Below are 56,777 nucleotides of genomic sequence, written 5' to 3'. Positions count from 1 at the left end.
CCAGTGCGACTCTGGGCGACGACGGGGATCCGTCGGGCATGCTCACGTTCGCCGAGACCGTGTTCGGCCGACCGTTCGACGCGGAGAGCGTCGTCACCGAGACCCGCCAATCGGCCCGCCAGTGGATCCAGAACGCCCGCGCCGCCGGCCGGGTTCCGACGACCGCGGCGGCAGGTATCAACAACGCCATGGCCACCGCCATCGCTGAGGCCGAGATCGCCGAGGACGCATCCTCGGCAGAGGTCGCCGCGATCGTGCTCGATCACCTGTACCCGGCATCGACCGATCCCGACGCGCCGTCTGAGTCCGTCGAATGGGGGAAACTGTCGAGCGAGGATCTCCTGGCGAGTGTCGCTGCCCACCCCCTGATCCACTCCATCGCGCGGATCGCGGATAAGGCCATCTCGATCGACGATCTCGCTGAGCAGCTGCTGCCGCGCGGTCTCGGTACCGACGAGACGTTCGAGTCGCGGCGCGATCTGCGACGCACCTTCCTCACCCGCGTGTTCGCGATGCTCAGCCATGTGCGCGCACGTGTCGGTCGCTCGGCGCTCTCGATCGACCTCAACCTGTGGGTGCGTGAACTGACTCGCATCGATCGAGCCGCATCTCCGATCGTGCGGTTCTCCTGGTCGGATGACGGACCGAGTGATGCCCTGATCGCCGACGGCGAGTTCGCCGTGTTTCCGGCGATCTACTGCCGACACTGCGGACGCAGCGGCTGGGGTGTCGAGCTCGCACCGGCCGGCAACGACCTGTCGGCCGATGACGAGAACATCCGCCGCAACCACGCCTCCCGCGAGACACGCAGTCGCTTCCGGGCGCTGCTGCATGCTCCCGGCGAAGCGGAGTCCCACGAGTCCGGCACCCCGGTCACTGGCCTCGCCTGGTTCGATCCCGAACTGCGTCGCGTGTCAGCGACGATCCCCGAAGACGAGGACGGCACTGCGGTCCACCTGCCCGTCCTGACTCTGAGCGGCGACGACGCGAGCGACGACTCGCGCGATGACGTGTGTCCGGCGTGTCAGCGTCGTGACGGTATTCGCTTCCTCGGTTCGGCCATGGCGACGATGCTCAGCGTGATCGTGACCACGCTGTTCGGCGACGCACAGCTCGACCGTGCGGAGAAGAAGGCCCTCATCTTCACCGACAGCGTGCAAGACGCTGCACATCGGGCCGGATTCGTGCAGAGTCGTGCGCACGTGTTCGCGCTGCGCAACGCCATCCGGCGGGCAGTCGGCGATCAGCCCGCTCCGCTGGACGAGATCGTCATCCGAATGGTGCAGCAGGCGGGCGACGATCGCGATGCAAGGTACCGCCTCGTGGCCCCTGAGCTCGTGGAGCGCGAGGACTTCGCGCCGTTCTGGTCGAGCGACACCCTGCGCCAGGTACCGACGCAGGTGCGCACACGCATCAATCGACGTCTGCTCTTCGACGTGGCGATGGAGTTCGGCCTGCACTCCCGCGTCGGACGCACGCTCGAACTCACCGGCAGCCTCGCAGCCGGAGTTGACGCGTCCGACGCGAAGCTCGAGGCCCTCGGCCGCAAGGTGTTGGTCGACGGAGGCTCCGAGACCCTCGACGGACTTTCGGCGGCTGATGCGGACTCGACGATCGTGCTGCGCTGGGTGCGCGGTGTGCTGGAACGCATGCGCGAGCGCGGTGCTGTCGAGCACGAGTGGTTCTCGAAGTACATCGCCGAAGACGGTCGGCGATGGAACGTGTGGGGTGGACGCCCACGTAGCACGGGCATGCCTGCCTTCCCACCCGGGCGCGAGGCGCCTGCCTTCCCGCGCGTCGGACCGCACGCGCCGACGGGCTCGGACGGGCACCGCACGCACCTCGACGTGGTGTCGTCGTCGCAGAGCTGGTTCGCCACGTGGGCACGCAAGGCACTCTCGGTCACGGCGGCCGAAGGGTCGGCACTCACCGCCGCACTCCTGGCCTCGCTGGCGAAAGATGGGCTGTTGCACGCGATGAGCATCTCGACCGGCTCAGCGACCGTCTACGCCATCCCGCCGGTATCCGTGATCGTCGCGCCGGTGACCGACACCGAGCTCGCCGATGGCCGCACCCGTCTCGTCTGCGACGTCTGCCAGAACCCGATCACGGGGCTCCCCCTCGCAGTGGCGGCTCTGCGCGACGGGCCGTGCATGTCGGCACGATGCCCCGGCAGTCTGCGCACGGCGCAGACCGGTCAGAACTATTACCGCGGCCTGTACGACGAGGGGCAGATGCGGCGCGTCGTCGCCCGCGAGCACACCGGCCTCCTCGACGACGATCTGAGATTGTCGTACGAGAACGCATTCAAGTCCTCGGACGAAGACCCGTCCGCACCGAACGTGCTGGTGGCCACCCCGACGCTCGAGATGGGCATCGACATCGGCGACCTGTCGACCGTGATGCTCGCGGGCCTGCCACGAACCGTGGCCTCGTACCTGCAGCGCGTCGGCCGCGCCGGACGCCTCACAGGCAACGCTCTGTCGATCGCCACCGTCACCGGTCGGGGCGATCAGCTGCCCCGCATGGGTGACCCGCTGTCGGTCATCAACGGTGCAGTCCGTCCGCCGGCCACCTATCTCGATGCTCAGGAGATCGTGCAGCGCCAGTACATCGCATCGCTGCTCGACCGACGCACCGGCGCCGGGTTGCTGACGCAGTCCGACACGCACGACGTGTTGGCGTCCAGCGAGCGGGGCACACTTCTCGGTGATCTGATCGCCGACGCGGACGGCCATCACGAGCAGTACGTCGAGAAGTTCCTCGCGGCCCTGCCCGGGATCGAACCGACGACGGCAGACCGGCTCCGTGCGTTCGCCACGCCCGTCGGCGATGACGGCACCTCGCCGCTTGCCGACACGGTGCGCGATGCCGTGCAGCGCTGGAACAAGCAGATCGAAGCCCTGGCCTTCCGTCGCAAGGAGATCGCCGACGCGATCCCTGATCTGGAGGCAGCCGCGGAACTCGGTCTCGAGCCGGACGCCGACGAGGCGCTGCGCACCGCGCAGATCACCCACCGCATGCTGGGCCGTCAGCTCAGCGAGCTGCACAGCGACCACTGGGTCGCCTCGCTCGAGCGCTTCGGACTGCTGCCGAACTACACCCTGCTCGACGATTCCGTGACGCTCGACGCGGCCATCTCGTGGGTCGACCCGGAGACCGGGAGCTGGCAGGAGGATCCGGTGAGCTACCGGCGCGGAGCCTCGGTCGCGATCCAGGAGCTCGCACCGGGCGCCTTCTTCTACGCCCAGGGCCTGGAGATCGAGATCGACGCCGTCGACCTCGGCCCCGGTGGCGAGGCCGTGCAGGAATGGACGTTCTGCTCGCGATGCGGCCACGGTCGCAACCTCGCGACGGGCGACGCCGTGAACACCTGTCCGCGGTGCGGCGCGAAGGGGCTGAACGACGTCGCCCAGCGACTCCGGGTGGTCGAACTCCACACGGTGTCGGCCATCGCGCGCCGCGACGAGGCATCGATCAACGACCGCAGCGACGAGCGTCGACGAACGCGATTCACCGTGCAGGTCGCCGCAGATCTCGACCCGGCGGGCGTGGCCAGGCGTTGGTTCGACGACGAGACGCATTTCGGTGTCACCTGTGCTCGCGACCTGACGATCCGGTGGCTCAACCTCGGACGTCAGAGCGCTGGCGGCGAGGCACGGATCATCGCCGGACGGGAGCATTACGCTCCGCTGTTCCGTGTGTGTGACACGTGCGGCAAGCAGGACTCGCAGTCGGGGGGCAACCGCCCGAGCGATCACCGTTCTTGGTGCGCACGCCGGCGGGAGACCCGGGAGCACACCATTCCTCTCGCGCTGAGCCGCACACTCGTCACGCAGGGCACGTTCCTGCGACTCCCGATCGGGATCACGCTCGGCGACTCGCTCGCCGTGCCGAGCCTGGCGGCCGCGCTGATGCGCGGTCTGCGCGAGATGATGGGCGGCGACCCCGATCACCTTCGCGTCATCTCGACGGTCGAGCCCGTCGGCGACGACACCACCGCGGAATCCCTGCTCGTGCACGACGCGGTGCCGGGAGGCACCGGCTATCTCGCCGAACTCGCCGATCCTGACCGCATGTTCGAGCTGCTGTCGACTGCATGGGGGATCGTCCGCGACTGCGAGTGCCGCGGCGAGCAGCGCGCCGCCTGCCACCGATGCCTGTTACCGTATGCGGGCGGGAACACCAGCATCGTCTCGCGGGCAAGCGCCGAGCAGGCGCTCGCGAAGCTGCTGCGCGTGGGAGACGACGGTGAACCCCACGCCTTCGTGCCGGTCGAACAGGACCCGGGAGTCGTGCTCGATGAACCTGTGATCGAACAGTTGTTCCGCAAGCGCTTCATCGAACGAGCTAAGAAGCTCGGCGGAACCGTCAAGGAGAAGCCCGGCGACTGGGGCAATAAGGTCCAGATCAGCTTCCCGGGCGACTCGCGCATCTGGAAGCTGAGTCCGCAGGTGTCGCTCGGGTTCACGAAGCCCGACTTCGTCCTGGAGCAGCACGGAGGCGGAGCCGAGCCGATCGCGATCTACACCGACGGGAAGGCATTCCACGCCAGCGTCCTGCACAACAAGCTCGCCGAAGATGCCGAGAAGCGCACCCTCGCCCGCAACGGCGGACACCGGGTGCTCGCCGTGACATGGGCCGATCTGCAGGATGATGACGCACTCCCCCGCGACTGGATCGATCCCGGTTTCGCCGAGCAGGTCGCACCGATGTACCAACTGCCTCTGGTGCAGCTCGACCGACTCCACGCCGATCCGTTGACGACGCTCATGGAGTGGATGCAAGACCCAGCAGGTGAGGCGAAGCGGCGCGACAAGATCGCTCGCGCTCTCCCCATGATGACGAAGAGCGCCGGCACAGTGGCACCCGGCGTCACGCCCGTGGAAGCCGCAGCCGCGACCTTGCGCGGGACAGCCGATTCGCCTTCCGACGACGCGATGAGATGGATCGTGGATCGCGGTGCTCTCGTCTATGCGACTCGAGTGGGCGACCAGGGCGTCTCGGAGTTCGCCCTGATCATCGACGACCGCGACGCCGCTGTCGGCGCCGAAGGATTCGCGGACGCATGGCGGCTCTGGTTGCATCTGTCGAACGTGATCGGTTGGCGACAAGACCTCAGCGGTGTTGAGATTCTTGCGCTTTCCCAGGTCGCTGATGCGGGAACCGACACAGTCGCGAACAGCCCGCTCGGGCGCGTCGACCTCACGCTCACGGACGTCAGCATCGAGTGGAAGACCCTCGCCGAGGGTGCGACCTCGTCCGAGAAGGCGCTGATCGCCGAACTCGCCGCCGCCCCCGGCATCCCGATTCCGAGGATGGGACTCGAGCTGGGCGACGGCATCCCGTTCTCTTTCGTCTGGGAGGATGAGCGCGTCGCGACCGCCTGGGGTCTGAACGATGACGATCGAAAGACACTCGCCTCACTCGGATGGACAACGGTGGAGCCCGAGGCGGATGCGGTCCTGAGCGCTCTCGCCACTGCAGGAAGGAACTGACATGCCCACGATCGTCTGGGGGGCCGCGAAGGATCCGAAGCATGATCAGGCCGTGAAGGCCAAGATCTACACCTTCCTCGGCAAACTCAGCGACGACGACACCGTTCCGGGGCTCCACATCGAGCCGATGCAGAAGCCGCGCGATGCGCGAGCGCGCACGGGTCGGGTGGACATCCACTGGCGAGCGGTGCTCTTCAAGCTGGAGCCCGCGGGCGACGAGCCCGTCTATGTGTACGCCGGAACGTGGCATCACGACGAGGCCATCAAGCGCGCACGGACGACCACGCTGAGCATGAACCCCGTCAACGGTCTGGCCGTCCTACGGCAGGAACTCGACGCCGCCGACGAGACTGAGACGGAGGTTCCCGCAGCGGCCGTTCCCACCGGCGAGGAGGCCCCCGCTCAAGCCACAGCGCTTCTCGCCGATCTTGGGTTCTTCGTCACGGACCTGACAGAGGAGTTCGGTTTCGACGAGGAGACGGCGCAGGCGGCGTTCCGAATCACGGACGACGACGCCCTGCTTGACTTCGCGTCCGACCTGGACACCGCCTGGCAGGCCGACGTCCTCGTCGCGATGGGCGCCGGAACCGCATTGCACCTCATCAAGGAGGAGCTGAAGCTCGACCAACCCGTCGTCATCGACCCGGGTGCGGACGACGACACGAAGCTCGTCGAAGCACTGCGGCATCCCGCCGCCCAGATGCAGTTCACCTTCATCGACGACACGGAAGAGCTGCGGCGCGTCATCGAGGGCGGCGACTTCGGCGCATGGCGCGTGTTCCTGCACCCGGAACAGCGGGAGTACGCCGAGCGTCCGCGCAACGGATCGTTCCGGCTCACCGGAGGCGCGGGCACCGGCAAGACCGTGGTGCTGTTGCACCGCACTCGGCACCTGGCGCGGAAGGATCCCCACGCACGGATCGTGCTGACGACGTTCACGCGAGCGCTGGCCGAGAACCTGCGCCGTGACCTGGAACGACTCGATCCTGATCTGCCGTTCGCGGCCAAACTCGGAGAGCCGGGCATCCTTGTCCGTGGAGTCGACCAGATCGCTTCCGATGTGCGCGCAATCGCCGGCGGCACGGCCTTCGGCGAGGCGGCACTCGCCGTCATCGGGTCTTCCCGTGACAGTATGGCGAGCGCCGCGGAGATCGACTGGAAGTCGGCGATCCATGAGGCCGGCAGTGAGTTGCCGATCGCGCTGCGGTCCGAAGCCTTCCTCGAGGGTGAGTACACGCAGGTCGTCCTGCCGCACAGCATCCACCAGCTCGACGACTACCTGCTGGTGCGACGGCCAGGACGCGGCGTCGCGCTCGACCGTGGTCGACGTGCCGCCGTCTGGGCAGTCATCGAGCAGGCACGCAAGAACCACCGGATCGCCGGAGCACTCTCGTTCGCCGAGGTGGCTGCGGTCTCGGCAGAATGGCTGCGGTCGAACGGGCAGCCTCTCGCTGATCACGTGTTGATCGACGAAGCCCAGGACCTCGTCCCGTCGAAGTGGCAGCTGCTGCGCGCGCTCGTGGCCGAAGGCCCTGACGACCTCTTCATCGCCGACGACACGCACCAGCGGATCTACGGGCAGCCCACGGTGTTGAAGCGGTACGGCATCGCAGTGCAGGGCCGATCCCGCCGGCTCACGCTGAACTACCGCACGACTCTCGAGAACCTGAGATACGCGATGGAGATCCTGTCCGGCGTCGAGTACACCGATGCCGAAGCAGAAGACGTGACGACCGCGGGCTATCGCTCTTCACGCAGTGGCCCGAAGCCGGTCACGCGCCCGTCGAAGTCGGACTCCGCGCAATTAGACGCGATCGCGGACGACGTGAAGCGATGGATCGCCGAGGGCGTGAAGCCGGAGACCATCGCCATCCTGTCGTCCTCGAACACCTCGTCGAAGAAGGTGCAGCAGGGCCTCGGACAGCGTGACGTGCCGGTGGCACTGCTGAACTCGCCTCGCATCACAGGCGGACAGCCGGTTGCGATGACGATGCACAATGCGAAAGGCATGGAGTTCTCACGCGTGGTGTTGTTCGACGTATCGGACGGCGCGTTCCCGCCGACGATCGCGTACAAGGGTGTGCCGGACGAGGAGAAGCCCGATCTCGACAAGCGCTTCCGCTCGCTGCTGTACGTCGCGGCGAGCCGTGCCCGTGATGAGCTGGTGGTTACCTGGAAGGGGGCACCGAGCGCGTTGTTGCTCGGTGCCTGACGCGCGCGGTCAGAACTTGATGCTCGTGGTGATCTCGATGCTGCGGATCGACTTGACCTCACGCGTGAATGCCGCGCCGATACTGACGCCCTTCTTGCCCGACACAGACTCGGCGATCGACAGAGCAGTCCGAAGGTTGGCGTCGGACTCCCGCGTTCCACTGAGCGTCATCCTGTATCCCTGGATCGGGTTGGCGCCGGTTCGCATCTCGACGAGGGATCTCAATTGCTGATCGTTCGTCAGATTGTGGAGGCGCAGGAATTCCAGGGCAGCATCCGAATCCGGCTCGCTGCCGCCGAAGGTCAAGCGACCCTCCAGGCGATCATCGAGCTTGCGCGCCATCTCTCTCGAGACATCCGTGTCGCCGCCCCCGAGCCCAGGAATGACCATCTTGATCCCACCGGTGATCCCCGCGGTCTGACGCTCGATCTTCGCGTCCTCGAACTGCACCTCTTTCGCACCGAGAAGCTTCGCGACGTTCGCGAGGTGATGGTACTTCGCGCTGGCGAACGACTCGAGCGCATTCTCAGAGAATTCGAAGACGTCGGTCTCATACGGGTTCTTGATCAGCAGCGCTCCCGGAATGAGTTGGCCGACGGCTCTGAGCATCTCCTGAACAGCGTTGACCTGCGCCGCGTTGCTCGCGGCCATGACTGAATACGGGACGACCATCGCATCGAGATCGTCGAGCAGGGCCACGGAGCCTGGGTCTCCCGCGATGTCCAAGTACAGACCGTCTTCGGCGACCAGAACCGATCGAGGAGATCTACCGTTCTCGATGTCCGTCACGCGCGCACACTCCTCTGCGTCCGGGGCGGGCCGACTACTGCAGACGGTTCTTGATCCCCTTGAGCAGCCTATCGGCGTCTCTGGACGTGGCCAGACTCCCGACGACGACCGCAACCCCACCGAGTTTGACGGACCCGAGCTTGACGACATCGGCGGCTTCCACTTCTCGGGCGACCCGTGCGGGATGACGAGCGTGATCCGGATGCGCGTCCGCCCAAGTACCGACGAGAAGGATCTTCGGCGCGTCGCCGGACATCCCGCCGAGCCATCTGCTGAACAGTGCAAGGTGGGTCTTCATCATCTGCGTCGCCTCAGGATCACCGCTCGCTATTAGGTCTGCTCGGAAGAGGTACCAGACGTGATCGGCGTCCGCGAATGCGTCTTTCCATCCGGCGACATTGAGACCATCGCTGCCGGGCAGGTCTCGCGGGACCGCGAAGTCGACCGTCCTGTCTTTGATCTCGAGCGGGAAACGACCACGCTCGCCGCCGGGCACGGCGTGCGGCAATGCTCCATCGGGAGCGCCGAAGTCGCGGAGAAGCCTGATGAGAGCGGTCTTGCCGGTCTGCGGCGCGCCGAGAATCGCCACCGTGCGCTTGTCGAGGATCTTCCAGATCTTCGGTATCGCGGTGATGAGGGCCCCACTGACGGCGACAACGGCTATCGCGACGGGTACAACCAAGATCGGAAACGGCACCTCTGCACTCCCTGGCTGAACGCTTATCGAGTCACTCGATGCGGATGATCCAGAACCATCGGCCGGGTCCGGGTGCGGTCAAGCCTAGCGGCGCTGGGGTCGTGGTCGGTTCCGTAACGCTCCTTTTGACGTTCGATCCTTCGGGCCGCTCGTCCGTCAGCGAACAACGGGAGCAGGCTGGCCTCGATCTTCACACGCTCCCAGTCGTGCTTGAGCATGTCTTGAAAGCGACCACAGAGTGAAGACCTCAGCGCGGGCGAAGGATCGGCGACGAATCTGTCGATGAGGTCGATCGCGTCACGATCCTTCGACGGGTTCAGCCGGAGAACGATGAAGTCGCGCAGTACCTGCCGCGTGGAACGTTTACGCTCGCTCAAGAGTTGAGGTACGAGGTCTCGGATGGATTCGCGCCAACTCTGTCGTTGCTCGGTCACCGCTCGCTGTCGGACGCGACGCGTCGTTCCCCAGATCGAGACGGCAGCGCTGATGAATCCCGCCACAAGGGTCGACACCAAGGCCGTCGACACCAGATCAGGCATCGATGCCGTCTTTTCTACACGCCTCGGATGCAGTCATAGGTCCGCAGCCTATCGGCTGACGCGCAAGCAAGTGCAGACACTGCTCGATGCAGACACCATCATCGAGTTGAACCTAGGTCGTTCTCGGACGACCCGTCGAGCTTCGTCCCGAACCTCTCCCCCGAGCTCACCTGCTGCGCCACCCGCCGCAACGCCAGCAACAACGGCTCCACCAACACCGACCCCAGCACCACGTAGCGCACCGCCGCCTCCGCAGACTCCTCCGGCACCCCCGCGATCTCCGCATCCGCGATCCGTCGCGCACTCGCGAGATACTCCGCCATCACCGTCTCCGGCACCGTGAACCCGACGCGCTCCAGCCCCTGCAACCCTCGAGCGACCGCATGTAGCACGGCCGGATCGCACATCCCCGGCTTCCATCCGAGTCGAGCGGCGAGCGCCTCGGCGCCGGCGAGATCCAACGCGTCATCCGCCGGCGGGGTGATCGCGGCGTGCGCGGTCCCCAGCAGCTCGTGCGGGTTCGCGGGCGGATCATCCAGCGCCGCGACCACCCGTCGCGTCTCGGCGATACTCACCCCCGCATCGACCAGTGCCCGGATGACGCGCAGCCGCTCGACGTGCGTCTCGCCGTACGCGGCCTGCGTCGCGGAGGTGCGCTCGCCCTCGGGCAGCAGGCCCTCGCGCAGGTAGTACTTGATCGTCGGCACGGTCACGCCGGTCTGCGCTGACAGTTCGGAAATCCTCATGGCCACCCCTTGACTTCGATAGTAGCGCTATCCATTATGGATAGCATCGCTATCCAGTTGAGGAGTCGCCATGTCGAAAGTCATCACGGGCCGCATGACCCACCGCCACGAGGGCGAGCTCGTCGTGTTCCACATCGGGATGCAGATCAACCAGTGGTGGCGCCCCGACCTGTGGCTGCCGGCGTTCGTCGCCATGCCTCGAATGCTCCGCGAGCTCAGCACCCAGCCCGACTCCGGCCTGCTCGGCTACCAGCTCCTCCTCGGATCGGGCGGACCCTACGTCATGCAGTTCTGGTCGTCCGTCGACAAGCTCTACGCCTATGCCTCCAACCCGGACCAGCAGCATCGTCCGGCGTGGACCGCCTTCAACCGCGCCGCCCGCAAGGCTCCGGGAGCGGTCGGCGTGTGGCACGAGACGTTCCTCGTCGACACCGCCGAGAGCGTGTACGTCTCGACGAAGCGCATGGGCCTCGCAGCCGCGACGGAGCACGTGCCCGTACCGCGACGCCACGACTGTGCGCAGGCGCGGTTCACGGATGGGCGGACAGCAGCCCCCACGGCAGCACCCGCGCACGAGCCCACGGCGTGAGGCAGGTCGCGCTCAGCTCCCGGACGGGCGTCGAGGTGCGGATGGCACGCGCCCCTGGCCACGGCTCCGACGTCGCGCGATCACTCGCGATACCGCGCGCACGAGCAGGAACGCGAGCACGAGGATCACGACCGCGACCGCTGCGGTGATGGCGAACCCGGTCCAGCTGAAGAGCGACGCATCCATGCCTGGAGCCTAGCGCTCCGCCTGCTCCGCGGCGGGCTCCTCGAATATATTGCATACGTCCTCGCATGAGGTCTTGAATTGGTCACAGGCGGGCAGTTGATCTGATCGGAGAGAACGTGCGCAACCATCTCAGACTCGCCAGCCTGCTCACCGCTGCGATCCTCGGCTCGTCATCCCTCGCGGCCGTCCCAGCCGCCTCCGCAGATACCGGTGCGGACGGAACCGACCTCACGACCGAGGAGATCACCGCCCTGGTCGCGGAGGTCGCGCCGGCCCCCATCACCGCCACCCAGACGAGCGAGAGTTCCGGGCAGATCGTGGCCACCCTCGATGGCGACGGAACGGCCACGATTGCCGCGGCGCCGGACGACGGAGTCTCCGTCCGCTCGTCCGACGGCGAAGAAACGATGTCCGTGTCGCTTCCCGGCGCTGGCCACCTTGATGACGCGACCGTCGGAGAGGACGGGTCAGTGACCTATCTCGGCGACGCGAACACGCCATCGATCAACGTCATCGCCGGCGAGGAGAAGATCCGGGCGAGCACGATCATCAGCGATTCCTCGCAGACCGAGCGCTTCGAGTACGACTTCGGCGGAGGGGTCACGGTCGAGATCCAGCAGGACGGGGGCGCGATCGCGTATACGACGGAAGAGGTCACCGACCCGGACACGGGCGTGACCACCCCGATTGAGAAGATCGTCGCGGACGTCGCGACGCCCTGGGCACGGGATGCGGACGGTATAGACGTGCCGACACGATACGAGGCCTCCGGATCGACGCTGGTTCAGGTCGTCGAGCACCGCAGCGGCAACTATACGTATCCGATCGTCGCGGACCCGACGTTCGACCGCCCCAACTTCTTCCAGTACCGAGTGAGATTCAACCGTGCGGAGACGGCCATCATCTATGACAAAGGCCTTGGCGCACTCGGAGGGCTCGCGTGCGGGACCATGGCACCCGTCTGCCTCCTCGCCGCGGGATCACTGGTGTGGAACGCCGGCATCGCTGAGAAGTCCCGACCGAAGAAGTGTGTGCAGGTGACGGCGACCCAGCCCTATGTCGTCCCCGGTCTCGTCTGGTGGGTCGATACCTACCGCGGCGGACCTTGCCGGTGAGGAACAGACGATGAAGCCCACGTGGTTCTCAACGATCACACGCCCTCGAAGCCATCTCATCGCGACCCTGTGCGTATGGGGCTGGTTCCTTGCGGTGCTCGTGGGAGCGAACTCCGTGCCCCAGCTCGCTCCGGCGCTCGAAGCGACTGCGGCGACGGGCGCCGCGGTGTGGTTCGGCGCGATGATGAAGCGATATCACGACGCGCGCCAGGATGGCACGCCGCCCGGCCCCGCGCCGTGAGCCACGGCCGGGCTGCTGTACGAGAGCGCGACGCTGCCGGCGCACCGCCAACTTGGCCTGGGCAGCCACAAGGGGATCTACCGGGATCCGCGTAAGTGGCGCATCCGTCTCTACCTATCGAGCGCCGCCAGCGCCGCGGCACGAAGGAACCCCAATGTTCGGAAACGTCTTCGCGGTCACCGTCATCCTTTTCTGGTTCGTCGTCGTCGGCGGTGTGGGGTACGCCATGTACTTCATGGGAAGAGCGGCCTACCGCCAACTTCGACACAACTCTCGTCACGATGTCGAGCAGGAGCGACGTGGGCGCCCGGATCTTCGTTGATGAGCCGCCCAGAATCGACCGCTTGAGGTTCTCGATGGTCTCGCAACGCCGTCAGAACCTCGTCGCAACGCTCAGCATGTGGAGCATCTTCGCATTGAGCCTCGTCGCGATCCTGACATCCTGCTCTCCGGAGGAAGCGCCACCTTCGACCGCCTCCTTCGCACGGACATCCGCGACGATCGTCCAGCCGACCAACGCGACCTATCCGATCAACCTGATCTTCGTCGCCGAGCCCGACGACGCGATCTGGACCCACCTCACCGGCATCGTGCTCTCGGACGACTTCTCACTCCCGCCGGGCGGCTTCACCGTCGTCCGCGGAGATGGCACCAACGGGGTCATGCTCGGGAACGTCACCTTCACCGTCGACGTTCCCGCCACCGTGCTGTCGTTCCGTACGGTCGGCCTCGTCTTCGCAGGCTCGTCGACGATCACTCAGGTGCCCGTGGGCGGCTGGTCGCTGAGGGGCGCGCCGGCCGACGACTTCGCCTCCGCAGATGCCGGTGCGGACGTGGTCGGGATGCCGAGGTGCACGACGGCCGACTTCCCCGTTCCTGAGGCGGTGGCGTCGGTCCAGCGCTTCGACCCGGGCTCCCCAGACGTCCACGCAGAGGAGGTCGCATTTGACACCCGATCGCACAGCGTCACAGCGGAACTCGCGTGCGAAGGAGACTTCGACTTCCGCGTCATGAGCCCGTCCATCGACTACACGGACGACAGTGGCAGGGCGCGCACCGCTCGCCTCGCGCCCGTGGCGATCGGCTTTCAGGACGTCACCGATGCGGACCTGCAACGCATCGCGCGACGTTGACGCATACGTCTTTCGCTCGCACCGAATTACACGAGAAGGGAGCCACCATGTTCGTCGGCCAAAAGCCCAGCCCCAGACACTGTCCAGGTCACTGCCACCCAGCCGTATGTGGTTCCGGGCTTGGTGTGGTGGGTCGACACGTACCGAGGAGTCCCTGCAGATGAGAGATGCGCACCCCCGCTCTCCGACACGGCCTGTCCGCCTAAAGGAGGACAGAAATGGCTCGCCCGGCCGGGGTAACGTCTTACACGTCGGCGGGATGATCAGCGAAGGAGCAATGATGAACATCGCCGAGAACATGAGCGAGGCGGGAAGTGGCACAAGCATCCACAGGCTGGCACTCGTCGCGCTGCCAGGGCGTGCCGCTCTCCTTGTCGTCGCAGTCGCAGCATTGACCGTCGGTGCCGCCTCTCCCTCAATGGCAGCTGACCCGATCGACGATCTCAGCACGCTGGAGGTCATCGAATCGGCCACGCCCGGAGCTGCGAACGCGGAGGTGCTCGCCGTGCAAGAGAGCGCGAACACCGAGGACTACTTCGCGGACATCCCCGAGAGGGACACGGTCATCACGATTCCAGGAGATGCCTCGGCGGGCGTCGCACTGGATCAGGGCGGCGACGTCGTGACCGTCGGGCTCCCCAACGCTTCGGAGGCTGCGCGTGGCATTGCTGATGCAGACGGCCTCGTCCACTTCAACAACGCCGATGGATCCACCACCGTCCCCCTGGTTCGCGAAGACGGGGTCGTGCAGATCACGACCATCATCGAAACCGCATCAGCCCCGGCTGTCTTCGAGTATCCGATCACCATTGCCGACGGCGGCCAGCTCGTCGCCGCAAGAGACGGATTCTTCGCCGTTCTTGACGAGGCTGGACAGCCGGCAGCGATGATCGATCCGGCCTGGGCAAAGGACGCCAACGGTCGCGACGTGCCCACCTGGTACGAGCAGCAGGGGAACACGCTAGTGCAGGTCGTGGAGCACAGCTCAGACTTCGCGTATCCGGTCGTTGCGGATCCTGCTGTGCGGGGAAATCTCATCACCGACGTGAAGCTCAGCTGGAGCAGCTACGGCACCACCGTTGGAGTCACCCCCCGCTCCGGCTGGGCGATCACGCCGTTCTCCAACTGGTGGGTGGAATACAAGCTCTGGGTGAGTGCGCATTACGAGGGCAACAAGTTCTATAACCAGCTTCGGTGCCACGTCGACATCGCCCCTTTCAAGTCGCCCTGGAACCTCGACGCTTGGCGGCCTGACGTAAGGTACAGCGACGTCTTGGCCGCAGGATGCAACCCGTAGGAGCGATTGTGAAGCAACGAACGCGACGAGCAATGGTCACCATTGGATTCGTCGGTGCCGGCGTCATCATCCTCGCCATCGTCATGGCGATTGCTGAGGGCTACATCTCGGACGCGGAGCACACGGCTGGGAACCTCGCACCTGCTGCTCTGACTGGTCTGTTTGGCGCATGTCTCATGCTCGTCGGCTTCGGGAGCATTCTCTTCCGAGAAGAGTGACTAGGGGACTACAGCTCAGCTCGTTCGGCCCTGCTACCCGTAAGGGTGGCGGGGCCTTCTCCTGCCCGCACACCGTTCGTGGCACGGCGATCCGCTCCGAATCGGGCTACCGTACCGAGATGGACGAGTCACTCCTGACCATCGAATCGTTGCGCGAACTCACGGACGCGGACGCCGAAGCAATTGCATCGCTCCTGGTGCAGCTCTCCGCATCCGCAGCATTCGATCGCGCTCGAACCGAGGCGGTCATCGCACACGAGGCGACGGAGCTCCTGGTGGCGCGTGACTCTGGGCGCATCGTCGGCACCGCCACTCTCGTGACCGCGCCTTCCCTGACCGGGCTCCGCGGGCACGTCGAAGATGTCGTGGTCGACGAGGCGGAACGGGGGCGCGGCATCGCGCGACTCCTCCTGGGGCACGTGACGCAGCTTGCCCAAGAGCGCGGACTCCGGACGCTCGATCTCACCTCCCGCCCGTCCCGAGAGTCTGCACTGCGGCTGTGCGAGTCCGTCGGTTTCCGCAGGCGTGAGACGAACGTGCTCCGGTTCAGCCCGACCGCGGACTAGTTACGGCGCGACCCCTCGCAGCAATCGCACCACCGTCCCCTTGGTCGAGATGTGGCGGTCTCGCGGGCTGGCGTGCTTCCCGGTAGCGGAGGGCGACTTCTCAGCCCGCGCAGGTCAGACCGCGGCCGGCGGCACCGTCAAGACGTCACCGCCACACTCGTCGCCAGCACCACACGCCGCCCGGGTCATGGCTTCCATCGTGAATTGCGCACGGACACGGAGCGATCGGTGAGGTTGACGCCGATCGTAAAAGCAAGGAGCCCGATCACGAGGTACACGGGAAGCGCATTTCCAGCCGGGCTGTCGAGGTCGCCCGACGAGCCGAACCACGCCAGGACCCCGAACCACACCAGAACGGGAACGATGGCGAGAAGAGTGCCGAGCTTCGTGCCGACCCGCCCCACCAACGCCCTTAGAGGAGAAGAGCTACGCCCACCGCGACAAGAAGCATGATGTCCACCTCTAGCAGTTCCTCACCCACGGCCACCACACACTCGCCGGCCCCGACCCGATGCCGCGGGATCGCGCTCGCTGTGTCATGCGACATATAAAGGCATACATATGAGGTCATAGCCGATGTTCTCGACTCGGGGTATCCGGGGAATGCAGTAGGGAGAACCGCGACCGTGGCGCCTCACCGCAATCCAGCGAGAGACTCAGCCCGCCGCGATCCCCCGCAGCAACCGCACCACCGTCTCGTCCACCCGCTCCGCGCTCAACGGCTGCCCGATCAGGGCGGAGTACGAGGCGATCGCGATGAACTCGTCGGCGACCGCGGCGGCATCCACGTCGGCCCGTACATCTCCGTCCGCCCGTCCGCGCGCCACCCGCTCCGACACCCACTCCCGGATCGGTGCCGCCAGCCGCTCGTTCAACACCAGCCCCAGCTCCGGGTCGGCCGCCGTGACCTCGATGAGCGCCCGCGCGAGCGACACACCCTCGGGCCGAGCGAGCCCCGCGGACACCGACGTGAACCATGCGCGCAGGTCCGCGCCGAGGTCGTCCGTCATCGGCACGACGACATCCGCACCAGGGACCGCGCCTTCGAGCAGCGCTTCCCCGAGGATCGCGGCCTTCGACGGCCACCACCGGTAGATCGTCTGCTTCGACACCTCCGCCTCAGCCGCAAGACCCTCGATCGTCACGGCCTCGTACCCGTCTGCGGCGAGCGCGCGACGCATCGCCTCCAGCACGGACTGGCGGGCCTTTTCACTGCGAGGACGGGGCACCTTTCGAGCGTACAGAGGCGTACACTGGAACATAAGTAGACGCACCGTTGCGAAACTACGACGGAAACCCGAGCAAGGAGAAAGAGCATGGCCCTCACCGCACACTCCACCATCGGCGACTGGATGAACGACCCCACCGGCGGCCCGCTCATCCGGGGCCTGTTCGAGCAGACGGGCGCCGACCCCGAGCTCCTGACCCCCGTGCTCGGACTCCCCCTGCAGCAGCTCGTCGCCATGAGCCAGGGCCAGCTCCCGCAGTCGGTCGTGGACGACCTCGTGCGCGCCGCGAACAACGGCGAGATCCCGGAGGACGACGCCTCCGAGGGCTGGACCGAGAAGGTCACCTCCGGCCGCTTCGCCGGCAAGACCGTCATCGTCACCGGCGCCGCGTCCGGCATCGGCAAGGCCACCGCCTCGCGCATCGCCCGGGAAGGCGGTCGCGTGATCGCCAGCGACATCGCCGCCGAGAAGCTCGACGCCCTCAAGGCCGAGCTGCCGGACGCCGACATCGTCACGGTCGCGGGCGACCTCACCACGCAGGACGCGATCGACGCCGTCGTCGCCGCCGCGGGCGATCGCATCGACGGGCTCGCGAACGTCGCCGGCATCAACGACGACTTCTCCCCCGCAGGCGAGACGCCGGATGCCGTGTGGGACCGCGTCATCGCGATCAACCTCACCGCGCCGTTCAAGCTGATGCGCGCGGTCCTCCCCGTCATGGAGAAGGCCGGCCGCGGCGCGATCCTCAACGTGTCGAGCGAGGCGGGCCTGCGCGGCAACGCCTCGGGCAACGCCTACACGGCCAGCAAGCACGGCATCATCGGCGTCACCAAGTCGGCCGCCTTCATGTATGGGCCGAAGGGCATCCGCGTGAACTCCGTCGCCCCGGGCGGCGTCGCCACCGGAATCCCCATGCCCCCGCACATGTCCGAGTACGGCTCCGGCCGCCTCGCCCCGTTCCAGCAGGCCATCCCGACCGTCGCGACCGCTGAGCACCTTGCCGCATCGATCACCTTCCTGCTCTCGGACGACGCCGTGAACATCAACGGCGCCATCCTCGCCTCCGACGGCGGCTGGTCCGTGCAGTAACGCGACTCCATGGAACCGACGCCCCCGCCGACCCGAACGGCGGGGGCGTTTCGCGTGTACCGGTAAACGCACGGAACATATCGCTGACGTCGATACACGGACGAGGCCGAATGGCAGGATGGTCCCGTGCGTCTTGCCTTCCGTGTACTCCCTCCTCGATCCAAGCCGTCGTCCTCCACCGACACCTTCACCCTGGTCGAGGACAGATGGGATGACTACACATTCAAGACGACGTTCCACCTCAGCTACACCGACCCCGACGGCGTCATCCAGAGCCTCGGGTTGGTGAAGATCGCCAGCTTCGGAATGGGCGATGAGCGCGCGAGCACCAAGCTGCCGAAGAGCACCTTTGCCACACTCGGAGAGGAGTTCTTCTCGCTCGGGCAGGATCGCGAGTACTACGAGAACCTTCTCGGGTTGGGGGACGAACGTCGCAAGGCCGTTCTTGTCGCCCTGAGGGATATTGCCTTGGACGCTGAGCTGTATGAGAAAGCCATCCTCGAGCCGGTGACGGCCGCGTCGCTGCTGCGAGACGTGGAGGACACCGTCATCACATCGCAATTCCGGCGGATCGCCGAGGGCCACGCACCTCGGACCGACTTCCACTTCTCGTACGCGCTGCCGCAGTGGGCCGAAGAGACCGCCACCCAAGAGCCGATCGAGTTCCATATCGAAGCCGAAGCCTCACCTTCGACGAACGTGCGGGTCGTCATCGGGGCCAACGGCGCCGGCAAGAGCACCATGATGCGCAACTTCGCGGCGAGCCTGCGAGCCGACAGCGTCCCGGCTGAGACCGGAGTCTTCTCCCAGTTGGGGTCGCGCACTCGGCCACGACGGAGGATCCCGTTCGACAACCTCGTCACCGTGAGCTTCTCGGCTTTCGATCAGTTCCCGGAGAACCTTCGCGACCCGAACGGGAAGAAGGGCGACGTCCCCCACCATGTGATCGGCCTCCGCGGGGTGTCCGACTACTCCGCCGAGGAAAGCGAGCTCGCGGTGCAGTTCGCGACGACGCTGCGACCCTGCATCCGTGGCCCCCGGCGAGAGCGCTGGCTGATCGGACTCAAGACGCTCGCGTCCGCGGATCCCATACTCGAGCGGCACCGACTCGAGACGCTCGTCGACGCGGCCGCGGTCGACGACGAGGTCGTCGGCGCACGGAAGGCCTTCGATGCCCTGAGCTCCGGGCACAAGATCGTCTTGCTCACGATGACCGCCCTCGTTCGATATGTCGAAGAACGCAGCCTCGTGCTCATCGACGAACCGGAGACGCACCTGCACCCGCCTCTGCTCTCTGCGCTGATCCGGGTACTCACCGGTCTCATGAACGACCGGAACGGGGTCGCCTTCGTCGCAACGCACTCACCCGTCGTACTCCAGGAGGTGCCTCGTTCCTGCGCGCTCATCTTGAGGCGGCGCGGAAACAGGTCGACCCTACGCCATCCGAGGATCGAGACTCTCGGCGAATCGCTCTCGGTTCTGACGAGTGAGGTCTTCGGGCTGAACGTCACCGATACCGCCTATCACGAACTACTCGATCGGTATTCGATGACCGATGACGAGTCGCGCCTCCGCGACCAACTGGGCGGGGAAGCACTCGCCATTCTTCGCGCCCTCGACGACGAAGAAGACGAGGACGCCGAAGAAGACGAGCATGAGGAAGACCGCCGTGGTTGAGCATCTCGGTCTTCCGCTGGTCAGCCACCACGAGGTGTACGGCTCCGCCGTGGACGTCATCGGCCACAAAGCCCTCGCGCAAAGGCACCACGACGAAGAAGCACTCATCCTCACCGCGGGACTGCAGTACGAAGCGCTCGCACGAAGCGGCAACCTCGCAGGCATCCGACCACCGGGATATCTCCCCGTGCATGTCACCGACAAGGAGCTTCGACGGCTGTACCGGCGACTGCGCGACGGGACATTTTCGCGCATGTACTACGACCGTCTCATCGACCATGCGGTCGATGACCGCTGCCCATACTGCAGCGACCGCGAACCCACCACGCTCGACCACTATCTCGCCAAGTCCGAGTTCGGCGTCTACGCGGTTCTGCCCATCAACCTCGTGCCGAGCTGCGACCGCTGCAACTCCAAGAAGGGCAACTTCGAGCAGTCGACGCGCGGGCAACACGGCGCAGTCCTCCATCCGTATTTCGATGACGTGAGCGAGGAACACTGGCTGAAAGCGACGATCGTGGACAACGCCGGGCCCGTGGCCCGGTTCTACGTCGATCAAAGCGCGATCTCGGATCCGGCGCTGCGCACCCGCGCCTCGTCACATCTCAATGCCCTTCGGCTGAAGAAGTACTTCAAGGTCAAAGCGGGCCAGGAGATCAACAACCTGGACCGCAAACTCCCGGCCGTCCTGGCCAAGCGCGGTCGAGCGGCCGTCGTCGACCATCTCCTCGATCAAGCGGACTTCCGGGCAGGGGAGCGCGTGAATTGTTGGGAGCGGGCCGTCTACGAGGCTCTGGCCGAGAGCCCCTGGTATCTCGACGTTCACCTGCCGACTCTCCCCGTCCGAAGGATTCGACCGAACCGTCACGAGCCGATCGCGCTCTGACCGAACGGTGGGCGTTTCGCGTCTGCCGACGCGCATAATCCCGTACTCACCGCCCCACCCCGACCTACACTCGACGTCATGCTGAAGCTCGTGTCGATCGTGATCCGCGTGACGGACCTCCCCGCGCAGTCCACGTTCTGGAAGGAAGCTCTCGACTACGTCGAACGCGACCCCGGGGACGACGACTGGGTCGTGTTGAAACCGCGCGATGCCGACGCTCCCTGCATCGCCCTCGACGCCCACCACTCCGAACGGGTGCTGCCGCCGCGCATCCACCTCGACATCTACGCCGAGGATCAGAGCGCCGAAGTCCAGAGGCTCACGCAGCTGGGGGCGCGCGAGGTGCACTGGGTCGGACGCCCGGCCGACGCCGATTACGTGATCATGGAGGATCCGGAAGGCAACCGCTTCTGCATCGTCGACCGGCCGGATTGGTCGGGCTGGGACCGCGCCGACGAAGGGGTGCATGTCTGAGCAAGCAGTCTCGGCGGACGCGGAGGGGACTGGTCGGGGCCCTCAGACGTCCCGGCGATTGTTCACCAGCGACCGTGTCTTCGTCATGCCCTGTTCATTCGGCATCGCGATGGGGCTCGTCGTCATCACCGGGTTGTCACTCGCTGGCTGCGCATTCGCGAACGCCGTGAGGATCACGGTCACGATCAGTGGATCCGGGGAAGCGGTCATCGTCGCGACAGTCATCGTCGCGTGCTCTCTCGGGGTCGTCGCGTTGCGTCGCGACCGACGCTCACCCGATTGACGCCCTCTGGTCACACCTGACCGGGCCGGCCGTCCCGCGCCATCGCCTGACGGTGTGAGGTCAGCGCCGCGCGCACGGCAGAGTAGATCACCAGCCAGGTGATCAGGATCCCGATGAGGATGAACGCGAGGTTCATGAGAAGGAAGGGTACGAGCGAGTCGGAGAACATCGCCCCAGAATGCCGCACCCCGCGCACCCGCCCGGTCAGACTCCCCGCATCCGCGCCACGGCCGCCCGCACCAGCGCCGCGTTCCCCGGAGCACTCGCGCCGTCGGGGAGCAGCAGCGTGTCCTCCAGGCCGATGCGCGACGCCAGCCCGAACTCGACGGCAAGGTCGAACACCGGCCACGTCGAGCCCTCCTCGCCGTGCAACAGGATCGGGAGGTCGGGCTCCTCCAGCTGCACATGGGCGATCATCCCCTCAGCGTGGTCACGCAGCACCTCGGTCGGCTCGTCGGGGAGCTCGATCAGCACCCGCAGGCACTGCCCGCGAACGGGCGACCGCTTCCACACCTCGAAGCCGGCCGCGTCCCACAACCCAGCCTCGACCGCGACGCCGCGCTTCAGCAGCAGTGCGGCCACCTCGTCGGCTCCGGCCTCGTGCCAGTTGACCGACGCGTGATCGGGCAGCTCCGTCCACGCCTCAATGGCGGCGAGGCGGCGCTCGATGTCGGGCTCGGCCCAGGCGCCCGTCGTCACCCCGACCGGCACACCGGGGCTCGCGGAGCGCACCGCGGCCACCCATCGGGCGACATCGTCGGCGGCGAGACTGTCGCGACCGGCCTCGTCCTTCGGGTGCACATGCACCTCGTGTGCCCCCGCCGCCACAGCACGCGCGGAATCGTCGGCCACGACCGAGGCATCCGCACTCAACCACGGGTGCTCGACCGCATCACGGGCGCCGTTCACGCATACCTGCACCAGCATCCGACGCGGAGGCCGGGTAGGCGGGTGGGAGTCCGCCGCGGTCATCGGCCGATCAGCTCGCGCGGGTGCAGGTCATGGGGAGGGGCGTCGGTCGAGGGACCCTCTTCGGCGCGCACCGTGTGCTCGACCTGACGCGCCACCGCCGCGCTGCGGCCGACCTTGACCGCCTCGGCTTCGCTCATGAAGCTGCTCCCCAACGTCTGCGATTCACCCTCGATGCGGTTGAACCAGATGCCGTTGCGGTGGAACGTCTCGATGTCGCCTGCAGCCATGACGGGTTCCCTTCTCTCGCATCCCTTTCTATGTCAGACCACCGACACGACGGAGGGGCTTGACAGCCTCCGCACCATCGCCCGTCGATCTCACATCGGAGACCGGATGCACACGCTCGGGATCGACCGCCCAGTCGTACTCATCGCGCATCCATTCGGCGTCGCCTCACCGAGCTCGGCGGCCTGCGAAGGGGAGGGGTATCCCAGGTTCTCGTCCGGAGTGCAGACTCCCCTTGCGGCTCTGCCGCCGGTCGAGGAACAAGGCGGGTGCGGGCATCGAGCGGATGCGCGGGAACGGCCCCGCAGAACCGGAGGGGCGCTGGTAACGTTCCCTTGATCGACGGCACCACATTCGGAGGGCAGTGATGAGCGAACCAGCGCGCCGCCCGACCGTCAAGGAAGTCGCGACCAGGGCCGGCGTCAGCCCCATGACCGTCTCCCGCACGCTCTCCGGCGGAATCAACGTCAAACCCGACGTGCAGCAGCGCGTGATGGAGGCCGTGGCCGAGCTCGGCTACCACCGCAACGAGAACGCGCGCAGCATCCGCCCCGGACACTCGAGCGGCCTCATCGGCGTCGCGATCACGAACATCGCGAACCCCTACTACTCCACCTTCGCGCTCGGCGTCGAGGAGGAAGCCGCCCTCACCGGTCGCCGCATCCTGCTCGGCAACACCTCGGAGGACCCGGCACGCGAAGCCGACCTCGTCGGCGACTTCCTCGGCCGCCGCGTCGACGGGCTGATCGTCGTCCCCGCCGGTACGACCTCCGCGCACCTCGCCCATTCGCAAAACCAGGGCGTCCCCGTCGTGCTCGCCTCTCGACGCATCGAAGGACTCGCCGTGGACAGCGTCGTGCTCGCCGACGACGAAGGCGCCCACCGCGGGACGACGGCGCTCCTCGATCGCGGACACACCCGGATCGGCTACCTCGGCAACGCGCTGTCGATCTTCACCGGCGAGCGCCGCTACGCGGGCTTCCTCCGCGCCATGCAGGAGCGGGGCCTCACGGTCGACTCCCCGCTCGTCGCCACGAACCAGCAGACCGTCGACCAGGCGCGCGAGGCGACGCGAACGCTCCTCGCCGCGTCGCATCCGCCCACCGCGATCTTCTGCGCCAACAACCGCAACGCGATCGGTGCGCTCAAGGAGATCAACGCCCAGCTCGACGCCGGGTCGCGGGCCGTGTCGGACTTCCCCGAGATCGTGAGCTTCGACGACTTCGAGCTCGCCGAGCTCTCCCCCGTGCCGATCAGTGTGATCGACCACGACCCGCGCGAACTCGGCCGCACCGCCACCCGTCTGCTGCTGGACCGCCTGGACGGCGGCGAGCGCGACAGGGAGCACCGCGAGCTCGAATTGCCCGTGTCCCTGCGCGGCGTGCGCTGACGCGACCCGACATCCATCCGGGTGTTGACACCCCCACCCCTCGTTGATAACGTTACCAATCATCGACGAGGAGGCCGGATGGAGCTGTGCATCGATTTCGGAGGCACCGAGATCAAGATCGCCCTCATCGACGGCAGCCATGTCATCGGCTCGCGTAGCATCCCCGTGAGCGGCGCCTCCGCCGACCTCGACACAGCCGCTACGCATGCCCGCGCGCTGCTCGACCAGACCGGCCGTGCCGCAGACGCCGTGGGCATCGCCGTCCCCGGCGTCGTGGATCCCCGCAGCGACCGGATGCTGCACGCCAACGCCAAGTACGACTTCCTCGAAGACGTCAACCTGCACGCCTGGGCGCGCACCGAGTTCGACCTGCCGTCCGTCGTTGAGAACGATGCGCGCGCGGCGCTGATCGGCGAGACCTCCTCGGGCAGCGCGGCCGGCGAACGCGACGCTGTGCTCGTCGCCCTCGGCACCGGCATCGGGACTGCGGCGATGATCGACGGATCGGCCCTGCGCGGACGCACCGGCCACGCCGGGATCCTGGGCGGACACCTCACCGTCGACATCGACGGCCCCACCTGCCCGTGCGGGAACATCGGCTGCGGCGAAGCACTGGCGAGCACCAGGGCACTCCCCGAGCACGTCTCCATGGCGCAGGTGTTCACCACGGACGCACACGCCGACCTGCGCGACCGCTTCCTGCACGTCTGGGGAGCCGTCGTCACGTCGCTCGTGCACTCCTACGACCCCGCCGTCGTGATCCTCTCCGGCGGCATCCTGCGCGCGGGCGATGCCGTGAGGGCACCGATCGAGGACTTCGTGCGCGAGCACCTGTGGCCATCGCTGACACCGCCGCGCCTCGTCGTCCCGCCCGAGCCCGAACTCTCCGTCGTCCGCGGGCTCAGCGCCCTGACCCATTCCGCCCACACCGCCACCACCCACACCGCCATCCCGCAGGAGGAACAGTGACCACCCCGATCAGCGACATGCATGAAGGGCACACCACCCGAGGTCGCTACGACACCCAGCCCACCGTGGCGCTGCCCGACGGCGAGCGCATCCTCCGCGGCGCTGACGGCTGGACGGCAGCGGCCGAGCTCGCCGAAGCCTGCGCCCGCGTGACCGGTAACGCGCCCGTGCTGCTGATCGACACCTACCCCGGAGTGGACGTCGAGGCCCTCACCGCCCAGGTGCGCCAGGCGCTGCCGGAGTGGGCGGTCGTCGACGTCGAGACCGCGGCGCGACCGGTCGCGGAGGTCGAGCGGCTGATCGCCCCGAACCTCACCGACGACCGCGTCTTCGGTGTCATGAGCCACTTCGCCCTCACCGACTTCTACGACACCGCGAAGCTCGACGCTCTGGCAGCCACCATCGTCGAGAACCCCACCGTGGTGATCGGCTGGGGCGCGGCCCTGCTCTCCCCGCGCCTGACGGGCGACGCCGTGACGGTGCTCGCCGACATGGCCCGCTGGGAAATCCAGCTGCGCCAGCGCAAGGGCGCGACCAACTGGCGCGCCGACAACGCCTCGGAAGACAACCTCCGCAAGTACAAGCGCGGCTTCTTCGTGGAATGGCGCACCGCCGACCGTCACAAACGCGCGCTGTTCGACACCGTCGACTTCGTGCTCGACGGCAACGCCATCTCGCCGGCCGAACAGCATCCGGATTCGCCGGAAGCGGGGATGATCACGGGAGCCGCCTTCCGCCAGGCTCTGAAAGATGCCGCGCGTCGGCCGTTCCGCGTCGTCCCCTTCTTCGACCCCGGCGTGTGGGGCGGACAGTGGATGAAGAACCTCATCGGCCTCGACCCCTCGAAGGACAACTACGCCTGGTGCTTCGACTGCGTCCCCGAGGAGAACTCGCTGCTGCTGGAGGGCGAAGGCGGCGTGATCGAGATCCCCGCCCTGGACCTCGTCTTCAGCCGCCCTGTCGACCTGCTGGGCGCGAAGACGTTCTCGCGATTCGGCGCCGAGTTCCCGATCCGCTTCGACTTCCTCGACACCATGGACGGCGGCAACCTCAGCCTGCAGGTGCACCCGCTCACCGACTACATCCAGAACACGTTCGGCATGCACTACACGCAGGACGAGAGCTACTACATGCTCGATGTCGGCGACGACGCGGTGGTGTACCTCGGGACGAAGGAGGGCATCGATCCCGCCGAGATGCTCCAGGAGCTGGCGACAGCCCAGGACGGCGAGCATCCCTTCCCCGCCGAGAAGTACGTCAACTCGTTCCCGGCCCGCAAGCACGACCACTTCGCGATCCCCGCCGGAACCGTGCACTGCTCCGGCGCGAACTCGATGGTGCTGGAGATCTCGGCGACGCCGTTCATCTTCACCTTCAAGCTCTGGGACTGGGGCCGGGTGGGACTCGACGGGATCCCCCGCCCCGTGCACCTCGACCACGGCGCCAACAACATCCAGTGGGACCGCGACACCACCTGGGTCGGCGACAACCTCATCGACCAGGTCGAGACCATCCGCACCGACGGCGACGTGATCGAGGAGAGCACGGGCCTGCACGAGCTCGAGTTCATTGAGGTGCGTCGACACTGGTTCACCCAGACGGCCGACCACGACACCGAGGGCACCGTGAACGTGCTCAACCTCGTGGAAGGCGATGAGGTCGAGGTGGTCAGCCCGACCGACGCCTTCGCCCCCTTCGTGATCCATTACGCCGAGACGTTCATCGTCCCCGCCGCCGTCGGTGCCTACCGGATCCGGCGCACCGAGAACTCGCGCAGCCCGCGCTTCGCGACCGTCAAGGCCTACGTACGCGGCTCGCGTGCGAGCGACGACTGAAGACGCCGCACCCGACGAGCACCGCACCCGAGAAACAGCACACCCGACACACACCGCACACCCGAGAAACACGAACAAGGGAGTTCAGAATGATTTCGCGACGCACGATCGCCGCCGCCGCGGCCGGTCTCCTCCTCGGCACCCTGGCACTGGCCGGATGCTCCGGCGACTCCGGATCCGGCGGGGAGGGCGAGGTCGCCGGCACGCTCGACTTCTACACCGACAAGGCGGCGTGGAAGCCCGATTTCGAGTCGCTCAACGAGGTCAGCGGCGATGCCGTCGACATCACCCTGAAGACCACGGGCTACTCCGACGCCAACCAGTACGACGCCTTCATCAAGCAGTCGTTCCGCACCGACAAGTCGCCGGGGCTGTTCACCTGGCACACCGGCGAGTCGCTCAAGCAGCTCGTGGACGAGGGTCTGGTCGCCGAGACCACCGACATCTGGTCCAAGGCGGTCGACGAGGGCTGGGTGAGCGAAGACCTGCGCGACAGCTATACCTTCGACGGCAAGCAGTACTGCGTGCCGATGAACATCGCCTACTGGATCATGTTCTACAACAAGGCCGCCTTCGCCGACAACGGCATCGAGGTGCCGACGACCTGGGACGAGCTGAACACCGCCGCCGAGACGCTGAAGGACGCGGGGGTCACCCCGTACTACCAGACCAGCGTGCTGTTCACCTTCCAGTGGTTCCAGCACCTGGTCGCCTCCACCGACCCCGACCTGTACGCCGGACTCACCACGGGCGACGCGAAGTACACCGACCCCGAGATCGTCGACATCATGAACGTCTGGCTCGACGAGCAGAAGGCGGGCTGGTTCAGCGACGCGGGCAGCACGACCGACCCCGCGGTCGGCCTCAAGCAGGGCGACTACGCCATGATCAACTTCGGCACGTTCTTCGCCGGCAACCTCGAAGGCGCCGGCATGACCACCGACGACTACGGCATGTTCGCGATCCCCGCGGTCAGCGACGACCTCGACGCCACTCCGGTGGCCGTGGAGTCGGGCCCGATCTGCACCGCCGAGAACTCGAAGCAGCGCGACCTGGGTCTGGCCTACGCCGAATGGTGGATGTCGCCCGACGCGCAGACCGCGTGGAACGACGCGCACGGCGACGTCGCGTTCAACCCGAAGGCGAAGGTCTCCGACCCCGCACTGGCCGAGATCGGCGAGCAGATCGCCGGCGACGACTACATGCTCTACGACCGGTTCTTCGAAGCCATGCCGACCGAGATCGTGACCACTGCGATCGAGCAGTTCGGCGCGTTCAATGCCAACCCCGGCGACCCGATGCCGTTCCTGGAGAAGATCCAGGCCACGGCTGACAAGTACTGGGCAGAGCAGGAGTAAGCGGGCGGATGGCGCATCAGAAGACGCCCTACCAGTGGTCCGCCCGGGGCTTCGTCGCCCCGGGCGTGATCCTGGTCGCGGTCCTGCTCTACCTCCCGCTGCTGTGGACGGTGTTCCTCAGCTTCACGAAGTACAACGGCCTCGGCAGCCCGAAGTGGATCGGGCTCGACAACTACGTCGAGATGTTCACCGACGGCGACTTCGTGGGCTCGGCGATGAACACCGTGCTCTGGGTGATCGGCACCCTGATCATCCCGGTCGGCATCGGCCTGGCGATCGCGCTGCTCACCTGGAACCTCGGCGGCGGCATCTGGCTGCGCCTTCCGTTCCTCATCCCCTACGCCCTCTCCGGCATCGGCGTCGGCGTGGTCTGGTCGTTCATCCTCTCCTCGGGCGGAGCGCTCGATCAGGCTCTCGCCGCGTTCGGCATCACCGACCCGCCGCGCTGGCTGCTCGACGCCCCGCTCAATACGGTCGTGATGATCATCGCGTCGTCGTGGCAGGGCGTCGGCGTGAACGCCCTGCTGTTCACGATCGGCCTGCAGGCGATCCCCAAAGAGCCGCTCGAGGCTGCGCGCATCGACGGCGCCGGCGGGGTGCGCCTGTTCACCAGCATCCTGTGGCCGATGCTGCGTCCGCTCACCGCCGTGGTCGTCGGCCTCTCGATCGTCGCGAGCCTCAAGACCTTCGACATCGTGTGGGGCATGACCAAGGGCGGACCTGGCACCGTCTCCGAGACCCTCGCGCTGACCATGTACAAGGAGACGTTCGTGAACAGCGACTACGGGCTCGGCTCCGCGATCGCGGTGTTCCTCACCGTGATCACGCTCGTCGCCTCGGTGCTGTACCTGCGCCAGCAGCTCTCCCCGAAGAAGGAGATGTGATGTCGAAGATCATCCGCACCACCGTGCTCGTCATCCTCGGGATCGTGTGGCTGCTGCCCGCCTACCTGCTCGTCGTGAACGCGATGAAGGACCCGACCACCTTCACCTCGAAGGAGTCGTGGATCCCCACCGACTTCCACCTGTTCGAGAACTTCGGTCAGGCGCTCGAGCTCTCCGGCATCGGCGACAGCATCGTCAGCACGCTCATCTACTCGATCGTCTCGCCGACCATCGCCGTGCTCGTGGGCGCCGCGGCCGGCTTCGCGATCGTGGCCCTGCGCCTCAAACGCGGATTCCTGTGGTTCGTCGTGATCTTCGGCGGCACGGTCTTCCCGCTGCAGATGGTGCTGCTGCCCCTGTTCGACGCCTACTCGCGCACCGGACTGTTCGACACCCGCGTGGGCATGATCATGATCTACACGGTGATCTCGATCCCGTTCTCGGCCTTCGTGATGCGCAACTTCTTCACGGGCGTCGCGCACAACGTGTTCGAGGCCGCGGTGCTCGACGGCGCCACGACCTGGCGCATCTTCGTGCGGCTGTACCTGCCGATGGCGTCGAGCGCGCTGGTCGCGATCTTCATCCTGCAGGCCACGTTCGTGTGGAACGACCTGCTGCTCGGCCTCACGCTCAGCCAGTCCGACGACATCCGCCCCATCATCACCACGCTGTCGGGCATGCAGAGCACCTACGGCGGCGCGCAGATGTCGGTCGTGCTGGCCGCGGCCGTGCTCGTCTCGCTCCCCACCGTGGTGCTGTTCCTGTGCACCCAGCGGTTCTTCGCCAAGGGCCTCGCGCTCGGGCAGTACTGATCCTCACTCCGCCTCGAAAGGCATCATGAATCCCCTCATCCCCACCGTCGAGGATCTGGTCGCCGATGCGGTCACGCATCACTACGACGACATGATCGCGCCCACGGGCCTCACGAACATGCTCGGCACCGTGCGCGTGGACCACGACCTGACCGCGCTCAGCGCCGTGCAGTTCCCGCCGGTGTCGCAAGGACTCACGCAGACCGCCGTGCTGTTCGTCGACGGCCGCCTGTTCGCCTCGTACGGTCTGCCCGTCACGCACGAGTGGCGGCCCGACCGGGTGGTGCGGCGCGCGAGCGTGGGGGAGGTCGAGATCGAGACCACGACCGTATGCGTGCCGGGGAAGACCGCGGTGGCGATAGACATCGCGGTGCGCAACTCCGGCGCGGTGGAGCGTGAGGTGCGGATCGGCCTCTCGTCCGCGGCGCGCGTGACCCGGTCGGCCGAGGCCTGGCTCGACGCGGAATCACCGTCGGAACGCGGCACCGCGACCGTCGACGGCGGGTGTCTCGTGTTCGGTTCGACCGATGCCGCGGCGTGGAGCGTGCAGGGTCTGATCGGCGGGACCGCGGCCCTCAGCGGTGTGGCCGACCTGCCCGATGCCTTCGACACCGGGATCGGCGGCAACGGCCGCGGCGGCGAGCTCGCGACCACGCTGCCCGTGCCCGCCGGCGGAACCGCGCGCACCGGCTTCGTGCAGGCGATCGGCCTCGACGAAGCCGATGCGAAGGCCACGTGGGCCGACGTCGCCGGTGACATCCCCGGTGCCGTGGCCGCGGCCGAGGAGTTCTGGAACCGACAGCTCCGCGCCGCGTTCGACCCGAGCGACACCGAGTTCTCCGGCGCACTGCCCGTGCTCGACACCGCCTCCGCACCCCTCCGTCGCCTGTACTGGTGGGCGGCGCTGGGCGTGATCTGGTTCCGCCGCGACTTCGCCGGCAATGTGCTCGGGCGGTCGTACGACACGCTCATGCCCAACTACTGGGGCACCACCACGTTCATCTGGGACTACAGCCTCAGCTCGGTGAGCCACGCCCTGCTCGACCCCGACGAGATGCGCACCCAGGTGCGGCACTGGATCTCCCTCGACATCCACTCGCACTTCGGCACGTCGTCCCTCACCGGAGGCCCGGTCGGCCGCTGGTACTCCGTGAACGACTACGCCATGACCCGGCTCGTGCACGACTACGTGCGCTTCACGGGCGACGTCGCGTTCCTCGACGAGCTCGTGGGCGACCAGACCGTGGCCGCGTCGGTGCGGCAGTGGGCGACCGCCTGGAAGGAACTGCGTCGCGAGACACCCCTGGCCGACTACGGCGAGATCGACAACCTGCTGGAGTGCGTGAGCTCGTACACGCACGAGGTGGCGAGCCTCAACGCCGCGAACGTGTGGAGCATGCGCACCGCCGCCGACCTGGCCGACCTGCGGGGCGACGAGACCGCGGCGAGCGCGCTGCGCACCGAAGCCGACGCGCTGCTCCCGGCCGTGATCGCGCGCTATCTTCCCGGCACCGGTGTCTTCGCGGCAGGACAGCCCGACGGCACGCAGCTTCCCGTGCGGCACTGCTACGACTTCAGCGTGGTCGGCACCACGATCGCGGACGACCTCGCCCCGGGAATCCGCGACGAGATGGTTGGGTTCTTCCAGCGCGAGCTGCAGACCGACAACTGGATGCGCGCACTCTCACCCTGGGACCCCGACGCCAGCTACAGCCCACGGCCCGACCACCAGTGGAACGGCGCCTACCCCGCCTGGCCCGCCGACGCCGGACGCGCGCTCGCTGCACTCGGAGCCCCCGAAGTGCTGACCGGCTGGATCGAAGGGCTGTCCCGGACGGCGAACCAAGGGCCGATGGGGCAGGCGCACTTCGTGGAGGAGGCCGTGCCGGGCATCAACGGCGGAGCCCGCAAAGCCCCACCGCAGCTGCCGTACATCATCGACTGGTCGTGCTCCTCGTCCGGGGCCTGGATCGAGCTCGTGATCGAAGCCCTGTTCGGTGTCTCGGTCGCCGCCGACGGCACGGTGCGAGCGGCCGGATGCATCGCCGCCCTCGACCCGGGTGCGACCCTGCGCGGCCTGCGCGTCGGCACTCGCACCTACGACATCGACGCCACCGGAGGCATCACCCCCGTCCGCTGACCTGCACGACAGAGCATCAACCGAACACGAGAGCACCACCCGAACACAAAGGAGTGATCGACATGAGAAGACGCACCATCGCGGCGACCCTCGCCGCGGCGTCCCTCTGCGCCGGCGCACTGTTCGCCGCCCCGGCCACCGCAGCCGTTCCGACCGGAGGGAACCACGGCAGCGGAGGACACGGTCCCGGCCAGTGCTCGCTGGTCGACAAGACGCTCACCGCCACGGCGAACGCGGATCAGGGCCTGACCGAGCAGTTCACCACCTACGGGAACACGGGAGGCGCGTGGACCGGCGGCGACAGCACGTACTCCCTGCCACTCGGGAAGGGGAAGACCGGATGGTTCTTCTCCGACACGTTCCTCGGCACCGTGAACGCCGACGGCTCGCGGCCCACCGACTCCCCGTTCGTGAACAACTCCGTCGTGGTGCAGGACCGCCGCAGCGGCATGACGACCATCACGGGAGGCACCCCGGAGGAGCCTGCCGCCATCATCCCGCCCGAGCCCGACGGCAAGTGGTACTGGATCGGCGACCCCACACCCGGACGCGACGGCACGGTGCAGGTGCCGCTGCTGCAGTTCGGGCGCACGGGCAGCGGCCAGTGGGATTTCGCATGGACCGCGAACCGCCTTGCCACCCTCGACGGCCGGACCCTGCAGCTGGAGTCCATCACCGACCTGCCTTCGGCGACCGGGATCAACTGGGGGTCGTGGACGCTGGAGGAACGCGGCACCACGTACATCTACGGCATCGCGGATCCGGGTGGAGTGCGCTCGGCCTACGTCGCCCGCGCGCAGGACCGCGACGGCGTGAAGGGCGCGTGGACGTACTGGAACGGCACCGGATGGTCGGCTGCCGAGACCGACGCCGTCCCTGTCGTGCCGTACGTGGCGAACGAGTTCAGCGTCGCCCCCTTCCGCGACGGTTACCTGCTCGTCACGCAGGACACGTCGGAGCTGTTCAGCACCCGCATCGTCGCCCGCACCTCGTGCTCGCCCACCGGCCCGTTCACCGATCCGGTCGAGCTGTACCGCACACCCGAGACAGGCGCGCTGGGCAGCTACGGCGACCCCGATGTGTTCACCTACAACGCACACGAGCATCCGCAGCTGCGCCAGGGCAACCGCATCCTCGTCTCCTACAACGTCAACACCTTCGACAACGTGGGCGACGTGTACGACGACGCCTCGATCTACCGTCCGCGGTTCATCGACGTGCAGCTCAAGGTCACCGGGTGACCGACGACCGTGCGGCGCTCCGAGGGCTTCTCGCCTCCGGAGCGCCGCTCACCTGGGTGCTCACGGGCGACTCCATCACGCACGGACTCATCCACACCCGCGGTGCCAGGAACTACGTCGACCACCTGCACGAGCTGATCCGCGGCGACCTCGGCCGGGTGCACGACACGGTGATCAACACCGCGATCACGGGGTGGCGCGCCGACCTGATCCTGGGGGACTTCGAGGGGCGCGTGGCACGCTGGCGCCCCGACGTCGTGACGCTGCTGATCGGCACGAACGACTGCACCACCGAGTGGCTCGATCCCGCGATCGAGGTGCCCGCGTTCGCCGATTCGGTCGCGGAGTTAGTGCGACGGGTGCGGGAGCTCGGCGCGGTTCCGGTGCTGCAGACACCGCCGCCCGCCGACCTGCTCCACGCCCCCGACCGCGCGCGTCTCGGGGATTTCGCGCAGGCGACCCGCGACGTTGCCAGCGCAGAGGAAGCGATCCTCGTCGACCAGCACGAGGCGTTCGTGGCGTTCTCGGCGGGAACGGGGCCAGGCAACGAGGGCACTCCATGGGGGTTGCTCGACGACGCATTCCACCCCGGCGCTGCCGGGCACGCGCTGCTGGCCCTCGGCCTGGCCGGGACGCTCGGGCTGGACGCCGAGGACTCCCGGGTGCTCACGGACCTGCGGGCGCGGGTGGCCGTGGCGCGGCATCCACACTGGCCGTCGACCTGACCGTCGTCCTGGGGCGACACGTCTGTCGGAGGATCGGACGGATGCACGATCCGCCGCAGGGATTCCTCCTGCATCCGTCCGATCCTCCTGCATCCGGTCGGCAGGGGCACGCCATCGCGGCTCAGCTGGCGACGTCGAGCACCCAGGTCACGCCGAAACGGTCGGTGAGCATGCCGAAACCGGCCGACCACACCGATGCGGCAAGCGGCTCGATCACGGTCGCGCCCTCGGCGAGGCGGTCCCAGTACTGCCGGAGTTCATCGAGCGAATCGGCCCGCAGGGCTTGGAAGAACGTGCGGTCGGTGAGGGTCGCCCCGTTCTCGCGGCGCGTGGTGCCGGCGGCGGCTGCGGGGTCGGGGGCGTCCTCTCCAGGGATGTCGTACGCCATCAGACGCACCACACCGTCCAGCTGCCCGAACACGATCTTGTCCCATCCGGGAACACCCTCGGGCATGCCGAACTGTCCGTACGTCGCCGCCGTCACCTCCCCGCCGAACACGGACCGATAGAAGTCGAGCGCCTGCCGAGCGGTGCCTCGGAAGTTCAAGTGGGTCGTGGTGGTGATGGTCATGGTCTTCTCCTCATCGCGAGCCCCGCCGTTCGGGACCTCTGACGACAACGATCACAGGAGTAGAGGTCAGTTTCCGTCCGCTACTTCGGGCAGACTGAATACCATGACCGGGAGTTCGTCACGCATGCTCGCCCTGCTGTCGCTGCTGCAGACCCCGCGCGACTGGCCGGGTTCCGTGCTCGCGGAACGTCTGGAGGTCAGCCCCCGCACGGTACGCCGCGACGTCGACCGGCTGCGCACTCTGGGCTACCGGATCGGTGCGATCAAGGGACCTGACGGCGGCTATCGTCTCGCCGCAGGGTCGGAGCTCCCGCCGCTGCTGTTCGACGACGACCAGGCCGTCGCCATCGCGGTCGCCCTGCAGACCGTTCCCTCCAGCGGAATCGACATCGACGAAGGCGCCGCCCGGGCGCTGGCCACCGTGCGCCAGGTGATGCCGTCCCGGCTGCGACATCGAGTGGACGGCATCCGCTTCGCCGACACCGCCGCCGAGGTGCGCGTCGAGCCTGCCGTGCTGGAGGCGGTGAGCGCAGCTGTGCGTGACGGGCAGGTGCTCCGCTTCGACTACAGCTCCGACCGCAATCGGCCGGCCCGTCGCACCGAGCCGCACGCCGTCGTCGCCCGCGAGGGACGGTGGTACCTGCTCGCCTGGGATCTGGAAGCCGAGGACTGGCGCACGTTCCGCCTGGATCGGATGCAGCCCCGCATCCCGACCGGACCGTCGTTCACCCCGCGCCCACTGCCCGCCGCGGATGCACGGACGTATCTCGCGGCGAGGGCCAAGGGCTCGACGACGGAAGACCGGTGGCCCTGCGTGGGGGAGGTCGTGATCGCGCTCCCCGCCCGCGACATCGCGCCCTGGGTCGGCGACGGAGAGCTGGAGGAGCTCGCTGACGGGTCGTGCCGCGTGACGATCGGATCGTGGTCGTGGACAGGGGTGCTCGCCTCGGTCGCACGCTTCGATGCGGCTTTCACGGTGGTCGGACCATCAGCGCTGCGGGAGGCGGCGACCGCCCTGGCGGAGCGCTTCGCCGCAGCGTGCGACTTGTCCTCCTGAATCGTCGAGTTTCACGACCTTTCCCCATTCGCTGGAACTAGGCCGCGACGGGGCGACATCAGTGGCGAGAATCAGGTTTGCTGACCTCGTGACAAACTTTGCCATCGGCATTAGCGTTGCGGCATGGCCACGATGAACATCTCTCTTCCGGACGCACTGAAGGACTTCGTCGAAGCCCAGGTGACCGAACGCGGCTACAGCAACAGCAGCGAGTTCGTGCGTGAGCTGATTCGCCACGAGCAGTCTCGCGAGCAGTTGCGGTCGCTCGTCGTCGACGGGATGACGTCTGGGCCCGGTTCCATGGTGGACCAGGCGTACTTCGATCGCCTTCGAGACCGCGTCCATGCCGACGCGCCCGACGCGTGACCCCGCAGCGTCTCGTCACGACTCGGCGCGCCGACGAGGACATCACCGGCGCGGTCACCCGCTATCTCGGTGACGCAGGGCCGGAGGTCGCGCTCGAATTCATCGACGACCTCCAGCATGCGATGGGTCGACTCACCGCATATCCCTCGCTCGGATCGGCCCGCTTCGAGCTGGTGACCGAGATTCCCGACATCCGCGCCTTCGCTCTGCTGCGGTTCCCATACATCGTCATCTACACCGATAACCCAGATGCCGTGCGCGTGCATCGTGTGCTTCATGCCCGGAGAGACATTGCCGCCGCCCTCTCCTCGAGCGATCGTGACACGGCATGGTCGCGACTCGTGCGCACCGGAAGAGTCACCCTTCCTAGGAAGAAGGACGCTCTGTCGCACCTGCCACAGCAGGACATCGAGACGTCCGCGAAGGTCCTCGACGAAATCCGTGCCGACCGGATCTGAGTCCGCAGCCCGCGGGAGAGCCGCCCCACCCGCGCCGGTAGACTGAAGACGCCCCGCCGGCCCCTTCCTTTGGAGTGCGCGTGACCACCGCCCCTGCACCTTCCCCCCAGCACGTCCCCGACTCCGTCGAGAACGCGATCGCGACGCCCGAGAAGGAGCAGCCGTACGGCGCCCTCGGGCTCAAGGACGACGAGTACGCGCGCATCAAGGAGATCCTCGGCCGCCGCCCCACCTCGGGCGAGCTGGCGATGTACTCGGTGATGTGGTCGGAGCACTGCTCCTACAAGTCGAGCAAGAACTACCTGCGCCGCTTCGGCCAGAAGGTCTCCGACGAGATGAAGGAACGCCTCATGGTGGGCATGGGCCAGAACGCGGGCGTCGTCGACGTCGGCGAGGGCTGGGCCGTCACCTTCAAGGCCGAGTCGCACAACCACCCGTCGTTCATCGAACCCTTCCAGGGCGCGGCGACCGGTGTCGGCGGCATCGTCCGCGACATCATCTCGATGGGCGCCCGCCCCGTCGCCGTCATGGACGCGCTGCGCTTCGGTGCGATCGACCACCCGGACACGGCCCGCGTCGTGCACGGCGTGACCAGCGGCATCAGCTTCTACGGCAACTGCCTGGGTCTTCCGAACATCGGCGGCGAGACGGTTTTCGATTCCGTCTACCAGGCCAACCCGCTCGTGAACGCGCTCGCGGTGGGCGTGCTGCGGCACGAAGACCTCAAGCTCGCGAACGCCACCGGCGTCGGCAACAAGGTCGTCCTGTTCGGTGCCCGCACGGGTGGCGACGGCATCGGCGGTGCGAGCATCCTGGCGTCCGACACGTTCGCCGACGGCGGCCCGACCAAGCGCCCGGCCGTGCAGGTGGGCGACCCGTTCGCCGAGAAGGTGCTCATCGAGTGCTGTCTGGAGCTGTACCGCGGCGAGCTCGTCGAGGCGATCCAGGATCTCGGCGCCGCCGGCATCTCCTGCGCGACCAGCGAGCTCGCGGCCAACGGCAACAGCGGCATGCACGTCTCCCTCGACAACGTGCTGCTGCGCGACCCCACGCTCACGGCCGAGGAGATCCTCATGTCGGAGTCGCAGGAGCGCATGATGGCCATCGTCGCCCCCGAGAAGCTCGACGCCTTCCTGGCCGTCGTGAACAAGTGGGAGGTCGAGACCTCCGTGCTCGGCGAGGTCACCGGCGACGGACGCCTCATCATCGACTGGCAGGGCGAGCGCATCGTCGATGTCGACCCCTCGACCGTCGCGGTCGACGGTCCCGTCTACGACCGCCCGGTCGCCTACCCGACGTGGATCGACGCGCTGCAGGCCGACGCCGCCGAGAACCTGCCGCGCGCGAACGACGCGGAGACGCTGCGCGAGCAGTTCCTCGCCCTCGTCGCCTCCCCGAACCTCGCGGACACGAGCTGGATCACGAACCAGTACGACTACTACGTGCTCGGTAACACGGCCCTGAGCTTCCCCGACGACGCCGGCATGATCCGCGTGGACGAGGAGTCCGGCCTGGGCTTCTCCGTCGCCACCGACGCCAACGGCCGCTACTGCCAGCTCGATCCGTACGCCGGCGCGCAGCTCGCGCTCGCCGAGGCGTATCGCAACGTCGCCGTCACCGGTGCCGTGCCAACGGCCATCACCGACTGCCTCAACTTCGGCTCTCCCGAGAACCCCGAGGTCATGTGGCAGTTCGGGCAGACCGTCGACGGCCTCGCAGACGGCTGCTACGAGCTGGGCACGCCCGTTACCGGCGGCAACGTCTCGTTCTACAACCAGACCGGCGACGTGCCGATCCACCCGACCCCGCTCGTCGGCGTGCTGGGCATCATCGACGACGTCTCCCGCCGCATCCCGTCCGGCTGGCAGGACGAGGGGCAGAACATCTACCTGCTCGGCACCACGTCGACCGAGCTCTCCGGCTCCGCATGGGCCGAGGTCGTGCACCAGCACCTCGGCGGCCGCCCGCCGAAGGTCGACCTCGCGGGCGAGAAGCGCCTCGCCGGACTGCTCGCCGCGGCCCGGGACGAGTGGCTCATCTCCTCGGCGCACGACCTTTCCGAAGGCGGTCTCGCGCAGGCCCTGGCCGAGGGCGTCATGCGCTTCGGCGTCGGCGCCCGGGTCTGGCTCAACGAGATCATCGAGCGCGATGGCGTGGACGCCGCGACCGCCCTGTTCTCCGAGTCGACCGGCCGCGTGATCGTGACCGTTCCCCGCGAGGACGACGTGAAGTTCCGCGGGCTCTGCGAGGGCCGCGGCTACCCGGTCGCCCGCATCGGCGTCACGGACAGCGAGCCGCAGCTCGAGGTGCAGGACGTCTTCACCGTCTCGGCCGCCGAGCTCCGCGAACGCTCGCAGGCCACGCTGCCGTCGTACTTCGGTCCGACCGTCACGGAGCCGGTGGCCTGATGAGCGGCGACGGCCTCAGCGAGGACTACGGCGACCTCGGCGAGAAGCGCAACCGGCGCATTCGCATCATCGCGTGGACCGTCATCGTGGCGCTGATCCTCGGTGGCGGCGGCGCGACCGTGCTCACCCTGCTCCTCGGCTGATCCGGGCCCGCGTCGCAGATTCGCACCCGGGTCGCGGGGACTCCATGAATCCGTGCGACCTCGTGCGAATCCGCGGCCTCAGCGAGCGAAGAGGTAGCGGGTCAGGGCGACGACGGAACCCGGGTCGTGGGCCTCGCGGCCGAGAGACTCCACGATGATGGCCCCGAGGATGGCGCGACCGAGCTGCTCGACCGGGGCGTCCTCCGGCAGCTGACCGTCGCGGATGCCGCCGCGGAGACGCTCCGACAGGTACTTCTCCACCCCGAGGCTCTCGCCGAGGTGCGCACCGACCGAGGCATCCTCCGTGGCCGCGGCCACGAGAGACCGCAGCAGCACACCGCCCTGGGGCTTCTCGAGGATCGACAGGACGCTCCGCAGCCAGGTCTCCACGTCGGCGGAGAGGTCTCCGGTGTCCGGCACGACGAAGTCCACGGGGATGAGGCGCCCCTCGGCCAGGCATTCCCCGATGAGCGCGCCGCGCGACGGCCACCAGCGGTAGATGGTCTGCTTGCCGACCTTGGCCTCCTTGGCGATGCCCTCGATCGTCAGTCGGTCGTACCCCTGATTGTGGAAGAGCCGGGCCGTCGCATCGAGGATCGCCTCGCGGGCCGCAGTGCTGCGCACAGGGCCACTGCGATGCTCGTTCACCATGCGTTCAGGATAGCCACAGATCCCTAGACGAGACGTGCCGTATGCTCTTTTCGTCTGAAGGAGATCACGTGGCTTCACTGCTGTTCCGTCTGGGTTCTTTCGCTGCGCGCAGGGCGTGGACGGTGATCGTCTCCTGGGTGCTGATCCTCGGGCTCGGCGTCGGCGCCTTCCTTACCTTCGGCGGCACGCTGAGCAACAGCTTCGACATCCCCGGCACCGCCTCCGGCGAGGTCACCGATCAGCTCGCCGATAAGCTGCCCGACACCGCCGGCGGCACCGGGACCGTGGTCTATCGGACGGACGACGGCGAGCCCTTCACCGACGAGCAGAAGCAGGCGATCTCCGACCTCGCCGCGACCGCGGAAGACCTCGACGGCGTCGCCTCCGTCGTCGACCCGTTCGACGCCCAGCGGCAGCAGGACGAGCAGGCGAAGGAGCTGACGGACGGCCAGGCCCAGCTCGATGACGGGCGCACCCAGCTCGACGCCGGCCAGGCCCAGCTCGACGATGGCCGGGCCCAGCTCGAGGCCGGGATCACCCAGCTCGAAGGGGCGCGCGCGCAGGCCGAGGCCGCCGGTGCACCAGCCCAGCAGACCGCCGCGCTCGACGCACAGCTCGCGCAGCTGAACGCCCAGCTCGCGCAGCTCGACGCGCAGCAGGACACCATCGACGAGAACCGCGCGGAGCTCGCCGACAGCGCGGAGCAGCTGGAACTCGGCACGACCCTGCTGAACCTCGCGGACGGCATCGGCGTCGTCTCGGAGGACGGCTCCACGGCCATCGTCAACGTCTCCTTCGTCGACCCGCGCCTGGAGCTCGCCGAAGAGACCAAGCAGAGCACCATCGCCCACTTCCAGGACGAGGAGATCGACGGCGTCACGGTCGACTTCGGCACCGACATCGCTCAGGGCGTGCCCGAGATCTTCGGCGTCGGCGAGGCCATCGGTCTCGCGTTCGCCGCGGTCGTGCTCATCGTGATGCTCGGTTCGCTGATCGGTGCGGCCCTGCCCATCGTCACGGCCGTGGTCGGCGTCGGCGTGGGCGTCACGGCGTCGCTCGCGTTCTCCGGCGTCGTCGACATGGCCTCGGTCACTCCCGTCCTCGGCGTGATGCTGGGGCTCGCGGTCGGCATCGACTACTCCCTCTTCATCGTGAACCGGCACCGCAAGCAGCTGCTGGCCGGGTCGCCCGTGCGCGAGTCCATCGGTCTGGCCACGGGTACCTCCGGGACCGCGGTGGTGTTCGCGGGGACCACGGTCATCGTCGCACTCCTCGCCCTCAACGTGACGGGCGTGCCGTTCCTCGGCCTCATGGGCACGGTGGGAGCGGTGTGCGTCGCCGTCGCCGTGCTCGTGGCCGTGACCCTCGCCCCGGCGATCCTCGGTCTCGTCGGCACCCGCCTGCTCGGTCGCAAGGCGCGGGCGACCATCGGCCAGGAGCACGCGGGCGGGAAGCCCGTGCGCCGGATGTCGACGCTGCGCGCCGTCGTCACCGCGCTCGTCAGCGTCGTCGCGCTGCTCGTGATCGCGATCCCCGCGATGTCGATGCGCCTCGGCCTCCCCGACGGGTCGAGCGAACCCGCCGACTCCACCAGCTACCGCGCGTTCCAGACCGTCGACGAGCAGTTCGGCGAGGGCGCGAACGGGCCGCTCCTGGTGACAGCGACCCTCGACGACGCCGTGAGCGACGACGACCTGCTGGCCACGCAGGTGACCGTGGCGGAGAAGATCGCCGAGCAGGACGACGTGGTCGCGGTCGCCCCCATCGCCACGTCGGATGACAACACGCTCCTCGCCTTCCAGGTGCTGCCCGCCGAAGGCCCGAACAGCGCCTCCACCGAGGAGCTGGTGCAGGATCTGCGGGGCCTCCCGGATATCGACGGTGGCATCACCCTCGGCGTCGCCGGTCAGGCCGCCACCAACATCGACATCTCCGAGGCGCTGGCGAGCGTGCTCCCGCTGTATCTCGTGGTCGTCGTGGGCCTGTCGCTGCTCATCATGATCGTCGTGTTCCGATCGCTGCTCGTGCCGCTCATCGCCACGGGAGGGTTCGTGCTGTCGCTGTTCGCGACGTACGGGCTCATCGTCGCGGTGTTCCAGTGGGGGTGGGGCGCCGACCTCATCGGGTTGCACAGCACCGGTCCGATCCTGAGCTTCCTGCCGGTGATCCTCGTCGGCATCCTGTTCGGGCTCGCGATGGACTACCAGCTCTTCCTCGCCTCGGGGATGCGGGAGGCCTATGTGCACGGCGCGTCCGCGCGCGATGCCGTGGCCCAGGGCTTCCGGGCCGGGCGCTCGGTCGTCATCGCGGCCGCGCTCATCATGGTGTCGGTGTTCGGCGGGTTCGTGTTCTCGGAGTCGACCATCATCCGGTCCATCGGGTTCGGTCTCGCGTTCGGCGTGCTGCTCGACGCGTTCGTGGTGCGGATGCTGCTGATGCCCGCGCTCATGCACCTGCTCGGACGCTCGGCCTGGTGGCTGCCGAAGTGGCTCGACCGCATCATCCCGAACGTCGACATGGAGGGCGCGGCGCTGGAGCGGGACCACCCGAGCGTGCACACCGACTCGGTCCCCACCGTGGAGCCCCCGCGCACCCGTCGCGGCTGAATCGCGGTCGCGCGGGACAGGCGTTCGCGCGGGTTCAGGCACCTGTCACCAGGGTCGCCTGATGCCGCGCGAGCGCCTGATCCTGCGCGAGTGGTCGCGGGGGCAGGCTGTCCGGAGAGAACAGGCAGGCGCGGGAGTTCAGGCACCTGCAGCCGGTGTCGCCTGATCCCTCGCGGATGCCTGGTCCGGCGACGACGCGCGTGTCGCAGGGCGGGCCTAGAGTGGGCGGATGGATCTGCGAGCGCTGTTGCAAGAGCGCCGCGCCGAGGCCGAAGCCCGCGTCGCGGCGACGGCGACTACGCTCGCGGAGCTCATGCACGACCGCGAGGGCTCGAACGACGATGACGAGCACGACCCGGAGGGGGTGACGCTCTCGTCGGAGTGGTCCCGACTGTCGGGGCTGGCCGAGGCGGCGCAGGAGGAGCTCCGCCAGGTGGACGAGGCGCTGATGCGGATGGACGCCGGGACCTACGGCATCTGCGCGCACTGCGGCCGGCCCATCCCGCCGGAGCGCCTGGAGGTGCGCCCGTTCGCGGAGTACTGCGTCGCCTGCGCCGAGAAGCTCGGTCGCTGACGCCGGAGTAGCATCGCGGGCATGGCCATCGCCTTCGAGAACATCGGGATCGCCGTGCGCGACCTCGACGCCACCATCGCCTTCTTCACCGATCTGGGTCTCTCCGTGGTCGGACGGGACGAGGTCAGCGGCGAGTGGGCGTCCACCGCGGTCGGGCTCGACGGGAACCACGCGCGGATCGCCGTACTGCAGACCCCGGACGGGCACGGGCAGATCGAGCTGTTCGAGTACATCCACCCCGAGGCGATCGAGACGGAGCCGACGCGGCCGAACGAGATCGGCATGCACCGGATCGCCTTCTCCGTCGACGACATCGATGCCTCCCTCGCCATCGCCGCCCGGCACGGATTCCATCCCCTGCGCGGCGTCGCGAACTACCGGGACATCTACCGGCTGACCTACCTCCGCGGCCCCAGCGGGATCATCCTCATGCTCGCGCAGGACCTCACGAAGGCCTGATTCCGAATCCTGGGCCCGACTTCGGAGACCGCAGGCGACACGCCGCCGCACAGGGCCTGTCGACCGCGCAGCGGATCCGATCTCCGAAACTGTGCCCGGGTCAGCGGGAGGCGAGGGCCTCGGCGACCTGTTCGAGTACGGCGATCGGAGCGCGGATCTCGGACGCGGGAACCGGAGACTCGCCGGTCTCCAGCATCCGGGCGAAGGCGCGGACGCCGGGTCGTACATACCCGGGGCCGATCGGGATCTCCCGGCTCGCGATGCCCCGGCGGCCGACGACGGTCGCCCGGAACGGCACCTGCCGGTCGTCGTCCGGCCGCACGAACTCCAGCGTGACGGACACCCCGCCGACCCGGTAGCGGGCGACGACACCCGCGGGCAGGAACTGCACCTCGACGTCCTCCGCGGTGCCCGGCCGCAGGACCTGGGCGAGATCGGCGAGGTGGATGCCGTAGAAGAAGATGCCGCTGTACGGGCTGTCCGGATCGGCCGGCCCCGTGACGGTCACCGCCTGCACCTCCCCGATGCGGGCCGCCTCCGCCACGAGTTCAGCGGTGTCCGCGAGCCAGCGGAGCGTGGACGATGAGGTGACGGGCGCCCGGCCGCGCTGCGCGGCGGCCAGGATCGCGTCGGCATCGGCGACGCCCGCTGCGAGCGGCTTGTCCACCCAGACCGGCACCCCGGCTTCCAGGAAGGGGACGGCGAGGGCGCGGTGATCGGCACCGTCGCGGGCGGTCACGACGAGCGCGTCCACCGCGCCGAGGAGCGCGCCCGCCTCCTCGACGACGCGTTCGATGCCCCCGAGTGCCGCGAGCTCCCGTGTGCGCTCCGGCTCCCCTGCCACGAGGGCCGTGATCCGCACGGGCACGTCCGTGGCCTCGACGTTCAGGAAGCGGACGATCTCCGTGGCGTGGCTGTTCTCGATTCCGACGATGCCGACGCTCTTCATGCGGCCGCCCTCCCTCTCGTGCGGGCCCCCGGCGACCCGCCGTCGCGCAGTAGGCTGAACCCATCATGGACGAGTTCATCCGGGGCTTCTGGAACTTCGCGGGTGACTACTGGTGGCTCGTCTTCCCGATCATGGGCATGGCCGGCGGAGTCGCCAAGGCCTGGGAGCGCGGCTCCAAGCGTCGGCACGAGCGCCGGCTGGAGGCCCTGCGCATGAAGGCGCAGGTCAAGACCGCCGAGATCGAGGCGCGCGCGGCCGCCCGGCAGGCGAAGCACGGGGGTCCCACCGTCGTCGACACCACGGCCTCCGTGGCGCCCGACGACCTGCTCGCCCGCCTCTTCGCCGAGCACGACGAAATCACCGCGCGGTGGCTGGACTACGAGCTCGACGTCGCCAAGCTCATCGCCTTCCCCGCGATGAGCGACGGCCGCCAGCCGCTGACGGCCGCCTTCCTGCGCGCGAAGAAGACCGCGGACGCGCTGCGTCCGGCCGCCGCCGACGCGAAGCTCACGGAGCAGCAGATCGCGGAGTACCTGCAGGCCGTGGGCGACTATGCGGTCGCGTTCGAGATCGCGGAGAAGGACGCCCGGCGGCTGCGCGACTCGACGTTCACCGAGGCCGAGCGCAAGCGCCTCGACCGCGCGCAGCAGCTCCTCAAGGTCGCCGTGGACGAGTCGGCGACGCAGTCGGAGCGGAACATCGCCTACAAGCGGGTGCGCGAGGAGCTCGACGGCCTCATCCTGCTCTCCGATGAGGCCGTGACCGTGCTCGAGAAGCAGGTCGCGAAAGAGCTCCCGTCCGCCCCTGCCGAATCGGCGGATCATGCCGGCCCCGTTCCGGAGCCGCTGCCCGTGACCGACCCGCGGCGGACGGCGGAGGGCGCATGACTCCCGAGAACGTGACCGGCCCGGTCGCCGTCCACGCCGAGGCCCCGGTCTGGTGGCCCGGGTGGGGCGGCCTGCGCTGGGTCGACGGAGACGCGGGCGACCTGCTCACCCTCCGCGGCGACGAGATCGTCCGCCAGCACATCGACGACGAGTACCTCGCGTTTTTCCGCCCGCGGACGTCCGGGGGCTTCGTGGCGGTGGGCGCGCGCACCCTGTACCTCGCCGACGGCCCCGACGCGGAGGCCCGTCCCGTCGCGACCCTGCTCGACGACGGCCCGGTGCGCATGAACGACGGCTGCTGCGACCCGCGAGGACGACTCCTGGCCGGATCGATGTCCACGGACTCCACCGCGGGTGCCGGGACCGTGCTGCGCATCGACGCCGCCCTCGACGTGACCACGGTGCTCCCCCGCGTGACCTCGTCCAACGGTGTCAGCTACTCCCCGGACGGCCGCCGCGTCTACTACGTGGACACCGACACCGGCCGGATCGACGTGTTCGACGTGACCGAGGGCGACCTCCGCGGACGCCGGGTGTTCGCGCACATCCCCGAAGACGACGGCGTGCCCGACGGCCTCACGGTCGCCGCGGACGGCAGCGTCTGGGTCGCGCTGTGGGGCGGGAGCCGCGTGCGGGGGTTCGAGCCGTCCGGGGCCGTGCGCGAGGACATCGTGCTGCCGGTGCCCCAGGTCAGTGCCTGCACGTTCGGCGGCGACGACCTCGGCACGCTCTTCATCACGACCTCCGCGCAGGGCCTGCCGTCCGATCACGGCACCGCCGCGGGGTCGGTGTTCGCGGTGCGTCCCGGGGCGCACGGCCTCCCTGTCCTCCCCTTCGCCGGCTGACCCGCCCGCGGGGCAGGCGCTCGCGCGGCATCAGGCACTTTCGCCTCCAGCCGCCTGAGCCTGCGCGGATGCCTGAGTACCCGTGGATGCCTGAGCCGCCGGGCGCTCGCGGCACCAGGCTGTCGCGCGAAAGCAGGCCCCTTTCCCCTCAGCCGCCTGAGCCTGCGCGCATGCCTGAGCCCGCGCGGGCATCCGGGAGAGACCTCTACCCGGGACACGGTTGCACTCAGCGAAAGGAACCGTGCCCCGGGCACAGGCCTCACCCGAGACGGACCCGCTCCGTGCGCTGGTGCTGGCGGCCGAGTCGCTCGATCTCGATGGTCATCTCGTCGCCGTCCTGCAGGTAGGGGAAGCGTCCGGACAGCGCGACACCCTGCGGAGTGCCGGTGTTGATGACGTCGCCGGGTTCGAGCACGAGGTAGTGACTGAGCTCGTGCACCAGCTGGAGCACGGGGAAGATCATGTCGGCGGTGGAGGAGTCCTGCCGCGGCTCGCCGTTCACGAAGGACCGCAGGCGCAGCGCCTGAGGGTCGACCTCGTCCGCGGGGACCAGTGCCGGGCCGAGGGGGTTGAACGTCTCGGAGCACTTCCCCTTCGACCACTGTCCGCCGGAGACCTCGAGCTGGTACGCCCGCTCGGACACGTCGTTCGAGATGGTGTAGCCGGCGATCACGTCGCGCGCGGCCTCGGCGGAGGGCAGGTACCGCGCCGTCCGGCCGATGACGACCGCGAGCTCGACCTCCCAGTCGACCTTCTCGGCTCCCGGCGGCAGGAGCACGACGTCGTCCGGCCCCACGACCGTGTTCGGGTGCTTGAAGAACACCACCGGGTGTGCGGGCGGCTCGGCGCCCGACTCCGCCGCGTGCGCCGCGTAGTTCTGGCCGATGCAGATCACCGCGGTCGGCCGCGCCACAGGGGCACCGACGCGCAGTCCCGCGGTCTCCGCCTTCGGAAGCGAGCCGTCGGAGAGTGCCGCGCGCACGCGGGCGATGCCGTCCGCGGCGAGGAAGGCGCCGTCGATGTCGCGGGTCAGGGAGGCGAGATCACGCACCACGCCCTCGTCATCGCGGACGTAGGGACGCTCCTGGCCGATCGCGCCGAGTCGCAGCAGTTCCATCGGAGTCCTCTCAGCGCGCGGCGGCGAAGGCCGGGTTGACGATGGGCACGGCCTCGCCCGCGAGCGAGCGGATCACGTTCTCGGCGGCGTGCACGGGAAGATCCGCCAGGGCCTCCGGGGAGTACCAGGCGGCATGCGGCGTGAGCAGCACGGTGTCGAGCGCGCGCAGCGGGGAGGTGCCGGGGAGCGGCTCCTCCGCGAAGACGTCGAGAGCGGCACCGGCGAGCCGGCCGTCGCGGAGCGCCGCGGCCAGGGCGTCCTCGTCGATGAGCGGGCCCCGGCAGGTGTTCACGATCACGGCATTCCGCTTCATCGTCGCCAGGGCCGCGGCGTCGATCAGGTGGCGCGTCTCGTCCGTCAGCGGCACGTGCAGGGTGAGGATGTCGGCGCGGGCGATCGCCGACGGGATGTCCACGGGCTCGCAGCCCGCGTCGCGCACGGCGTCGTCGGAGGCATACGGGTCGGCTACCAGCACACGGAAGCCGAGCGCCCGACACCCGCGGGCGACGATCGATCCGATGCGCCCGAAGCCGAGCACCGACACGGTGGTGGAGGACGGCCGCACGGCGAGCGGCCGCGCGTCGACGGCCTTCCAGACGCCCTCCCGCACGGCCCGGTCGTAGGCGGAGAGGCCGCGGGCCTGGGTCATGATCATCGCGACGGTGTGCGCGGCGACCTCTTCGATGCAGTAGCTCGGCGTGTTCGCGACGGCGATGCCGCGGGCCGTGGCGGCCTCGACGTCGATCATGTCGTAGCCGATGCCGACACGGCTGATGAAACGGAGGTTCGGCAGGCGGTCCATGACGTCGCCGTCGATGCGCGCCCACTGCACGACCAGGGCCTCGGCGTCGGCTCCGGCGGCGGCGATGTCGTCCGGGCTCCCGGAGGCGGCACGCTCGGCACGGAGGCCAGCGGCGCGGAGGGTGTCTTCGATGACGGTCCCGGGGAGGTCGCAGTCGGTGACGAGGATGAGCGGCGCGGTCATGGATGCGATGCTATAGCATCTAGCAACTTCTCGCACAGCGCTGTCCGGAGAGCCGGTTCTTGCTATAGCGTTTAGTCATGACTGTTCGCCGCGCACTCGTCACGGGCGCCAGTTCCGGCATCGGAACCGCCGCCGCCCTCGAACTCGCCCGCGAGGGCGTCGCCCTCTGGATCACCTACGCCGGGCGGGAGGCCGAAGCCGCACGCGTGGCGGAGGACTGCCGCGCCGCGGGCTCCCCGGACGTCCATGTGTCGCGCCTCGACCTCCGCGACACCGACTCCATCACGGAGCTCATCGCCGAGATCACGGACGCCTGGGGCGACCTGCACGTCCTCGTCAACAACGGCGGCGTCTGCCCCTACACCCCGTACCCCGAGATCGACATCGAGGAGTGGGACTTCGTCCTGGAGACGAACGCCCGCGGCACCTTCCTGCTCACCCGCGCGGCGCTCCCCCTGCTCCGGGCCGCTGGCGGCGACCGCTCGGTCATCAACATCGCCTCGATCGCCGGGCAGGTCGGCGCGCTGCAGACGGGCATCCACTACGCGGCCAGCAAGGGGGCGATCCTCGCGATCACCCGCAGTTTCGCCCGGCACCTCGCCGCCGAGGGCATCCGCGTCAACGCCGTCACGCCCGGCCCGGTCGCCAGCGCGATCACGGATCAGCTCCAGGGCGAAGGCCGCGCGAAGCTCGAGTCGGGCATCCCGCTCGGTGCGTTCGGGCAGCCGGAGGACGTCGCCTGGATCATCGCGTCGCTCGCCTCGGAGCGGGCCCGCTTCATCACCGGAGCCACCTACGACGTCAACGGAGGAGTTCGCATTGACTGACCGCACCGCCCAGGACCGTTCTGCCCTCGACACCGTGCAGGCGCAGCTCGACGCCTTCAACGCCCACGACCTCGACGCCTTCGTCGCGACCTATGCCGACGACGCCGTGGTCACCGGGGTCGCGCCGGAACCCCTCGTCGGGTCGGCCGCGATCCGCGCCTTCTACGAGCCGCGGCTGCAGAACCCGGAGCTCTCCTGCGTGATCGACACGAGCGTCCTGTTCGGCTCGCGCTGGGTCGTCGCGCAGGAGCGCGTCATCAACGCCGGCGTCGCGACGGAGACCATCGCGACGTTCGACGTGGTCGACGGCGTGATCTCGCGGGCGTCGATGCTCAAGGCCTGACCCGCTTCGAATCGCCCGATTGGCTGTATTTCCGGCCGAAATGGGACCAGTCAAGCGATTCGAAAGGGGTCAGTGGTGCTCCGGCAGCACCGGGGACGACCAACCGGGGTCTCGGCCGAGCTGAGCGGCACGGGAGACCGAGGCGGAGCCGTAGCGGTCGCGGAGCGTGTCGAGCACGGTGTCGAGGCGGGACTCGTCGCCCCAGTCGATCGGCAGCTCGGGCGGGACGCTGTCCGCCGCGTCGAGCTGGGTGAGCGAGAGGCCGAGCAGGGTGATGCCGCGGCCGCTGATCTCGGGCTGCGCCGCGGCGAGGAGCGTGCGGGCGACGGCGAGCAGCACGGCGGTGCGGTCGGTCGGCGCGCGCAGCGACCGCGAACGAGTGGCCTTCGCGAAGTCGCCGAAGCGCAGCCGCAGCACCACCGTCCGACACACGCGCTCGCCGTCGCGGAGACGCCGCGCGAGCCGGTCGACGATCTGCGTGAGGATGACGTCGAGCTCCTCCGCCGGCCGCGGACGGACACCGAGCGCCCGCTGCGACCCGATCGACCCGCGGCGCCGCGTCGTGTCCACGGGGCGGGGGTCCCGCAGGCGGGCGAGAGCATGGACGTGCGCTCCGGCCGCCTTGCCGAGCATGCGCTCCGCGGTCGCGGCCTCGAGCTCCGCGAGCTGTCCGACCGTGCGGATGCCGTAGCGGTGCAGCTTCTCCGCCGTCACCGCGCCGACTCCCCACAGCCGCTCGACGGGGAGCGGCAGCAGGAACTCCTCCTCCCGGTCGGGCTCGACGACGAGAAGTCCGTCGGGCTTGCTGACCGCACTCGAGACCTTGGCGAGGAACTTCGTGCGGGCGACGCCGACCGAGATGGCCAGGCCCGCCTCGGCGCGCACCCGCTCCCGCAGCCGGATGGCGATGGCCTCGGGAGTGCCGGCGATGCGACGCAGACCGCCGACCTCGAGGAACGCCTCGTCGATCGAGAGACCCTCCACGAGCGGGGTGGTGTCGCGGAAGATGCGGAAGACGTCCTTGCTGGCCGCGGAGTAGGCCTCCATGCGCGGCGGGACGACGACGGCGTCGGGACACAGTTCCCGCGCCTGCCGCCCGCCCATCGCGGTGCGGACGCCCCGCGCCTTCGCCTCGTAGCTCGCGGCCAGCACGACCCCGCCGCCGACGATCACCGGACGCCCGCGGAGCTCCGGCGCATCACGCTGTTCCACCGAGGCATAGAACGCATCGAGATCGGCGTGCAGAACCGTCGCTTCCCCGCGCATCCCGTTCTCCCGTCGACGAGCGGATCGTCGCACGGACCGGGGACATCGGCGTGGCAAGGGCTCAGGAAGCCGGGGGCGCCTCGAACCGCTCCCGCAGCGCGGGGTCGAGCGTGATGTCCCCGAACGACGCCGTCCACGCTCCGTCCACCGCGATGGACTGCCCGGAGAGGTAGGGGGCCTCGTCGGAGAGCAGGAACGCCGTCACCGCGGCGACCTCCTCCGCACGGGCGATGCGTCCCATCGGCGGACCCTCCGCGAGCAGGCGCTCCTCCGCCGCAGGGTCGGCCGCCCGCGCGATCTGCGCCTCCAGATGCGGAGTGCGCACGCCGCCCGGCGCGACGGTGTTCGCTCGTATGCCCAATCCGCCATATGTCACGGCGACGCTGCGGCTCAGGGCGTCGATGCCGCCCTTCGTGAACTCGTAGGCCGCGTGGTCCACGAAGCTCGACCGCCCGTGGATCGAGCCGATGTTCACGATCGCCCCGGCGACGCCCTGATCGAGGAACGCGGACACGGCGGTCGAGCAGCCCCAGAGGTAGCCGAAGCCGTTGATGTCGACGATCTCGCGCACGACCGTCTCGTCGAGCTCGTGCAGCGGCGTGCGCTTCGTGATGCCGGCGTTGTTGACCCAGCCGGCCAGCGGAGCCCTCGCGCGCGCGGCGGCGGCGGCACGCTCGTGGGCGCTCCGATCGGAGGCGTCGCCGAGCACGACCTCGGCGACGATCCCCTCCTCCACCGTCCCGGAGCCGGGAGAGCGTTCGAGCCCGACCACGATCCAGCCGTCGGCGGTGAGCCGCGCGGCCACCGCGCGGCCGATGCCCTTGCCGCTGCCGGTGACCACGACGCTGCGCGGGGAAGGTGTCATGTCAGTCCCTCTCGAATCGGAAGACGGCGGGATCGAGGCCGAAGCCGAGCCCCGGAGCCGTGGGGGGCGTGACGGTGCCCGCGAACTGCGGCCCGCCCGTGACGAACGAGGGCGCGGGGTCGTAGGGATTCACCCCGCGGGCGAAGGTCTCCACCTGGATGCCGAGGTGGGCCGTGACCTCGGGGTACACGTGCCCGGACACCGGGACGCCGCGCTCTGCCGCCCAGGCGATGAGCTCGCGCGCGGGGGTGACGCCACCGATCGCCACCACGTCGAGGCGCAGCGCGTCGACCTCGCCGACCTCGACGAGAGCCCGGAGCACGGCGGGGTCGGTCACCTCGTCGCCCACCGCCACCGGCAGCCCGGTCTCCCGGCGGATGCGGGCGACACCGGCCGCGTCCTCGGGGAGCAGCGGATCCTCCAGCCAGGCAAGGCGCGGGTCGCCCCACTGCGCGACCTCCGCCACAACGGCCTCCGCGTCGGGCCAGCCGAAGCCCACGTCCACCACGAGTCCGGTCGAGGACGGCAGCTCCGCGCCGAGGATCGCGAGCAGCTCGCGCATGTATGCCGGATCGGGAATGCGCGAGATCTTCACCTGCGCCCAGCCCTCCGCCTGCGCGAGCACCTCATCCGCGACCTCCCGCGGCGTGCGCTGCGGAGACGGATACGCGGCGACGAGCATCCCCTCCCGGGGGACGTCCCCCGTGCCGAGCAGGGTCCACAGCGGCACGCCGGCGCGACGGGCCGCGATGTCCCACAGGGCGATGTCGACGAGGCCGATCGCCCGCCGCACGAGTCCCACCCGTCCGACGATCGCGCTGCCGCGGAGCATCCGGTCCCACGCGGCCGCCGGGTCGTCGGCGTCGAGCCCCACCGCGTGCGGAGCCACCAGGCGGTCGACGATCTCCGCCATCGGGGCCTCGCGCGACAGGCAGTAGGCGACCCCGGTGGTGCCGTCGTCCGCCGTCACCTGCACCGCGGAATACTCCCGCCGCGTGACCGTCATCGCGCCGAGCTGCAGCGGCGCCGGAAGGGGGAGGACCGCCGTGGCCGTGTCGATCCGGGCGATGGCGGTCATTCGGGCTTCTTCGCGAGGGGCACGCCGTAGTCCACCATGAAGCCGCCGTCGACGTACAGGGTCTGCCCATTCATGTAACGCGACTGGTCCGACACGAGGAAGCTCACGGCCGCGGCGATCTCACTCGCGTCGGCCAGGCGCTTCGCGGGGATGCGGGACAGGATCGTGTCGAGGCTCAGCGTCCCCTGCTCGACGCCCTGCCGGAACACTCCGGTGTCGACATAGCCAGGGGCCACGGCGTTGACGCGCACCCCTCGCGACGCCCACTCCGCTCCGGCCGTCGAAGTGAGTCCGATGACGGCGGCCTTGGTCGTGGCATACGGCGCCCGCCCCGCGGAGCCTCGCGAGGAGATGGAGGAGATGTTGACGATGCGGCCCTCGCCGCGGTCGAGCATGCGCTTCCCGGCAGCCTGGAGCGCGGAGAACACCCCGTGCAGGTTCACGTCCACGACCGCGGACCACTCGTCCCACGTGAGGTCTTCGATCCCGCGATGCCGCTGGATGCCCGCGTTGTTCACGAGCACCTCGAGGGGCCCGAGCTCCGCCTCGATCTCGCCGAAGACCCGGTCGACGGCGGCATGGTCGGTGACGTCGAGCTGCCGCCACAGGATGTCGGCGGGGTTCTCGCCCGCGGTGAGCCCGGGGACGCGGTCGGTCGCGACGACGAGGTAGCCGTCCGCGGAGAGCCGCTGTCCGATCTCCCAGCCGATGCCGGCCGAGCCTCCGGTGACGATGGCGACGGGGCGCGCGGTCATGTCTCTCCTCTACCTCGGGGATTTGCTATAGCAACTCTATCCCGTTCAAGTCGCGCAACTGATTCGATTTCGGCCGGAAATGGAGCAAAGTGGGCGATTCGAAGGCGGGACTACCCCAGCAGCCCGGCCACGACCGACACGGCGTGGGACTCCAGGAGCTCCAGGGCACCGGGGGCCAGGGGCGTCTGCCAGGACTGATAGGCGCCGCGGTCGTAGGCCTCGCGGGTCGGGAGATACACGAACCCCGGGCCGTTCGTGAGGTTCATCACCACGATCGGCGTCTCCGGGAACCGTTCCCGCAGCGTCGTCTGCAGCCGCGAGTACGCCTCGCCCGGATGCCCCACGATCACGGCGTCTCCGAGCCGCCACGCCCACACGGGATGCGACACGGTCGGACCGTCGATGTAGCCGTCACGGAGATTCCGCGCCCGTCCGAGGCGCTCCTCCCGCGACCGGGGGTCGATGTCCTTCCACTCCTCCGCGAGCTCGTCCAGAGTGGGCAGGTCGCGCAGCGGCAGCTCGACCGCCGAGACGACTCCCGCCGCCCCGTCGCCGCCGTCCGCCGGGGTCCCGGTCCAGATCGCGAGCGGAGCCCCCGACTCCACGACGCCGTCCAGCGTCAGCTCCTCGCCCGGCACCGGAAGCCCGTCCAGCGCCGCGAGCACCGCGTGCCCGAGTGAGCGTCCATGCCGGTCGGCCACCGCGACATCGCCGGTGTACTGCTCCCGTGGCGCCAACTCGCCCGAGGCCCCCTGCACGAAGAGGCACGGTGCGCCGGTCGCGGCCTCCACGATCTCGCGCATCGCGCCGACGTAGTCCGGAGACACCTCTCGGTGCTGCCAGGCCAGGGTCGTCGGGTGGCAGGCGTAGTTCACCAGCGTCGCCCGCACCTCCCCGTCGATGCTGATCCGGCCGATGGTCACCGTGTCGTCGGCGGTGCCCTGGGGGTTGTAGCCGACGAGCGCGCGGCCGTCGAGGTCGAGCTCCCGCTCCGCCGCGAGGGTGCAGGTGCCCGTGGTCCACTCGATCAGTCCCGGTCGCGCAGCCTCCAGCGCCTCCCGCCCGGCGGCGATGCCCGCGGCAGCAAGAGCCTCCAGGTACCCGGGGATGAGTTCGCCGCCCGGCAGATGCGCATCCGCGGCGCAGAGCACGGCCCCGGCGTGGGTGTGCGAGAGGGAGAGCATGAGCTGATCGGGCTCGAGGCCCAGACCGTCGAGGATCGCCCCGCGCACGCCCTGCTCATCGGCGACTCGGCGCCACCACGTGCCGTCCACGGCGAGCAGCACCCGGGGCCGCTCGTCCGCGGCCACCACCGCGAGCGCGGTCAGCGCGAACGGCCGATGCGCCCCCTCGGACCGCTCCCAGTCGGCCGGGCCCCAGTTCTTGGCGCGGATGCCGACGGGCGGCGTGATGTCGCGCCGGGCGACGCCGATGCGCGCCCGCGTGCGGGGGATGCGGATGCGGTCTCCGAGGTGCGTCGCCGCTGCGGTGTCGTTCACGCGTGGTCCTCCCTGATGTCCATGATGCCGTCCGTCACGCGCTCGCCAGCACGTCCGCGATGACGACGCGCGGTCCGGCTTCCGGCAGCGCGGTCTCGACGCCGCGCTCGACGGTGTCGCTGTACAGCAGCGTCGACGGCTCGGCGAACCCGTCCGCCAGCGGCAGTCCTCCGCCGACGAACTGGCTGCCGGTGACGCGGGCGTGGTTGACGCCCGTCCCGATGTCGAGGTGGGCCGCGCCCCGCGGCACTGTCGAGGTCACCCCGCTCACCCGCCAGGTGACGACGCCGGCACCGGCAGCCCTGCTCAGCAGCGCGCCGTCCGTCCGCTCCGTGGACAGCTCGACGCCGTCCAGAGCGACCAGCTGATCGCGTACCGCGGTCGCGGTCAGGCGCACGTCGCGCACGGAACCGCCGCGGATGGTGACCTTGGCGGCGGCGAGCTCGAAGGGCGCACCCGCCGCCGGGCCGCTGAGTCGGCAGTCCACGAACTCGACCGGCCCGGACCCACGGGCCTTGACCCCGTCGATCCCGGTGATCGTGCAGTCCACGAAGCGCACGGGAGCCGTGACCGGGGTCTGCACGAGCACCTGGTCCTTCGGCAGCGCGAAGGTGGAGTCCGCGATCACGGTCGGCCGCGACGAGCGCTGCGACCGCTGTCCGATCGCCAGAAGTCCCGCGGTGCACCCGCGCACCTGGGCGCCGTCGGCGTTGATGGTCATGGTCGCCTGCGGATCGAAGGTCGAGCGGCCGATGACCCGCACGTTCTCCAGCGTCAGATCGCTGATCTTGGTGCCGGCGACGAACCAGGAGCAGACGTGGTCGCGCACCGTGATGCGCTTGGCGGCCGTGCCCCACTGCGCGCCGGAGTTGGCGATGTCCATGAGCCCGGAGTTGCCGATGAAGGTGAGGTCGTGCTCGTACTGGCCGTGCGTGGTGAAGGGGTTGCCGCCCTGATCGTCGCCGTCGCCGTGGCAGTTCTCGACGAGGCAGTACGCGCTGGCGGTGAGGTCGTTCAGGTGCCGGGCGTTCGACGAAGTGCAGTCGCTGACCCGTCCATAGAGGCTGTAGATCTGCTGCGTGAGGTAGCCCGCGCCGCCGTAGAACACGGTCGGCGGGTTCTCCACCGAGCAGCGCTCCGTCGTGAAGTGCGTGTTCCAGCGCCGCATGATCACGGGCCACCAGGTGCGGCTCGCGTGCACATCGGCGACGTCGCAGTGGATCGCGTACTCGAAGGCGATCGGGTGGGAGCCGGTGAGCTCACGGGAGTCGGGGAAGGAGCCGTCGGTGGGACCGTCGAAGGGTCCGGCGCCGAGGAACCGCATGTTCGCGATGCGCACGCCCGCGACCGGTTCCATCCGCCGCCAGACGAGCTTTCGCCCCGTGTCCAGCGGCCAGCCGTTGAGGTAGTCGATGCGGATGTGGGTGGCGTCGATCTGCTGCGTCACCTTCACGAACCGCTGCAGCTCGCGCTCGTCCGCCCCTCCTCCGGCGACGGGATCGCACTGCACGGCCCACCAGGAACCGACGGGGAACCGGGAGGCATCCGGCACGGCGACCGCGTCGGTCAGCTCGGGCCAGGCCTCGGCCAGCGCATGCTCGACCGTCACGTCCTTCGACACCCCGGTGAAGAACATCACGGCGCCGAACGGGTTGTCGTGCGTGTTCTTCTCGATGCCGTCGGTCGTGATGAGGTGTCCGCCGAAGTCGATCTCGACGTACGACCGGGTGAAGCGGTGCCGTCGCCGGAACAGGAGATCCGTGCTCGCCTCGATCCGGCGGATGCGGGGATCGTCCACCATCGCGGCGAGCGCGTCGTCGGCTGGCTTCTCCGGTCCCGTGATGCCGAAGACGCGGAAGTCGACGGCCCCGTCATGCTGCAGGATCCAGCGGGTGTCGTGCTTCCCCGCGATCACGGTGCCGCCGTTGGGCGCGGTCTTCGCGTTCTCACTGCCCACATACACGAGCAGCCCGGCGTCGCCAGGCTTCCGGTACCCGGCGACGACCGCCACCTCGCCGTCGCGGGCCCGCAGGCGGCCGAGGTCGGCGACGGA

Annotated in this window: 56 protein-coding genes (1 of these 56 running past the window's edge); 35 read left to right on the top strand and 21 right to left on the bottom strand. The window is 68.7% G+C overall.

Annotated features, from left to right (window positions below; translation table 11 throughout):
* Together D8M34_RS08090 and D8M34_RS08085 are read left to right on the top strand one after the other, a co-directional pair.
* Positions 1–5,498 carry the 3' portion of a DEAD/DEAH box helicase gene (locus D8M34_RS08090; RefSeq protein ID WP_126893692.1) on the top strand. Its footprint begins 883 nt before the window's first position, so the window shows 5,498 of its 6,381 coding nt (coding positions 884–6,381); the start codon falls outside the window, past its left edge; it ends in the stop codon at positions 5,496–5,498.
* Position 5,499: 1 nt separating this feature from the next.
* Positions 5,500–7,710, top strand: coding sequence for a 3'-5' exonuclease (locus D8M34_RS08085; protein WP_126893691.1), 2,211 nt, complete (start codon positions 5,500–5,502; stop codon positions 7,708–7,710).
* Positions 7,711–7,719: 9 nt separating this feature from the next.
* On the opposite strand, the gene D8M34_RS08080 is transcribed toward D8M34_RS08085, so the two are convergent.
* From D8M34_RS08080 to D8M34_RS08065, 4 genes are all read right to left on the bottom strand, one after another.
* On the bottom strand, positions 7,720–8,499 hold the full coding sequence (locus D8M34_RS08080; RefSeq protein WP_101847721.1) for a hypothetical protein: 780 nt from the start codon (positions 8,497–8,499) through the stop codon (positions 7,720–7,722).
* A gap of 34 nt (positions 8,500–8,533) precedes the next feature.
* Entirely contained in the window at positions 8,534–9,196 is a 663-nt protein-coding gene (locus tag D8M34_RS08075; RefSeq protein ID WP_126893690.1) for a Rab family GTPase, read from the bottom strand.
* Between the two features lie 23 nt (positions 9,197–9,219).
* Entirely contained in the window at positions 9,220–9,735 is a 516-nt protein-coding gene (locus D8M34_RS08070; RefSeq protein ID WP_126893689.1) for a hypothetical protein, read from the bottom strand.
* Positions 9,736–9,833: 98 nt separating this feature from the next.
* The gene (locus D8M34_RS08065; protein WP_126893688.1) at positions 9,834–10,481 is read right to left on the bottom strand and encodes a MerR family transcriptional regulator; all 648 of its coding nucleotides are present in this window, start codon (positions 10,479–10,481) and stop codon (positions 9,834–9,836) included.
* 70 nt (positions 10,482–10,551) lie between these two features.
* Between D8M34_RS08065 and D8M34_RS08060 the strand changes: the two genes are divergently transcribed.
* A complete protein-coding gene (locus D8M34_RS08060) occupies positions 10,552–11,070 on the top strand; it encodes a monooxygenase family protein (protein WP_126893687.1) in 519 nt (172 codons plus the stop codon).
* Positions 11,071–11,082: 12 nt separating this feature from the next.
* Here D8M34_RS08060 and D8M34_RS18870 read toward each other — a convergent pair whose 3' ends face one another.
* Positions 11,083–11,256 carry a hypothetical protein gene (locus tag D8M34_RS18870; RefSeq protein ID WP_153244999.1) on the bottom strand — a complete coding sequence of 58 codons (174 nt, stop codon included), beginning with the start codon at positions 11,254–11,256 and terminating at the stop codon, positions 11,083–11,085.
* 116 nt (positions 11,257–11,372) lie between these two features.
* Between D8M34_RS18870 and D8M34_RS08055 the strand changes: the two genes are divergently transcribed.
* The 7 genes from D8M34_RS08055 (at position 11,373) to D8M34_RS08030 (ending at position 15,826) form a co-directional block, all read left to right on the top strand.
* Entirely contained in the window at positions 11,373–12,371 is a 999-nt protein-coding gene (locus D8M34_RS08055; protein ID WP_126893686.1) for a hypothetical protein, read from the top strand.
* 10 nt (positions 12,372–12,381) lie between these two features.
* Complete coding sequence (locus tag D8M34_RS08050; protein WP_060921304.1) at positions 12,382–12,612, top strand: hypothetical protein; 231 nt, start codon at positions 12,382–12,384, stop codon at positions 12,610–12,612.
* A gap of 154 nt (positions 12,613–12,766) precedes the next feature.
* On the top strand, positions 12,767–12,934 hold the full coding sequence (locus tag D8M34_RS18865) for a hypothetical protein (protein WP_153244998.1): 168 nt from the start codon (positions 12,767–12,769) through the stop codon (positions 12,932–12,934).
* Between the two features lie 22 nt (positions 12,935–12,956).
* On the top strand, positions 12,957–13,745 hold the full coding sequence (locus tag D8M34_RS08045) for a hypothetical protein (protein WP_126893685.1): 789 nt from the start codon (positions 12,957–12,959) through the stop codon (positions 13,743–13,745).
* Between the two features lie 277 nt (positions 13,746–14,022).
* The gene (locus tag D8M34_RS08040; protein WP_148113049.1) at positions 14,023–15,042 is read left to right on the top strand and encodes a DUF2599 domain-containing protein; all 1,020 of its coding nucleotides are present in this window, start codon (positions 14,023–14,025) and stop codon (positions 15,040–15,042) included.
* Positions 15,043–15,074: 32 nt separating this feature from the next.
* A complete protein-coding gene (locus tag D8M34_RS08035) occupies positions 15,075–15,260 on the top strand; it encodes a hypothetical protein (RefSeq protein WP_126893683.1) in 186 nt (61 codons plus the stop codon).
* 119 nt (positions 15,261–15,379) lie between these two features.
* Positions 15,380–15,826 (top strand): GNAT family N-acetyltransferase, encoded by a 447-nt coding sequence (locus D8M34_RS08030; protein WP_126893682.1) that lies wholly within the window; start codon positions 15,380–15,382, stop codon positions 15,824–15,826.
* A 656-nt stretch (positions 15,827–16,482) separates the two neighbouring features.
* Here D8M34_RS08030 and D8M34_RS08025 read toward each other — a convergent pair.
* Positions 16,483–17,055 (bottom strand): TetR/AcrR family transcriptional regulator, encoded by a 573-nt coding sequence (locus D8M34_RS08025; protein WP_238695620.1) that lies wholly within the window; start codon positions 17,053–17,055, stop codon positions 16,483–16,485.
* 87 nt (positions 17,056–17,142) lie between these two features.
* Here D8M34_RS08025 and D8M34_RS08020 point away from each other — a divergent pair, with 87 nt between their 5' ends.
* The 4 genes from D8M34_RS08020 (at position 17,143) to D8M34_RS08005 (ending at position 21,181) form a co-directional block, all read left to right on the top strand.
* Positions 17,143–18,144 carry an SDR family NAD(P)-dependent oxidoreductase gene (locus D8M34_RS08020; RefSeq protein ID WP_126893681.1) on the top strand — a complete coding sequence of 334 codons (1,002 nt, stop codon included), beginning with the start codon at positions 17,143–17,145 and terminating at the stop codon, positions 18,142–18,144.
* Between the two features lie 126 nt (positions 18,145–18,270).
* Positions 18,271–19,821 carry an AAA family ATPase gene (locus D8M34_RS08015; protein WP_126893680.1) on the top strand — a complete coding sequence of 517 codons (1,551 nt, stop codon included), beginning with the start codon at positions 18,271–18,273 and terminating at the stop codon, positions 19,819–19,821.
* Entirely contained in the window at positions 19,799–20,707 is a 909-nt protein-coding gene (locus D8M34_RS08010) for an HNH endonuclease (RefSeq protein WP_126893679.1), read from the top strand. Before D8M34_RS08015 ends, D8M34_RS08010 begins: the two co-directional genes overlap by 23 nt.
* Positions 20,708–20,785: 78 nt before the next feature.
* Positions 20,786–21,181 (top strand): VOC family protein, encoded by a 396-nt coding sequence (locus D8M34_RS08005; protein WP_126893678.1) that lies wholly within the window; start codon positions 20,786–20,788, stop codon positions 21,179–21,181.
* A gap of 42 nt (positions 21,182–21,223) precedes the next feature.
* Here D8M34_RS08005 and D8M34_RS18860 read toward each other — a convergent pair whose 3' ends face one another.
* From D8M34_RS18860 to D8M34_RS07995, 4 genes are all read right to left on the bottom strand, one after another.
* Positions 21,224–21,391: a hypothetical protein gene (locus D8M34_RS18860; RefSeq protein ID WP_153244997.1), complete on the bottom strand. Its 168-nt coding sequence runs from the start codon at positions 21,389–21,391 to the stop codon at positions 21,224–21,226.
* An 83-nt stretch (positions 21,392–21,474) separates the two neighbouring features.
* A complete protein-coding gene (locus D8M34_RS19760) occupies positions 21,475–21,600 on the bottom strand; it encodes a hypothetical protein (RefSeq protein ID WP_274543257.1) in 126 nt (41 codons plus the stop codon).
* Positions 21,601–21,668: 68 nt separating this feature from the next.
* A complete protein-coding gene (locus D8M34_RS08000) occupies positions 21,669–22,391 on the bottom strand; it encodes a 3-keto-5-aminohexanoate cleavage protein (protein ID WP_126893677.1) in 723 nt (240 codons plus the stop codon).
* 41 nt (positions 22,392–22,432) lie between these two features.
* Positions 22,433–22,663, bottom strand: coding sequence for a hypothetical protein (locus D8M34_RS07995; RefSeq protein WP_126893676.1), 231 nt, complete (start codon positions 22,661–22,663; stop codon positions 22,433–22,435).
* A gap of 365 nt (positions 22,664–23,028) precedes the next feature.
* Between D8M34_RS07995 and D8M34_RS07985 the strand changes: the two genes are divergently transcribed.
* The 9 genes from D8M34_RS07985 (at position 23,029) to D8M34_RS07945 (ending at position 34,015) form a co-directional block, all read left to right on the top strand.
* Positions 23,029–24,051, top strand: a complete 1,023-nt coding sequence (locus D8M34_RS07985; protein WP_126893675.1) for a LacI family DNA-binding transcriptional regulator — start codon at positions 23,029–23,031, stop codon at positions 24,049–24,051.
* 78 nt (positions 24,052–24,129) lie between these two features.
* A complete protein-coding gene (locus D8M34_RS07980; RefSeq protein WP_126893674.1) occupies positions 24,130–25,020 on the top strand; it encodes an ROK family protein in 891 nt (296 codons plus the stop codon).
* On the top strand, positions 25,017–26,855 hold the full coding sequence (locus tag D8M34_RS07975) for a class I mannose-6-phosphate isomerase (RefSeq protein WP_126893673.1): 1,839 nt from the start codon (positions 25,017–25,019) through the stop codon (positions 26,853–26,855). The genes D8M34_RS07980 and D8M34_RS07975 overlap by 4 nt, the downstream gene beginning before the upstream one ends.
* 89 nt (positions 26,856–26,944) lie before the next feature.
* Positions 26,945–28,213 (top strand): ABC transporter substrate-binding protein, encoded by a 1,269-nt coding sequence (locus tag D8M34_RS07970; protein WP_126893672.1) that lies wholly within the window; start codon positions 26,945–26,947, stop codon positions 28,211–28,213.
* Between the two features lie 8 nt (positions 28,214–28,221).
* Entirely contained in the window at positions 28,222–29,097 is an 876-nt protein-coding gene (locus D8M34_RS07965; protein WP_126893671.1) for a carbohydrate ABC transporter permease, read from the top strand.
* Positions 29,097–29,909: a carbohydrate ABC transporter permease gene (locus D8M34_RS07960; protein ID WP_126893670.1), complete on the top strand. Its 813-nt coding sequence runs from the start codon at positions 29,097–29,099 to the stop codon at positions 29,907–29,909. Before D8M34_RS07965 ends, D8M34_RS07960 begins: the two co-directional genes overlap by 1 nt.
* Positions 29,910–29,934: 25 nt before the next feature.
* The gene (locus D8M34_RS07955) at positions 29,935–32,049 is read left to right on the top strand and encodes a hypothetical protein (protein ID WP_126893669.1); all 2,115 of its coding nucleotides are present in this window, start codon (positions 29,935–29,937) and stop codon (positions 32,047–32,049) included.
* A 62-nt stretch (positions 32,050–32,111) separates the two neighbouring features.
* Positions 32,112–33,290, top strand: coding sequence for a DUF4185 domain-containing protein (locus D8M34_RS07950; protein WP_238695618.1), 1,179 nt, complete (start codon positions 32,112–32,114; stop codon positions 33,288–33,290).
* Complete coding sequence (locus tag D8M34_RS07945) at positions 33,287–34,015, top strand: SGNH/GDSL hydrolase family protein (protein ID WP_126893667.1); 729 nt, start codon at positions 33,287–33,289, stop codon at positions 34,013–34,015. Before D8M34_RS07950 ends, D8M34_RS07945 begins: the two co-directional genes overlap by 4 nt.
* A 121-nt stretch (positions 34,016–34,136) precedes the next feature.
* Here the strand turns inward: D8M34_RS07945 and D8M34_RS07940 are convergent, their stop codons facing one another.
* A complete protein-coding gene (locus D8M34_RS07940) occupies positions 34,137–34,586 on the bottom strand; it encodes a VOC family protein (protein WP_126893666.1) in 450 nt (149 codons plus the stop codon).
* A gap of 103 nt (positions 34,587–34,689) precedes the next feature.
* On the opposite strand from D8M34_RS07940, the gene D8M34_RS07935 reads away from it, so the two are divergent.
* The 5 genes from D8M34_RS07935 (at position 34,690) to D8M34_RS19255 (ending at position 39,018) form a co-directional block, all read left to right on the top strand.
* Positions 34,690–35,643 (top strand): helix-turn-helix transcriptional regulator, encoded by a 954-nt coding sequence (locus D8M34_RS07935; RefSeq protein ID WP_126893665.1) that lies wholly within the window; start codon positions 34,690–34,692, stop codon positions 35,641–35,643.
* A 123-nt stretch (positions 35,644–35,766) separates the two neighbouring features.
* Entirely contained in the window at positions 35,767–36,009 is a 243-nt protein-coding gene (locus tag D8M34_RS07930; protein ID WP_126893664.1) for a ribbon-helix-helix domain-containing protein, read from the top strand.
* On the top strand, positions 36,006–36,467 hold the full coding sequence (locus D8M34_RS07925; protein ID WP_126893663.1) for a type II toxin-antitoxin system RelE/ParE family toxin: 462 nt from the start codon (positions 36,006–36,008) through the stop codon (positions 36,465–36,467). Before D8M34_RS07930 ends, D8M34_RS07925 begins: the two co-directional genes overlap by 4 nt.
* 80 nt (positions 36,468–36,547) lie before the next feature.
* Entirely contained in the window at positions 36,548–38,875 is a 2,328-nt protein-coding gene (gene purL / locus D8M34_RS07920; protein ID WP_025104105.1) for a phosphoribosylformylglycinamidine synthase subunit PurL, read from the top strand.
* A complete protein-coding gene (locus tag D8M34_RS19255; protein ID WP_017202962.1) occupies positions 38,875–39,018 on the top strand; it encodes a hypothetical protein in 144 nt (47 codons plus the stop codon). Before purL ends, D8M34_RS19255 begins: the two co-directional genes overlap by 1 nt.
* A 78-nt stretch (positions 39,019–39,096) precedes the next feature.
* Here D8M34_RS19255 and D8M34_RS07915 read toward each other — a convergent pair whose 3' ends face one another.
* Entirely contained in the window at positions 39,097–39,669 is a 573-nt protein-coding gene (locus D8M34_RS07915) for a TetR/AcrR family transcriptional regulator (RefSeq protein WP_025104106.1), read from the bottom strand.
* A 68-nt stretch (positions 39,670–39,737) separates the two neighbouring features.
* Here D8M34_RS07915 and D8M34_RS07910 point away from each other — a divergent pair, with 68 nt between their 5' ends.
* From D8M34_RS07910 to D8M34_RS07900, 3 genes are all read left to right on the top strand, one after another.
* Positions 39,738–42,275, top strand: coding sequence for an MMPL family transporter (locus D8M34_RS07910; RefSeq protein ID WP_126893662.1), 2,538 nt, complete (start codon positions 39,738–39,740; stop codon positions 42,273–42,275).
* 229 nt (positions 42,276–42,504) lie between these two features.
* Positions 42,505–42,849 (top strand): TraR/DksA family transcriptional regulator, encoded by a 345-nt coding sequence (locus D8M34_RS07905; protein ID WP_025104108.1) that lies wholly within the window; start codon positions 42,505–42,507, stop codon positions 42,847–42,849.
* Between the two features lie 21 nt (positions 42,850–42,870).
* A complete protein-coding gene (locus D8M34_RS07900; RefSeq protein WP_105949052.1) occupies positions 42,871–43,308 on the top strand; it encodes a VOC family protein in 438 nt (145 codons plus the stop codon).
* A 100-nt stretch (positions 43,309–43,408) separates the two neighbouring features.
* Here D8M34_RS07900 and D8M34_RS07895 read toward each other — a convergent pair whose 3' ends face one another.
* On the bottom strand, positions 43,409–44,257 hold the full coding sequence (locus D8M34_RS07895; protein WP_126893661.1) for a Gfo/Idh/MocA family oxidoreductase: 849 nt from the start codon (positions 44,255–44,257) through the stop codon (positions 43,409–43,411).
* Between the two features lie 65 nt (positions 44,258–44,322).
* Between D8M34_RS07895 and D8M34_RS07890 the strand changes: the two genes are divergently transcribed.
* Complete coding sequence (locus D8M34_RS07890) at positions 44,323–45,144, top strand: hypothetical protein (protein ID WP_126893660.1); 822 nt, start codon at positions 44,323–44,325, stop codon at positions 45,142–45,144.
* On the top strand, positions 45,141–45,989 hold the full coding sequence (locus D8M34_RS07885) for an SMP-30/gluconolactonase/LRE family protein (protein ID WP_126893659.1): 849 nt from the start codon (positions 45,141–45,143) through the stop codon (positions 45,987–45,989). The genes D8M34_RS07890 and D8M34_RS07885 overlap by 4 nt, the downstream gene beginning before the upstream one ends.
* A gap of 259 nt (positions 45,990–46,248) precedes the next feature.
* On the opposite strand, the gene D8M34_RS07880 is transcribed toward D8M34_RS07885, so the two are convergent.
* Together D8M34_RS07880 and D8M34_RS07875 are read right to left on the bottom strand one after the other, a co-directional pair.
* The gene (locus D8M34_RS07880) at positions 46,249–47,106 is read right to left on the bottom strand and encodes a fumarylacetoacetate hydrolase family protein (protein WP_126893658.1); all 858 of its coding nucleotides are present in this window, start codon (positions 47,104–47,106) and stop codon (positions 46,249–46,251) included.
* A gap of 10 nt (positions 47,107–47,116) precedes the next feature.
* Entirely contained in the window at positions 47,117–48,091 is a 975-nt protein-coding gene (locus D8M34_RS07875) for a C-terminal binding protein (protein WP_126893657.1), read from the bottom strand.
* A gap of 77 nt (positions 48,092–48,168) precedes the next feature.
* Here D8M34_RS07875 and D8M34_RS07870 point away from each other — a divergent pair, with 77 nt between their 5' ends.
* Together D8M34_RS07870 and D8M34_RS07865 are read left to right on the top strand one after the other, a co-directional pair.
* Entirely contained in the window at positions 48,169–48,918 is a 750-nt protein-coding gene (locus D8M34_RS07870; RefSeq protein WP_126893656.1) for an SDR family NAD(P)-dependent oxidoreductase, read from the top strand.
* Positions 48,911–49,261, top strand: coding sequence for a nuclear transport factor 2 family protein (locus D8M34_RS07865; protein WP_062633303.1), 351 nt, complete (start codon positions 48,911–48,913; stop codon positions 49,259–49,261). Before D8M34_RS07870 ends, D8M34_RS07865 begins: the two co-directional genes overlap by 8 nt.
* Positions 49,262–49,330: 69 nt before the next feature.
* Here the strand turns inward: D8M34_RS07865 and dinB are convergent, their stop codons facing one another.
* From dinB to D8M34_RS18965, 6 genes are all read right to left on the bottom strand, one after another.
* Complete coding sequence (dinB, locus tag D8M34_RS07860; RefSeq protein ID WP_126893655.1) at positions 49,331–50,527, bottom strand: DNA polymerase IV; 1,197 nt, start codon at positions 50,525–50,527, stop codon at positions 49,331–49,333.
* Positions 50,528–50,588: 61 nt separating this feature from the next.
* Positions 50,589–51,392, bottom strand: a complete 804-nt coding sequence (locus D8M34_RS07855) for an SDR family NAD(P)-dependent oxidoreductase (protein WP_126893654.1) — start codon at positions 51,390–51,392, stop codon at positions 50,589–50,591.
* Position 51,393: 1 nt separating this feature from the next.
* Complete coding sequence (locus D8M34_RS07850) at positions 51,394–52,470, bottom strand: enolase C-terminal domain-like protein (protein WP_126893653.1); 1,077 nt, start codon at positions 52,468–52,470, stop codon at positions 51,394–51,396.
* Positions 52,467–53,225: an SDR family NAD(P)-dependent oxidoreductase gene (locus tag D8M34_RS07845; RefSeq protein ID WP_126893652.1), complete on the bottom strand. Its 759-nt coding sequence runs from the start codon at positions 53,223–53,225 to the stop codon at positions 52,467–52,469. Before D8M34_RS07845 ends, D8M34_RS07850 begins: the two co-directional genes overlap by 4 nt.
* Before the next feature lie 110 nt (positions 53,226–53,335).
* Positions 53,336–54,724, bottom strand: coding sequence for a hypothetical protein (locus D8M34_RS07840; RefSeq protein WP_126893651.1), 1,389 nt, complete (start codon positions 54,722–54,724; stop codon positions 53,336–53,338).
* Between the two features lie 34 nt (positions 54,725–54,758).
* On the bottom strand, positions 54,759–56,777 hold a 2,019-nt coding region (locus D8M34_RS18965; RefSeq protein ID WP_126893650.1), incomplete at its 5' end, for a peptidase C14.

It is taken from the genome of Microbacterium sp. HSID17254 (assembly GCF_003989315.1).
Taxonomy (GTDB): domain Bacteria; phylum Actinomycetota; class Actinomycetes; order Actinomycetales; family Microbacteriaceae; genus Microbacterium.
Note: the sequence above shows the minus strand (reverse complement) of the source record. Positions and strands in the feature narration are given on the sequence as shown.

Coding starts and splice junctions, on each gene's coding strand:
- D8M34_RS08085 (WP_126893691.1), top strand. CDS start 5,500: ATGCCCACGATCGTCTGGGGGGCCGCGAAGGATCCGAAGCATGATCAG.
- D8M34_RS08070 (WP_126893689.1), bottom strand. CDS start 9,735: ATGCCTGATCTGGTGTCGACGGCCTTGGTGTCGACCCTTGTGGCGGGA.
- D8M34_RS08065 (WP_126893688.1), bottom strand. CDS start 10,481: ATGAGGATTTCCGAACTGTCAGCGCAGACCGGCGTGACCGTGCCGACG.
- D8M34_RS08060 (WP_126893687.1), top strand. CDS start 10,552: ATGTCGAAAGTCATCACGGGCCGCATGACCCACCGCCACGAGGGCGAG.
- D8M34_RS18870 (WP_153244999.1), bottom strand. CDS start 11,256: ATGGATGCGTCGCTCTTCAGCTGGACCGGGTTCGCCATCACCGCAGCG.
- D8M34_RS08050 (WP_060921304.1), top strand. CDS start 12,382: ATGAAGCCCACGTGGTTCTCAACGATCACACGCCCTCGAAGCCATCTC.
- D8M34_RS18865 (WP_153244998.1), top strand. CDS start 12,767: ATGTTCGGAAACGTCTTCGCGGTCACCGTCATCCTTTTCTGGTTCGTC.
- D8M34_RS08040 (WP_148113049.1), top strand. CDS start 14,023: ATGATGAACATCGCCGAGAACATGAGCGAGGCGGGAAGTGGCACAAGC.
- D8M34_RS08035 (WP_126893683.1), top strand. CDS start 15,075: ATGGTCACCATTGGATTCGTCGGTGCCGGCGTCATCATCCTCGCCATC.
- D8M34_RS08030 (WP_126893682.1), top strand. CDS start 15,380: ATGGACGAGTCACTCCTGACCATCGAATCGTTGCGCGAACTCACGGAC.
- D8M34_RS08020 (WP_126893681.1), top strand. CDS start 17,143: ATGGCCCTCACCGCACACTCCACCATCGGCGACTGGATGAACGACCCC.
- D8M34_RS08010 (WP_126893679.1), top strand. CDS start 19,799: ATGAGGAAGACCGCCGTGGTTGAGCATCTCGGTCTTCCGCTGGTCAGC.
- D8M34_RS08005 (WP_126893678.1), top strand. CDS start 20,786: ATGCTGAAGCTCGTGTCGATCGTGATCCGCGTGACGGACCTCCCCGCG.
- D8M34_RS18860 (WP_153244997.1), bottom strand. CDS start 21,391: ATGACCGCTTCCCCGGATCCACTGATCGTGACCGTGATCCTCACGGCG.
- D8M34_RS19760 (WP_274543257.1), bottom strand. CDS start 21,600: ATGAACCTCGCGTTCATCCTCATCGGGATCCTGATCACCTGGCTGGTG.
- D8M34_RS08000 (WP_126893677.1), bottom strand. CDS start 22,391: ATGCTGGTGCAGGTATGCGTGAACGGCGCCCGTGATGCGGTCGAGCAC.
- D8M34_RS07995 (WP_126893676.1), bottom strand. CDS start 22,663: ATGGCTGCAGGCGACATCGAGACGTTCCACCGCAACGGCATCTGGTTC.
- D8M34_RS07985 (WP_126893675.1), top strand. CDS start 23,029: ATGAGCGAACCAGCGCGCCGCCCGACCGTCAAGGAAGTCGCGACCAGG.
- D8M34_RS07980 (WP_126893674.1), top strand. CDS start 24,130: ATGGAGCTGTGCATCGATTTCGGAGGCACCGAGATCAAGATCGCCCTC.
- D8M34_RS07970 (WP_126893672.1), top strand. CDS start 26,945: ATGATTTCGCGACGCACGATCGCCGCCGCCGCGGCCGGTCTCCTCCTC.
- D8M34_RS07965 (WP_126893671.1), top strand. CDS start 28,222: ATGGCGCATCAGAAGACGCCCTACCAGTGGTCCGCCCGGGGCTTCGTC.
- D8M34_RS07960 (WP_126893670.1), top strand. CDS start 29,097: ATGTCGAAGATCATCCGCACCACCGTGCTCGTCATCCTCGGGATCGTG.
- D8M34_RS07955 (WP_126893669.1), top strand. CDS start 29,935: ATGAATCCCCTCATCCCCACCGTCGAGGATCTGGTCGCCGATGCGGTC.
- D8M34_RS07950 (WP_238695618.1), top strand. CDS start 32,112: ATGAGAAGACGCACCATCGCGGCGACCCTCGCCGCGGCGTCCCTCTGC.
- D8M34_RS07940 (WP_126893666.1), bottom strand. CDS start 34,586: ATGACCATCACCACCACGACCCACTTGAACTTCCGAGGCACCGCTCGG.
- D8M34_RS07935 (WP_126893665.1), top strand. CDS start 34,690: ATGACCGGGAGTTCGTCACGCATGCTCGCCCTGCTGTCGCTGCTGCAG.
- D8M34_RS07930 (WP_126893664.1), top strand. CDS start 35,767: ATGGCCACGATGAACATCTCTCTTCCGGACGCACTGAAGGACTTCGTC.
- D8M34_RS19255 (WP_017202962.1), top strand. CDS start 38,875: ATGAGCGGCGACGGCCTCAGCGAGGACTACGGCGACCTCGGCGAGAAG.
- D8M34_RS07915 (WP_025104106.1), bottom strand. CDS start 39,669: ATGGTGAACGAGCATCGCAGTGGCCCTGTGCGCAGCACTGCGGCCCGC.
- D8M34_RS07905 (WP_025104108.1), top strand. CDS start 42,505: ATGGATCTGCGAGCGCTGTTGCAAGAGCGCCGCGCCGAGGCCGAAGCC.
- D8M34_RS07900 (WP_105949052.1), top strand. CDS start 42,871: ATGGCCATCGCCTTCGAGAACATCGGGATCGCCGTGCGCGACCTCGAC.
- D8M34_RS07895 (WP_126893661.1), bottom strand. CDS start 44,257: ATGAAGAGCGTCGGCATCGTCGGAATCGAGAACAGCCACGCCACGGAG.
- D8M34_RS07890 (WP_126893660.1), top strand. CDS start 44,323: ATGGACGAGTTCATCCGGGGCTTCTGGAACTTCGCGGGTGACTACTGG.
- D8M34_RS07885 (WP_126893659.1), top strand. CDS start 45,141: ATGACTCCCGAGAACGTGACCGGCCCGGTCGCCGTCCACGCCGAGGCC.
- D8M34_RS07880 (WP_126893658.1), bottom strand. CDS start 47,106: ATGGAACTGCTGCGACTCGGCGCGATCGGCCAGGAGCGTCCCTACGTC.
- D8M34_RS07875 (WP_126893657.1), bottom strand. CDS start 48,091: ATGACCGCGCCGCTCATCCTCGTCACCGACTGCGACCTCCCCGGGACC.
- D8M34_RS07870 (WP_126893656.1), top strand. CDS start 48,169: ATGACTGTTCGCCGCGCACTCGTCACGGGCGCCAGTTCCGGCATCGGA.
- dinB (WP_126893655.1), bottom strand. CDS start 50,527: ATGCGCGGGGAAGCGACGGTTCTGCACGCCGATCTCGATGCGTTCTAT.
- D8M34_RS07855 (WP_126893654.1), bottom strand. CDS start 51,392: ATGACACCTTCCCCGCGCAGCGTCGTGGTCACCGGCAGCGGCAAGGGC.
- D8M34_RS07850 (WP_126893653.1), bottom strand. CDS start 52,470: ATGACCGCCATCGCCCGGATCGACACGGCCACGGCGGTCCTCCCCCTT.
- D8M34_RS07845 (WP_126893652.1), bottom strand. CDS start 53,225: ATGACCGCGCGCCCCGTCGCCATCGTCACCGGAGGCTCGGCCGGCATC.